This is a genomic window from Qipengyuania citrea (assembly GCF_009828015.1).
GTDB lineage: Bacteria > Pseudomonadota > Alphaproteobacteria > Sphingomonadales > Sphingomonadaceae > Qipengyuania > Qipengyuania citrea.
Genome location: NZ_WTYG01000001.1, coordinates 627,966 through 683,593 on the forward strand (window position 1 = coordinate 627,966; position 55,628 = coordinate 683,593).

The following is a 55,628-nucleotide window of genomic DNA, read 5'->3' on the forward strand; positions in this document are numbered from 1 at the left end:
ACGGCCCTTCGACACGCTCGGGGCGAACGGAAAGCTCTATGTCCCATATCCCCATCCTGTTCGAAGACGGCGAAGCGCTGGTCATCAACAAGCCTTCCGGGCTGCCGATCGAACGCCCCCGCCGCGGCGGGGCCTCGCTCGAGGACCATTTCGAGGAATTGAAGCTGGGTTTCCAGCGCGCGCCCATGCCCGTGCACCGGATCGATACCGATACCAGCGGGTGCCTGCTGCTGGCGCGCAACGCCAAGGCGCTCAAGCGCTTTGCCAAGGCGTTCGAGGAACGCCTGGTCGAGAAGCGCTATCTCGGGGTGCTGTCGGGCGTGCCCGCCGATAGCGAAGGCACGATCGAACTGTCGCTGTCCAAGATCAGCAGCGCGGAAAAGGGCTGGCGGATGATCGCCGCGAAAAAGGGCAAGCCCTCGATCACCCACTGGCGGGTGCTGGCCGAGCACGGTGGACACACGCTGGTGGAATTCCGCCCCGAAACCGGGCGAACGCACCAGATCCGCGTGCATTGCCAGGCGGGGCTGAACCTGCCGCTGCTGGGCGACCCGGTCTATGGCAATGGCAAGGGCGCGCCGCGCACCATGCTGCATGCCGCGGCGCTGACCGTGCCGCGCACGGGCAAGCCGCCGATCGATGCCGCCGCCCCGCTGCCGCGCGATTTCGCCGCGCTCGGCTTTGCCGATGGGTAAGATTGCCGACCGGGCACTCGAAATCGCCGAAGAGAAGTTCATCGCTTCCTCCGGCCCCGGTGGGCAGAACGTCAACAAGGTCGCAACCTCGGTCCAGCTGCGGGTGGACGTCTTCCAGATCGGCCTGCCGCCCGAGGCTTTCGAACGGCTGAAGGACATCGCGGGAAGCAAGCTGACCAAGAATGGCGAGATCGTCTTTACCGCCAACGAATACCGCACGCAGGAGCAGAACCGCGAGGCCGCGCGCGAACGGCTGGTGGCGCTGCTCCACGAGGCGCTGAACCCGCCGCGCAAGCGAAAGAAGAGCCGGGTTAACCGCGTGGGCAAGGTCAAGCGGCTGAAGGCGAAGAAGGTCCGCGGCGATGTCAAAGCCAAGCGCGGCAAGGTGGACTGGTAGGATAATGCAAAGGCCCGCCCGCCCGCGCAGCGCCGCCGGGGGGTCGACCGGCAGCGCAATTTGCGCCGCCGGATGCTTGACTTTCGCGCGTGAATCGCCCAATGGCCGCGCCGGAACGGCGGTGCTGTGCGCGCCGCCCTTGTTTTTTCGGGCCCGACCGGCCCCTTTCAGATCTTTAGGAACACGCCATGGCGAAGCCCGCAACCGTCAAGATCAAGCTCGTCTCGACTGCCGATACGGGCTTCTACTACGTGACCAAGAAGAACCCGCGCAACCACACGGAAAAGTTCACCTTCCGCAAGTACGATCCGGTTGCCCGCAAGCACGTCGAATTCAAGGAAGCGAAGATCAAGTAAGGCGCGCCTTGCTGAACCGCGGGAACGCAGTTGGTTCAGTGATGGTTCAACGCTCCGTGTCTATCAGCAGGAGCATGAGCACCTTGTCTTCGAAATCGAACAAAACGATCCGCGCCGCGCTGGCTCTTTCGCTGGCTGCGGCGCTTCCCGTATCGGCCGCGCTTACGCCTGCGCCCGCGGTGGCGGCCGAAGGCGATCTCGATCGCGCGGTGACCGCGCTGCGCGGGATTTCCACCATGAAGGCCGATTTCGTCCAGACCGACCGCAGCGGCCAGACGGTCCGCGGCGTGATGACGCTCAAGCGTCCCGGCAAGATCCGCTTCGAATACGAAAAGGGCGTTCCCATGCTCGTCGTGTCGAACGGCAAGTCGATGTACATGGTCGATTACGAGGTCAATCAGGTCCAGCGCTGGCCGATCAGCAATTCGCCGCTGGGGGCGTTGCTCGACCCCAGCCGCGACGTGAAACGGTATGGCAAGCTGGTCCCGACCAGCCATCCCGATGTGGTCAGCGTCGAGGTGCGCGACACCAAGCGCCCCGAATTCGGCGTGATCACGCTGATTTTCGCACGGGACCGCGCCGCGCCCGGCGGGCTGCGGCTGACGCATTGGGTCTCGCTCGATTCGCAGAATCACCGGACCACGGTGCAGCTCGCCAACCAGCGCTATGGCGTCGCGGTGGCGGACAGCGCGTTCACCTTCCGTGATCCGCGCCGTTCATCCCGTCGCCCGGGATAAACGGCCTCGCGGCGAACGGTGCGCGGTGTGCGATATCCCGCGACGGTGCGTTCATAGAACAGCAATCGGCCCCGGCCTAATTTAACCATCACGAGACGACACGAAGCGGGTTTCCCCCCTGTTGACCCCTTCGATCCGGTTCATCTCGTACCAAGCGTGACGAACGCTCACAGGAAACCCCCGCACCAATGCCCCCGGTGCGGGGGTTTTTTGTGTCTTGGCGCCGTGCGGGTGGCGGCCCGGACGCAAGGTCCGGGCCGCGCCGCCGATCAGTCCGCCGGCCAGCCGTATGCCTTGCGGATCACGTCGTAGATCAGGTTCTGCTCCATCACGCCGCGCACGCTGCCCGCGCCCGGGCCATTGGCGTAGAGCGCGACATCCTCGCCCGCATGCGTTTCCGAGCCCAGGGGGACCAGCGCCTGCTGATGCGCCATCACCCCGGTTTCGGGGGTCGGTCGGCCGCCGCCCGGCGCATCGTGTTTCACCGCGCCCGGACCATTGGCATAGCCCAGCGTGGTGTAGGGCTGGCCATCGGCGGCCAGCATCGGATCGGCGTCGTCCCCGCCCCCGCCGGCGGGCGGGACGACGAGGCCGAGGATATCGTTGCCGCGCCGCGGATAGCCCGCGATGGTGAACACATGGCTGTGATCGGCCGTGACCATGATCAGCGTTTCGGCCGGGTCGGTGTTGTCGATCGCCCACTGGATTGCGCGCGCGAATTCGACCGCTTCCTCCAGCGCGTAGCCCGCCTGCCCCGCGTGGTGGCCGTGATCGATCCGCCCGCTTTCGACCATCAGGTAGAAGCCGTCCGGGTCGCCTGCCAGCCGGGTAACGGCCGCGGCGGTCATGTCGGTCAACGTGGGTTCGCTGCTCTCGGCGTCGCGATCGACCATGTAGGTCATGTGGCTGGGCGAAAAGAGCCCGAGCAGCGGCGCATCGGCAGGAGCTGCGGCCAGATCGGCGGCGGTGGTGACGAAATGGCCCCCGGTGGCGGCCTGCCAGTCGCCGGGCAGGTCGGCGCCGTCATCGAGCCGCAGTCCGCCGTTCTGCTTGCCATAAAATGCCACACTGCCGCCGCCCAGCGCGACATCGAACGGCGCGGCGACCAATTGCTGCGCGATGTCGCTGCAGCCGCGTCCGCGCTGGTCTTCGGGAATGGCGGTATCGCCTTCCCAGTCGCGCGACACGCTGCGCGCATAGACCGAGGCGGGGGTCGCATGCGTGAGCCGCGCGGTGCTGACGATGCCCAGCGCCAGTCCGCGCTGCTTCACCTCTTCGCCCAGCAGGCCCAGTTCGTGCCCGCTGCCCGAAGCGCAGTCGCCCGTGGTCACGCCGGGCCCGTAGCCGAGCACGCCGATCCGGGTTTTCACGCCCGTATGCATGGCGCTGGCCGTGCCCGCGCTGTCGGCGACCTGCGCGTCGGTGTTGTAGGTCTTGACCAGCGCGACATTGTCGAAGGTCTCGAACGGCAGGACGTATTCCTCGCCGCTCTGCCCCTGCTTCTGGCCCGCATAGATGCGCGCGGCGGTGACGGTGGAAATGCCCATGCCGTCGCCGATGAACAGGATGACGTTCTTCGCCTTGCCCGCGGCCTGTGTCTCGCTGGCAGCCGACGCGGCGCGCGCCTTGTCGGGATAGTTGTAATTGTTGGTGGTGGTGCAGCCACCCAGCAACAGCGCGGCGGATGCCGCCAGCGCGGCGAGGGAAGGGGTCCGGATCATGTAGCTCTCCTGGCAATCGCCCCCCGCGCTATCGGCTCGATGCGAAAAGGGAAAGGTGGAGTTTTCCCGGCGCGCGTCCTAAGTCGCTGGCCATGGTTTCTATCGCTACCTGGAACATCAATTCCGTCCGCCTGCGCATGCCCATCGTCGAGCGCTTCATCGAAGAGCAGGCGCCCGATGTGCTGTGCCTGCAAGAGATCAAGTGCCAGGAGCACCAGTTCCCCTACGAGGCGTTCCGCGCGCTGGGATACGAGCATTTCGCCGTGCATGGGCAGAAGGGCTATCACGGCGTCGCGACGGTGGCGAAAACGCCGCTCAGGGAATTCAGCCGCCACGACTGGCAGGACAATGGCGAGGCGCGCCATGTCGGGGTCGAGCTGACCGAGCATGACGGGATGATCGTCGAGAATGTCTATGTCCCGGCGGGCGGCGACGAGCCCGACCGCGAGAAAAACGCCAAGTTCGGCCAGAAGCTCGATTTCCTCGACCGGATGACCCGCTGGGCCGATGCGGTCGACCGCCCGACGCTGATCGTCGGCGATTTCAACATCGCCCCGCTCGAAAGCGACGTGTGGAACCACAAGCAATTGCTCAAGGTGGTCAGCCACACGCCGATCGAGGTCGAGAGCCTGCAGCGCTTCATGGATGCGCATGGCTGGAGCGATATCGGGCGCGAACACGTCAAGGCGCCCGAACGCTATTACAGCTGGTGGAGCTACCGGTCGAAGGACTGGAAGGTGAACGACCGCGGCCGCCGGCTCGACCACATGTGGGCCAGCCCCGAACTCGCACGGCAGGCTACCGGCCATTCGATCCACGAATACGCGCGCGACTGGGAAAAGCCGTCGGACCATGTGCCGCTGGTGACGGAGTTCACGCTCTGAGCACGGCCTCCCCTTCACGGCGCGCGGCGCAGGCGGTGGACGCGCTGCGCCACGGCTGGCCGCTCGCCATCGAAGGGGCCCCGCTGCTGCAACCGGTCGAAACCGCTTTCGGCGAGCTGGCGGGATCGGCCATGCTGATCTCCGCCACGCGCGCGGCGACGCTCAAGCTGGCCAACCAGATCGAAGCCGCCGCGCCGCGCCAGCCGGTGCTGATGCGCGGCGCCGACCGGTTCGACCTGCCGGCCGCGCTGGCGGTCGCCGATCCGGCGCTCGACATGGCCAACCCGCTCAAGGGGCCGTTCAAGGCCATGGCGCTCGAATGGGAGGAGCAGGCGCGCGCCGCGCTCGACCTCGCCCGCCTCGCCGGCGTGCTGCCTGCCTTTCTGGTCGATCCGGAGAATGCCGGCGAAGCGGTGGCGCTGAATGCTGCCGATGTGGGCGCCTTTACCGATGCCGCGCGGCTGCAGATCGCCTCGCGCGCGCGGCTGCCCGTGGCCGCCGCCGACGATGCGCGGATCGTCGCCTTCCGCAGCCCCGACGACACACGCGAGCATGTCGCGCTGATTATCGGCGAGCAATCGGCCGACCGTATTCCGCTGGTCCGGCTGCACTCCGAATGCCTCACGGGCGATATCCTCGGCAGCCTCAAATGCGACTGCGGCCCGCAGCTCGCCGCCGCGCTGCAGGCGATGGCGCAGGAAGCGGACAAGGGCGGCTGGGGCATACTCCTGTACATGCGGCAGGAAGGCCGCGGGATCGGCATCATCAACAAGCTGCGCGCCTACCGCCTGCAGGACCAGGGCTTCGACACGGTCGACGCGAACACGCGGCTGGGCCTGCCCGACGAAGCGCGCGATTTTCCCACTGCGGCGCGGATGCTGGAGCTGCTCAGTGTCGGGGAAATCCGGCTGATGACGAACAATCCGGCCAAAGTCGCGGCGCTCGCCGCGGTGGGCGTATCGATTGCCGAACGCGTGCCGCATGCGCTGCCCGACAACCCGCACAACGCCCATTACCTTGCGACCAAGCGCGACCGGTCGGGACATTTGCTGTGACCGCGATCGCGATCCGGCCCGAACGCGGCGGCGATGCACCGACGATCTTCGCGCTGACCGAGGCGGCGTTTCGGGACATGCCCCATGCCGAGGGCGACGAGCAGCAGCTGGTCGACCGGCTGCGCGCCGATGGCGATCTGGCGCTGTCGCTGGTGGCCGAGGATGCGACGCGGATCGTCGGCCATGTCGCGTTTTCGCCGGTCGCCATCTCCGATGGCAGCGAGGGGTGGTTCGGGCTCGGCCCGGTCAGCGTCTGGCCCGAATTGCAGCGGCAGGGCATTGGTTCGGCGCTGATCAAGCGCGGCATTGCCGATCTGCGGGAAAGCGGTGGGCGCGGGATCGTGCTGGTCGGCGACCCGGCCTATTACGCGCGCTTCGGTTTCGAATGCGATCCCGCGCTGCGCTACGACGGGGCGGAGCCCCGCTATTTCCAGCGATTGGTGCTTGAAGGCGACGCACCGCGCGGCGCGGTGAACTTCGCCCCGGCGTTCAGCGGCGCTCGAAGCGCCTGACGTTGCTGCCGAGCCTGTTGTTCTCGATCACCAGCGCGTCATTGGTCCAGTCGGCAATAAAGGCCGGACTGCGCGACAGCCCCGGGACCATCCGCGCATCGTTGTCGGCAATGACCAGCCCGTCGGACGTGTAGCGCGCGCCTTCGGCGCCGATGGCGATCATCGTCGACCAGTTTTCCTTGTCGCGCCCCTGGACGAACCAGTTTCCGCGGATCGCACCGGTCCCGCCGTTGGGCAAGTCGATCAGGTAATTGGTGCCGTGGCCGTTGGCATCGTCGAAACTGTTGCCCTCGATCACGTTGCGCGCCGCGCGCGACTTGAGGTAATGGCCGCCGGTGCCCTGTTCGAACCGGCTGCGCGTCACCGTGACGCGGCCGTAATCGCCGGCATAGATCGAATGGGCGCAGCCGCCCGAATTTTCGCAAGTGCCCAGCCGGGTGAAGGTCGATTTGTCGACCACCAGCTCGCTGTCGACACCATTGGTGGTCAGAATGCCCTGCTGGCTGTCACGGAACCAGCTTTGCGAAACGCGCAGCGGCCCCTCTTCAAGACGGATACCCGCGCCATTGCCATCGGCAACCGCGATATCGGCAAACACCAGGCCTTCGACGCTGGCCCCGCGTCCGCGCAGCACCAGCGATGCCTTGCCTTCGCATGCCTTGCCGCCCAGCAGCGCTTCGCCCGGCTGTTCGGCACGGAAATGCACCACGCCGTCACGTTGCACGGCGCATTCGTTCCAATTGCCTGCGGCAATCACCACCGTGCCTTCGCTATCGCCGATCGCATCGACTGCAGCCTGCAGCGACACGTAGCCGCGGCCGGTTTCGGCCACGGTGAAACTGGCGCGGCCCTCCCCCTGCGCCAGCAGCGCGGCCAGCGGGATCACGCCCACCGCCGCCGCGGCGATCGCGGCGAGTAGCCAGCGCGGCAGGCGCGAGGCAGGAGGGACGAAAGGCGAAGCCATGCGGAGCGTCTAGCCCATAATGGTTAATGGGCGAATAACTCCGTCCATCGCGCTGTTCCTGTCAATCGCGTTCGCCGTGGCGCCAGCGCCAGCCGCCGCGTGTCTTGCGCTTTGCGACGAGCAGGAAAAACGCTGTCGCGAAAATCCAGACGGCTGCGGCAATGCCGGTGCCGAGAATGGGATCCCATTCGAGGAGAGGGTTGGGGGCGAGCATCACCGCGATGTAGCCGGCCAGTAACGCCCAGCCTTGCCACGCGATCGGCAGCCCTGCGCCATAGCCGAAGCGTTTGGGTGCGAACCATGCCCCGTCATCACGCTCGCTCATTCGCTTGCTCCCCTATCGCGCGTCACGAAATCCGCCACGCCCGCGACCAATGCGCGCGATACCGGTATCGAGGGGTCGCCATAACTTGCGCGATTCGCTGCGGCCGCGCCGTCCGGAATGTCCTTGAGCACATGGTTCATCGCCGGAATTTCGAGATACTTGGCCTGTGGGGCCGCCGCACGAAGCATTTGGGCATCCTTTGCAGTGACTTGCAGATCGGTCCCGCCATGGACGATCAGCATGGGCAGGTCGGTCTGCTTTGCCAGCGCTGCGGGATCCTGCGCCATCAAATCGATGAGAAAGCCCTGCACTGCGGGCGCGAAGAGGCTCTGAAGCGCCGGATGCAGCGGCGTGACATCGACGCGTTCGCCGGTTTCCAGAGTCGCGATGGCCGCCTCGGCTTCGTCCAACAAGGGCGCATTGGCGGGATTGGCGCGCAATTGTTCGCGCAGCAGGGTGGCCAGCGGGCGGCCCGGTACAGCGACGAGGATGATCCCGCACAGATCCGGCACGTCCTGTGCCGCGGCGAGCGCGACGATCCCGCCCTCGCTATGCCCCAGCAGCCAGATACACTCGGCCCCGGTCGCGGTGCGCGCCGCGCCCACCCAGCTTGCAGTATCGGTGACATAATCGGCGATTGTGACCGCATTGGCGTCCGCCACCGCCGCCTTGCTGGCGAACATGCCCCGCTTGTCGGTCCGCAATGTGCCGATGCCGCGCCCGGCCAGCGCCTCGGCGAGCAGGCGATAGGATGCCGCAGTCACTCCCAGCGGATTGTTTCCATCGCGGTCAGTCGGGCCCGAACCCGGGATGATCAGGACCAGCGGTTGCCCTTCGGCGGGCGCGACCAGCGTTCCTGCAAGATCGCCTCGTGGCCCGGGGGCAACCAGCGTTTCCTGGGCCACCGCGGGCGCGGTGCCCACCGATGCCAGCAGGGCCCCGGCGCTCAGCCAGTGAATCACTTTCATCTCACTCCTCCTCCTTCTTTGGTCGGCCGCGCTTGGGCGGCTTCGAAACCGGCACCTCGATCCCGCGCTTCGCCAGCGCTTCGCGCAGCAGCATTTCGATCTGCGCATTGGCGCTGCGCAATTCGCTTGCCGCGAGCCGCTCGATCGCGGCGTGGACCGCCGGGTCGAGGCGCAGGGCGAAGGCCTTCTTCGTCATCGGATCCTGGGGCTGGGCATGGCTACTGGTAGAGCGAGCCCGCATTGATCACGGGGTGCACGTCCTTCTCGCCGCACAGCACAACCATCAGATTGCTGACCATGGCCGCGCGGCGTTCGTCGTCCAGTTCGACGATGTCGTCCTGCGCCAGCTTGGTCAGCGCATCCTCCACCATGCCGACCGCGCCGAGCACGATCTTGGCCCGTGCCGCGATGATCGCATCGGCCTGCTGCCGCTTGAGCATGGCGCTGGCGATCTCGCTCGCATAGGCGAGGTGAGTGAGGCCCGCCTCGTCGACGAGGATCCCGGCAGCTTTCAGCCGGTCGTTGAGTTCCTCGAGCAGTTCGCGGTTGATGACGTCGGCGCTGCCGCGCAGCGTCACTTCCTCGTTCTCGAAATCGTCATAGGGATGGCGCGACCCGACGGTGCGCAGCCCCGCCTCGATCTGGATGTTCACGAATTCCTTGTAATCGTCGACATCGAAACTGGCCTGCGCAGTATCCGCCACGCGCCACACGACGTTGCAGGCAATCTCGATCGGATTGCCGCGCAGATCGTTGATCTTCACCCGCTCCGAATGGATGTTGTGCGCGCGGACCGAGAGCTTGGTCCGGACCATCCACGGCCACACCCAACGCAGGCCCTCGCGCCGCTCGGTGCCGCGATAGGCGCCGAACAGCGTGATCACCGCGGCCTGGTTGGGCTGGATCATAAAAAAGCCAGCCGCCAGGAAGGCGAGCACCAGTATCGGCAGGATCAGCAGGCCGACGAAGGTCAGCTTGGCGGCCCTGTCGGCGTCATGCAGCGGCATGTTGCCCACGATGTTCCATGCCGCCAGCGCCAGCAGCAGCGCGATCAGCGCCAGCACCGGATAACCGCTGAAGCTGGAGCCCGGATGCTCGCTGCTGGTTTTCATTCCCCTGAGTTCGACAGCCATGACGAATCATCCCTCCAATAATTATGATATCACTTTTATATCACAGGATGACGGGGTTCAATGGTCTCCGATCACGCGCAGGAAGCGCTCGCCATAGGCTTCGAGCTTTTTCGCTCCGATACCGGGGAGCCGGCCCAGTTCGCCGAGCGTGCCGGGGCGCGCGCTGGCCATCTCGCGCAGCGTCGAATCGTGGAAGACCACATAGGGCGGCACCTGCGCTTCCTCGGCCAGTTCCTTGCGCAGCGCGCGCAGCGCCTCGAACAATGGATCGCCCACCGGGTTGGGGGTCGCATCGCCGCGGCGGCGCCGCTGGCGCTTGGGCGGCACAACGATCTCGACCGCGCGCCCGCCGGTCAGGATCGCGCGCGCCGAGCCGCCCAGCGCGAGCCCGCCATGCTCGGTCGCGACCAGGTCGCCGCGCGCCTGCAACGCCCGCGCGACCGGCTGCAGCAGGCGCGCGTCCTCGCCCTCGACGATCCCGAAGACGCTCAACCGGTCGTGCCCGCGCTGGCGCACGCGCTCGTCCTCGCTCCCGGTCAGGACCTTCTGCAGGTGGCCCATGCCGAAGCTTTGCCCCGTGCGGTAAACCGCCGAGAGCAGCTTGCGCGCCAGCTCGGTGACATCGGTCACGCTCGGCTGTTCGAGGCAATTGTCGCAATTACCGCAGGTCTCGGGCGGGTTCTCCCCGAAATGGCGCAGCAGCACCGCGCGGCGGCAGGCGGCGGTCTCGACCAGCCCGGCAAGCGCGTCGAGCCGCGCACGCTCCGCGCCGCGCCGCGCCTCGTCGATTTCGGCCAGCCGCTGCCGCGCGGTGGCGAAATCACCCGCGCCCCAGAACATCACCGCTTGGGCCGGATCGCCGTCGCGCCCCGCCCGGCCGGTTTCCTGGTAATAGCCTTCGATCGACTTGGGCACGCCGACATGCGCGACGAAGCGCACGTCGGGCTTGTCGATCCCCATGCCGAAGGCGACCGTGGCGACGATCACCATGTCCTCGCTGGTCACGAATGCCGCCTGGTTGGCCGCGCGCGTCCCCGCATCGAGCCCCGCGTGATAGGGCAGCACCGCGCGCCCGGTGGCAGCGGCCAGCTTGTCCGCCAGATCCTCCACCTTGCGCCGCGTCGGGGCGTAGACGATCCCCGGACCGGGTGCGGCGGCCATCAGATCGGTCAGCTGGCGCACCGGGTTGTCGCGGTGGCGGATGGCATAGCGGATGTTGGGCCGGTCGAAGCCTGCGAGCACCAGCCCGTCGTCGGGTATGCCCAGCTGCGCCATCACGTCGCTGCGGGTCTGTTTGTCGGCGGTGGCGGTCAGCGCCAGCCGCGGGACATGCGGGAAGGCATCGAGCATGCTGCGCAGCATGCGGTAGTCGGGGCGGAAGTCGTGCCCCCATTCGGACACGCAATGCGCCTCGTCGATCGCGAAGAGACATAGTGGTGCGGCACCCAGCAGGTCGCGGAAACCCGGCTGGCTGGCGCGTTCGGGCGCGACATAGAGCAGGTCCAGTTCGCCCGCGCGGAAGGCATCCTGCGTTTCGCGCCAGTCGGCATCGGCGCTGGTCAGCGTGGCCGCCCGGATGCCGTTGGCGCGCGCGCTGCGCAGCTGGTCGTGCATCAGCGCGATCAGCGGGCTGATGACCACGCAGGTCCCCGGCAGCATGACTGCGGGCAGCTGGTAGGTCAGCGACTTGCCCGCCCCCGTCGGCATGACCGCCAGCGTCGACTGCCCGTCCAGCACGCGCGCAACGACCTCTTCCTGCCGCCCGCGGAAACCGTCGAAGCCGAAGACATCCTTGAGGGAATGATATGCGCTGGCGATCCCGGTCATGTGCGCCTGATGGCAGATGGTTTGGCGCGCGCAACCGGCGCACCGCGATTTTCCCCTTGCCCAGCGCCCGTCGCTTGCGCTTTACCCGCCGCGCAAGTTCGAAACCGGAGAGAGAACCGCCATGAAATTCCGTATCGCCCTGACTGCTGCCGCCTCGCTCGCGCTCGCCGCCTGTGGCAGCAGCGAAGATGCCTCGACCGAAGCCGAGGCCGACACCGTCGAAATGACCGCCGACGAAGCGCTGACCGATGTCGAGGAAATGCCGGTCGAGGATCCCGCCGCCAACACCGCCACGGTCGAGATGGACACCGCCTCGCCGAGCGAGGAAGCGGAGATCCAGGAAGCCGGCGACAGCGCCGCCGATACCGCTGCCGCAGCCATGGATGCGATGGCCGAAGACGCGAACTGACCGGCCTGCACACGCGCCGCGTTCTTCCGGACGCAGCCACGCCGTAACGTCCTTTGCGCGGCCCGTGTGTACGCCTAGCCTTCGCGTCCATGACCCGACTCGTCGCCCCTGCCGCCGCGCTGCTTGCGCTGTCCGCCACGCTCGCCTGCAGCGATAGCAGCGAGGGCGATCAGCCGCCCGGAGCCGTGACCCAGAGCGAGGCTGCCGCGCTCGACGATGCGGCCGCCATGATCGACGAGCGGCGCCTGCCCGAAGGCCTCGTGCCCGACGACGGGGCGATGCCGCCCGCCGCGGCCCCGCGCGAAACGGGCGGACCGGAACCAATGGAGCTTCCTCAATGAGTGTCACCACTGCCCCCGGCATGGATGCCGAAACCTTCGACCAGTTCCTCGACCAGCTCGAACGCTATGTCCGCGAACGGCTGATCCCGGCCGAGACCGAAGTCATCGCCAACGACCGCATCCCCGACGATATCGTCGCGGAAATGAAGGAGATGGGGCTGTTCGGCCTGACCGTGCCCGAAGATTTCGGCGGCGCCGGCCTCAACACCACCCAATATGCCAAGGTCGTGCAGACGATGGCCTATGCCGCGCCCGCCTATCGCTCGATCTTCTCGATCAATGTGGGCATGTTCAATTCGGCGATCAAGAATGGCGGGACCGACGCGCAGAAGGCGGAATGGTGGCCCAGGATCGCCGAGGGTGCGATCGCCTGCTTCGGCCTGACCGAACCCGGTTCGGGCAGCGACAGCGCCGCCATGGCGACCACTGCGCGGCCCGATCCCGAAGGCAACGGCTGGATCATCAACGGGACCAAGCGCTACATCACCAATGCCCCGCATGCCGATGTCGGGCTGATCATGGCCCGCACCGAGAAGGACGCGCAGCCCAAGAACGCGCATGTCAGCGCCTTCATCGTGCCGATGGACACGCCCGGCGTATCGACCAGCAGCCCCGACAAGAAGATGGGCCAGGCGGGCAGCCATATCTCCGACATCATGCTCGACGACGTGCACGTCCCCGGCGACGCGTTGCTGGGCGAGCAGACCGGGCAGGGCTTCCGCTTCGCCATGATGAGCCTCGACAATGGCCGTATCTCGGTCGGTGCGGCGAGCACCGGCTATGCGCGCCGCGCGCTCGATTCGGCGCTCAAATACGCCAATGAGCGGCAGGCGTTCGGCGAACCGATTGCCAATTTCCAGCTGATCCAGCAGATGCTCAGCGAAAGCTGGACCGAAATCTACGCTGCCGAAGCGATGATGGCCGATGTCACCGCGCGGGTCGATCGCGGCGAGAACACCGTCAAGCACGCCGCCGCCTTCAAGGTGTTCGCCTCCGAAATGTGCGGCCGCGTGGTCGACCGGGTGGTGCAGATCTACGGCGGGGCGGGCTATCTGGCCGAATACGACGCCGAACGCTTCTTCCGCGATGCGCGCATCTACCGCATCTATGAAGGCACCACGCAGATCCTCCAGCTGCAGATCGCCAAGCACATGCTGCGCGATTATGCGGCGGGATTGTAGCGCGTGTACCAGCTTCTCGACGGACTGAGCATTATCGAGGCCTCGAGCTTCGTCGCCTCGCCCACCGCCGGCCTCTATTGCGCGCAATTGGGCGCCGAAGTGATCCGCGTCGATCACAAGGAAGGCGGGCTCGATTACGATCGCTACATGCTGACCGAGCAGGGCCGCAGCCTGAGCTGGGAAAACCTCAACCGGGCGAAGAAATCGGTCGCGCTCGACCTGCGCAGCGGCGAGGGGCGCGAACTGCTGGTCGCGCTGTCGGCCAATACGGGCAATCTCATCACCAACCTGCCGGAAAAGAGCTTCCTCGGGCATGGTGCCATCGCCGCGCAGCAGCCCGAAGGCGCGCCCGAACTGGTCAGCGTGCGCATCATGGGCTGGCACGATGGGCGCCAGGCGATGGATTTCACCGTCAATGCGGCAAGCGGTTATCCGCTGATGTGCGGGCCCGAAGACTGGGACATGGCCAATGCGCCGCCGGTCAACCAGGTACTGCCCGCATGGGACTTCATCACCGGCGCCTATTGCGCCTTCGCGCTGCTCGCCGCGCTGCGCCAGCGCGATGCGACGGGCCAGGGCAGCGAATTGCGCGTGCCGCTGGGCGATGTCGCGATCGGGACCATGGCCAACAGCGGCGCATTGGCCGAGATGCTCTATCGCGGCGGCGACCGCGAACGGCTGGGCAATGCGATCTGGGGCGCGTTCGGGCGCGACTTCCGCAGCCGCGACGGGGTGCGCTTCATGGTCGCGGCACTGACGGCCAAGCAATGGGACGGCCTCGTCGCCGCCTTCGGGATCGCGGACGCGATTGCCGCGCTCGAGGCCGAGCTGGGCGTGTGCTTCGCCGATGGCGACCGGCCACGCTTCGAACACCGGCACCGCCTGTTCGCGCTGTTCCAGGAGCGCGCGGACAGGATGGACTGGCACGAATTGTCCGCCAGTCTCGCCGCGCATGGCACCACTTTCGAACGCTACCGCACGATGCACGAAGCGGCGAACGACGCCGCGCTGGTGGCCGACAACCCGCTGTTCGGTGCTTCGCCCGCCAATCCCAGCGGCTTCGAATATCCGGCCACGCGCAGCTTTGCGAACATCCCTTCGCGCGAAGCCGCTGCGCCCGCACCCGCGCCCTATCTGGGCCAGCACACCGAGGAAGTGCTCGCCGAACGGCTCGGCCTGTCCTCGGGCGCGATCGGCAAGCTCGTCGATCGCGATATCGCCCGCCTCTCCGACAAGGATTAAGCCATGACGACACTCCGCCGCGTAGCCATCTGCAAACCCCTGCGTACACCGGTCGGCAAGTTCCTCGGCAGCCTCGCTCCGCTCGAGGCCGGCGCGCTCGGCGCAGTGATCATCAAGGCGCTAGTCGAACGCAGCGGGACCGACCCGCTGCGGGTGGACGACGTCGTCTTCAGCCAGGGCTATGGCAGCGGCGAGGCCCCGGCGATCGGGCGCTGGAGCTGGCTGGCGGCGGGCTATCCGATCGAGGTGCCGGGCTTCCAGCTCGACCGGCGCTGCGGCTCGGGCCTGCAGGCGGTCGCGACTGCGGCGATGATGGTGCAGACCGGCGTCGCCGACTGCGTGCTCGCGGGCGGGGTCGAGAGCATGTCCAATGTCGAACATTACACCACCAAGGCGCGCCACGGCGCACGGCTGGGCGACATGGTGCTGTGGGACCGGTTGACGCGCGGGCGGTTGATGAGCCAGCCGATCGAACGTTTCGGCGTGATCACCGGCATGATCGAGACCGCCGAAAATCTCGCCAAGGATTACGACATCAGCCGCGAGGCCGCCGACGCATTCGCGGTGCGCAGCCACCAGAACGCCGCCCGCGCCTGGGCCGAAGGCCGGTTCGACGACCAGCTGGTCCCGGTGGAAATCCCGCAGCGGCGCGGCGATCCGGTGGTCTTCGCGCGTGACGAGGGTTTCCGCGAGGATGCCAGCATGGACACGCTGGGCAAGCTGCGCCCGATCGACGGCAAGCGCGATGCGGATGCGATCGTGACGGCGGGCAATGCCAGCCAGCAGAACGACGCCGCCGCCGCCTGCCTGGTGGTGGCGGAGGACAAGGTGGAGGAATTGGGCCTCGAACCGATCCTGTGGTTCCATTCGTGGAGCGCGGCCGGCTGCGATCCCAGCCGGATGGGGATCGGCCCCGTTCCCGCGGTCGAACGGCTGTTCGCCAAGACCAATATGGGCTGGGACGATATCGGGCTGATCGAACTCAACGAGGCGTTCGCGCCGCAGGCGCTCGCCGTGCTGAAGGGCTGGGGTTTCGCCGAGGACGACAGCCGCCGCGAGCTGGTCAACGTCAACGGGTCGGGCATTTCGCTGGGCCACCCGATCGGCGCGACGGGGATCCGCATCCTCGCCGACATGGCGCATGAAATGCAGCGCCGCGAGGTGCGCTACGGACTCGAGACCATGTGCATCGGCGGGGGCCAGGGAATGGCCGCCGTCTTCGAACGCGCCGCCTGATGTCCGATTGGGCCGACTGGATCGGGCGCGAGCAGCGCGCGGCAGACCGGCTCGATCCGGCGCTCGCCGCGCGGTGGTACGCGACCTTCGATCACGGCGCGCCGGCCTCGACCGCCATGCCGCAGGGGATCCATTTCTGCCTCTGCACGCCCGAAGCACCGACTGCGCGGCTGGGCCCCGACGGGCATCCGCTGCGCGAGGACGACCCGGCGAGCTTCCTGCCCCCGATCCCGCTGCCGCGGCGGATGTGGGCGTCGAGCGATATCGAATTCCGCGCCCCCATGACGATCGGTGCGACGATCGAGCGGACCAGCCGCGTCGTCTCGATCACGCCTAAGTCGGGCAGCCGCGGCGAAATGGTTTTCGTCGAGATCGACCACGAGACCAGCGCCGACGGCAAACTCGCCGTGCGCGAGCGGCAGAGCGCGGTCTATCTCGAGGCGCTGGCACCCGATGCCCCCCTGTCGCCGCCGGCACCATCCCCCGAAGTGTTCGACCCGCAGGCATGGGACCTCCATCGCCAGCTTGTGCCCGATACGCGGCTGCTGTTCCGCTATTCGGCGCTGACCTTCAACACCCACCGCATCCATTACGATGCGCCCTATGCGCTGGAGCAGGAGCGCTATCGCGGCCTGGTGGTCCACGGCCCGCTGACCGCCAGCCTGCTGCTGCAACTGGCCGCCGAACGCTTTGGCGAGAACCGGCTGGCGCAGTTTGGTTTCCGCGGGGTCAGCCCCGCGATTGCCGGCGAAGCGCTGCATCTGGTGCTGCGCGGGGCCGGCGACGACATCGAGCTCGCCGCTTTCGCAGGGGACGGGCGGCAGGTGACAAAAGCCTCTGCCCGCCTCGCCTAGTCGCTCGGGAAGCTCTCGATCGGTTCGATCACCGTATAGCGTTCGACTTTGGGCTCGCGGCCCAGCGGCGGAAAGTCGATCTGCGGCGGTGCGACACGCGTATCCGGCAGGCGGTCGAGCAGGTCGCGCAGCAGCGTCAGTCGGCCGCGCTTCTGGTCGTTGAAATCGACCAGTGTCCACGGCGCCCATTCGGTATGCGTCGCCGCCAGCATCGCCTCACGCGCTTCGGTATAGGCATCGTATTTCCCCCGCGCCGCCAGGTCGACGGGGGACAGCTTCCACCGTTTGAGCGGATCGTCCAGCCGTTCGCGCAGCCGTTCCTCCTGCTGCGCCTGATCGGTGCCGAGCCAGTATTTGAACAGCAAGATGCCGTCATCGACCAGCATCTTCTCGAAGGTCGGGGCCTGCTCGAGAAACCGTGCGACCTGCGGCGCATCGGCATAGCCCATGACCTTCTCGACGCCCGCGCGATTGTACCAGCTGCGATCGAACAGCACGATTTCGCCCGCGCTCGGCAGGTGCCGGACATAACGCTGGAAATACCACTGGCTCTGTTCGGCCTCGGTCGGCTTGGCAAGCGCGGCGATATGGCACTGGCGCGGGTTGAGTTTTTCGGACACCGCGCGAATCGCGCCGCCCTTGCCCGCAGTATCGCGCCCCTCGAACAGGACGACGATGCGCTGCCCCGTCGCTTGCGCCCAGCGCGCCATTGCGGCCAGTTCCTCGCGCATCGGTGCGAGCGCGGCCTTGTAGTCCCTCGATTTCATCACGCCCTCGGCATTTGTGTGCGGCCGCCAATGATAGTATCATCCGCGACGATATGGCTACACTTGCACAGACCGAACAGGATTTTACCCGTTTGCCGGACCTTCCGGCAGAGGTATTCACCGCCCCGCTCAAGAAACCGGACCGCGTGGGCGACGACTGGCTCGAGCCCGAACAGACCCAGTATTCGAGCGACGACGACGCGATCTGGAACGACCTGTTCGAACGGCAGATGAAGGTGCTGCCGGGGCGCGCGGCCAGCGCGTTCATGGCCGGGCTAGACAAGCTTGACCTCAGCCGCGGCGGGGTGCCCGAATTCGGCCGCCTGTCCGAAGAGCTCGATACGCTCACCGGGTGGAGCGTGGTTCCCGTGCCGATGCTGATCCCCGATCACGTGTTCTTCTGGCACCTGGCCAACCGGCGCTTCCCCGCGGGCAATTTCATCCGCACGCGCGAGACCTTCGATTATATTCAGGAACCCGACGTGTTCCACGACGTGTTCGGCCACGTCCCGATGCTGACCGATCCGGTCTATGCCGATTACATGCAGGAATATGGCCGCGCGGGCTGGAAGGCGATGCGCTACAACCGGCTCAAGGCGCTCGGTTCGCTCTACTGGTACACCGTTGAATTCGGGCTGCTGCAGGAAGCCGACGGGATCAAGGCCTATGGGGCGGGGATCCTCTCGGGCCCGACCGAGGTGGTGTATGCCACCGAGGCCAAGAGCCCCAACCGCATCATGCTCAATGTCGACCGCGTCATGCGCACCGACTACGTGATCAGCGATCTGCAGCCGACCTATTTCGTGATCGAGAGCTTCGAGGACCTCTACCGCCAGACGGTCGAGCGCGATTTCGACCAGCTCTACAAAAGCCTCGGGCCCGGGTTCACCTATGCCAACACCGCGGTGATCGATGTCGACCATGTGGTGAACCACGGCTCGCTCGAATACACGCTGCGCGGCGGACGCGGATCGGGCGCGGCCCCGGTCTGACCTCCGCAAGGTCCGGCGAAAAGCAGCGTCCAACGAAAAACGGCCCCGGATCGCTCCGGGGCCGCATGATCGCATAACGATCGACGATGCTTACATTTCGTCGATTTCGTCAGCCTGCTCTTCCATGGATTCTTCCATGGCGTCGGTCTGGTCGTCCATGACGTCGGCCTGGTCTTCGGTGATTTCACCGGCTTCTTCCATGGCGTCAACCTGGTTGTCGCGAGCGTCTTCCATCTCTTCGATGTTTTCTTCGGCTTCGTTTTCTGCTGCGCTGTCGCAAGCGGCAAGGCCGAGGCTCATTGCGGCGGCGGTAGCGACGAGCGTTGCTTTATTGAACTTCATGTAAATTCCCCTTTTGTCGTTCCAGCCGCGTTTTCGAAATGCGGCAAGAATGTGATGAACGGACTATTGTTCCTTCGGTTCCCGGCAGTCAAGCAAGAACGCCGGGGGTGGAGGTTTGCCGTATCGGATACGAAATGGCCCGGGGAACGCCCGGGCCGTCAACCATATGCGAGACGCCAATCCATTCCGTCCGCGTTTGTACCGGATGATCGGGCGATGTGAAGCGGGATTCAGTTATAGGCCCGCTGGCGGATGAGGTTGAACACCCCGATCGCGACGACCGATCCGAGCACTGCCCACAGCAGCGCGACGCCGCTGACCGTGCCGAAAACCGCCCCATTACCGGCGATCAGCCCGGTCACGAGCGAGCCGAGCACGCCGACGAGCGCATTGGCGAGGATGCTGCGGCCATCTTCGATCCTGAGAATAATCGTTGCCAGCCAGCCCAGGAGGGCTCCTACGACAACCAGAATCAACAAACCCATCGGTGCGTACCTTTGTCTTTCATTCACCGGAGACAAGCACGCAAATGATCAAAGGTTCCTTACGGCAGACCCCGGATCGCTCGCCCCGTGGCATCCATGCCACACTTCGTCAGGCGAAAGTCAGCCAGGCCAGGGCGGCGGAACCGGCGATGATCCGGTACCACGCGAAGGGTGTGAAGCCGCTGCGGCTGACATAGGCGACGAAGGCGCGGATCACGAACAGCGCGACGATGAAGCTGACCGCGAAGCCGAGCGCAATATGGTCCCAGCCCACCCGCGTCGCGCCGGCCATCATCTCGTCGTATTTGGTGGCGACTTCGAGCGTGGTCGCACCGACCATCGTCGGCACCGCCAGGAAGAACGAAAATTCGGCCGCCGTCTTACGATTGATGCCCATCGCCAGCGCCCCCATGATCGTCGCGCCCGAACGGCTCACGCCGGGCACCATGGCGAGACATTGAGCGAACCCGACGCCGAGCACCTTTGCAAGCGGCAGTTCGGCCACGCCGCGCCCTTCGTCGCGGGGGTTGGCCGCACGTTCGATCACGATGATCGCCACCCCGCCGGCAATCAGCGCCCACGGTACGATCCCCGGGTTGCCGAGCATGGCCTCGAAGCTTTCGTAGAGCGCGAAGCCGATCACTGCACTGGGCAGGAAGCCGAGCAGGATGTTGCGTGCGAACATCAGCCCTTCGCGTTCGCGCTTAAGCACGCCGATCCCGGCCGACCAGAAGGTGCCCCAGTATTGGTAGACCACCGCCAGGATCGCGCCCAGCTGGATCACCACGTTGAACATCGCCCATTCGTTGGGATCCGCGCCCGACAGTTCGGTCGCGAGAATGAGGTGACCGGTCGATGAAACCGGGATGAATTCGGTGAGCCCCTCGACGATGCCGAGGAAGATCGCGGTGATGTAATCGTTCATTGCGGGACGCCCCAAGAGCAGTGGACTGCGCGAGTCAAGCGGTCAGGCGCTTTCCAGACCGAACTGGAGCGAAGCGAGCCGGGCGTAGAGCCCGCCATTGGCCGACAGCGTGTCGTGCGTACCCTGTTCGACGATCCGGCCATCCTCCATCACGACGATGCGGTCGGAAGCGCGGACGGTCGACAGGCGGTGGGCGATGACCAGCGTCGTACGCTCGCGCATCAGGTGTTCGAGCGCATCCTGCACCAGCCGCTCGCTCTCCGCATCGAGCGCGCTGGTGGCCTCGTCGAGAAGCAGGATCGGCGCATCGCGCAGCAGCGCGCGGGCAATGGCGATGCGTTGGCGCTGGCCGCCCGACAGCTGCGTGCCGCTTTCCCCAAGATAGGTGTCGAGCCCCTGCGGGAGCTTGTCGAGGAATTCGGCAGCATTGGCCGCCTGCGCAGCGGCCCGGATCTCGTCCTCGCTCGCATCCCAATTGCCATAGCGCAGATTGTCGCGCGCATTGGCGCTGAACAGGACGCCTTCCTGCGGGACATAGGCGATGCGCCGCCGGATTTCGGCGGGATCGGCGCTGGTCAGCGGAATGCCGTCGAGCCGGATCGAGCCTGCCTGCGGATCGTAGAAGCGTTCTGCCAGCTGGAAGATGGTCGACTTGCCCGCCCCCGACGGCCCCACGATGGCGACGGTTTCGCCCGGTTCGACCTCGAGGCTGAAATCGGTGATCGCTGGCGCATCGAGCCGGGTCGGATAGCGGAAGGTGACGTTGCGGAACGACAGCCCACCGCGCGGCGGCGCGGGCAGAGCCTGCGGCCGTGCGGGTGCGGTGATCGAGGGTCTTTCCTCGAGCAGTTCGGACAGCCTGCTCGCCGCGCCCGCGCCGCGCAGCAGGTCGCCGTAGACTTCGGTCAGCGCACCGATCGCGCCTGCGACGAGGCCTGCGGTGAGCACGAATGCGGCGATCGTCCCGCCTGAGATTGCGCCTTCGCTGACCGCCTGCGCGCCGCGCCAGACCAGCAGGGTGATGCCGCCGAAAACCAGCAGGATCACGATCGCGGTCATCGCCGCGCGGATGATGACCCGGCGCCGCGCGACCGAGAAGGTGCGTTCGACCGCCTCGCGGAAGCGCGCATGTTCGCGTTCTTCCTGGTTGAACCCCTGGACGATCTTCATCGCCGACAGCACTTCGGTGACCATTGCCCCGATATCGGCGACGCGGTCCTGGCTGGTGCGCGAGACCTTGCGCAGGCGCCGCCCGAACAGCGTGATCGGGATAACGATGGCGGGGATCAGCAGGAACAGCCCCATGGTCAGGCCGGGGACCAGCCAGAACAGATAGGCCGTGCCCCCGATCGCCATCAGCGCATTGCGCAGCGCGACCGAGACAGTGGTGCCGACCACCTGTTCGATCAGCGCGGTGTCACTGGTCATGCGGCTGGAAATTTCCTTGGGACTGTTCTCTTCATAGAAGCCCGGCGCCAGGCGCAGCAGGTTGTCCTGCACCCGCAGGCGGATGTCGGCGACCACGCGCTCGCCCAGCCAGCTGACGAAATAGAACCGCATTGCAGTGCCCGCGGCAAGCACGGCGACGATCATCAACAAATAGCGGAACCAGCGGCCCATGTCCTCGGGCGTCGCCCCTTCGGCAAAGCCGCGGTCGATCACCATCTTGAAGCCCGCGGGGATCGCCAGCGTCGCCGCCGCAGTGATGAACAGCGCGAGGATGGCGAGCGCGACATGGCCGGGATAGCGCGTGCCCGCCTGCCATACCATGCGCAGTGAACCCAGCGAACGCTGGCGCGGGGCATCCGCAGCGGCGCGCTTGCGTGCGAACCGGCCGCGGCCGTCGGTTTCCGTCTGGTCCTTGGCTGACATGCGCACGCAGTTACGTCGCCGCGCGGTTAAAATCCACTGTGCTGCACATGCTCAGGCACATTTAAACCGATTGTGCATTGCACAATTATCGATCGAACGGCAGGATTGCCATATTCCACCCGCACGACACAGCCATACAATGCCGGGTACGCAGGGGACATCTATTGCTCTACCACGCCTATGAACTGCAGCGCAGCTGGCTCAACTCGGCCAGCGCCTTCGCCTCGATCGGGGTGGAAATGCTGAACAACCCGGCCAATCCGTTCAATTACGTCGGTCCGATGGGCTATATGAACATCGGACCGGTGGCGGCGAGCGCGCTGGAAGTCTTCGCGCATGCGACGGCATCCTACGGCAAGCCGGCGTGGAACCTCGAGGCGATCGATGTCGATGGTAAGCCCGTGGCGATCGTCGAATCGACTGTGGTCAACCGGCCCTTCGGCGATCTGAAGGCGTTCCACCGCGAAGACCTGCCCGAAGACGCCCCGCGCCTGCTGGTGGTCGCGCCGATGAGCGGGCATTACGCCACGCTGCTGCGCGGCACGGTCGAACGGATGCTGCAAGGCTACCGCGTCTATGTCACCGACTGGGCCGATGCGAAGACCGTCCCGCTGCACGAAGGGACCTTCGATCTCGATGATTACATCGATTACGTGATCGGCTATCTCGAACACATCGGCCCCGATGCACAGGGCGGCGGTGCGCATGTGATGGCGGTGTGCCAGCCTTCGGTGCCCGTCTTTGCCGCCACTGCGATCATGAACCGCGATGGCCATCCGTGCACGCCGCGCACGCTGACCATGATGGGCGGGCCGATCGACACGCGCTGCTCGCCGACCAGCGTCAACGATCTGGCGATGGACCGCCCGATCGAGTGGTTCCGCCACAATGTCATCGCCACCGTGCCGATGCAGTATCGCGGCGCGGGCCGGCGGGTCTATCCCGGCTTCATGCAGCTGGCCGGGTTCATGAGCATGAACCTCGGCAATCACATGATCAGCCATTACGAGATGTTCAAGCACCTCACCGTCGGCGACGACGAAAGCGCGCAGGCGACCAAGGATTTCTACGACGAATACCGCAGCGTGTGCGACATGACCGCCGAGTTCTATCTGCAGACGGTGCAGGAGGTGTTCCAGGACCACGCGCTGCCCAACGGCACTTTCCTGCATCGCGGCAAGCGCATCGACCTGGGCGACATCACGCAGACCGCGCTGCTGGCGATCGAGGGCGAACGCGACGATATCTCGGGCCTGGGGCAGACGCGGGCCGCGCTCGAACTGACGCCGCAGCTCGATGCCGGCAAAAAGCGGTATTACATGGCCGAAGGCGCGGGCCATTACGGCATTTTCAACGGCAGCCGCTGGCGCGACAAGATCGCCCCCGTGGTCGAGGAGTTCATCGCCGAACACGGCTAGGCGTCGGCGGCCTCCCACGCGGTCAGCCGCGGTGAAGCCGTTCCAGCGACCATGCCAAGAAGAAGGGCGGCGCGGGGTTTTGCCCCGGCCGCCCTTCTCGGTTTCAGGCTAGGTTGACCCTAGAAGATTTCGAACAGGCCGGCTGCGCCCATGCCGCCGCCGACGCACATGGTGACGACGCCGTATTTCGCGCCCATGCGCTTGCCTTCGAGCAGCACGTGGCCGGTGCAGCGTGCGCCGGTCATGCCATAGGGGTGGCCGATCGAGATCGAGCCGCCGTTGACGTTGAGCTTGGCGTTATCGATGCCGAGCTTGTCGCGGCAGTAGAGCACCTGCACCGCGAAGGCTTCGTTCAGTTCCCAGATGCCGATGTCGTCGACGCTGAGGTCGAAGCGCTTGAGCAGCTTGGGAATCGCGAAGACCGGGCCGATGCCCATTTCGTCGGGTTCGGTCCCGGCGACCGCCATGCCGACATAGCGGCCGAGCGGCTCGAGGCCCTTCTGTTCGGCGACCTTGGCTTCCATGAGCACGCTGGCCGACGAACCGTCCGACAGCTGCGAAGCGTTGCCCGCAGTGATCGTGGTGCCTTCGCCCATCACCGGCTTGAGGCTGTTGAGGCCTTCGAGCGTGGTCTGCGGGCGATTGCCCTCGTCCTTGTCGATGGTGATTTCGACGTCCGAAATCTCGCCCGTTTCCTTGTCCTGCACCTTGTGCGTGGTGCTGACCGAGACGATTTCGTCGTCGAACTTGCCGGCTTCCTGCGCGGCGGCGGTACGCTGCTGGCTCTGCAGCGCGTATTCGTCCTGCGCTTCGCGGCTGATGCCGTAACGCTGCGCGACCGTTTCGGCGGTCTGCAGCATCGGCATGTAGATCGCGCCGTGCATGTTAACCAGCTCGGGATCGGGCATCACGCGCATTTCCTTGGTCTGCACGAGGCTGATCGATTCCTGCCCACCGGCGGCCACCACGTCCATGCGGTCGGTGATGATCTGCTTGGCGGCAGTGGCGATGCTCATCAGGCCGCTCGAACACTGGCGGTCGATGGTCATGCCGCTGGTGCCGATCGGGCAACCGGCGCGCAGCGCGACCTGGCGGGCGAGGTTGCCGGCCTGCGCACCCTGCTGCAGCGCGCTGCCCCACAGCACGTCGTCGACCTCGCCGGCGTCGATGCCGGCACGCTCGATCGCGGGCTTGAGCGAATAGGCGCCGAGCGTCGGGCCCTTGGTGTCGTTGAACCCGCCCTTGTAGGCACGGCCGATGGCGGTGCGGGCGGTGGAGACGATGACTGCGTCACGCATGGGTATTTCCTTGGTTGTGGTTGTGTCTGGATCCTCGCCGGGGAGGAGGGGGAAATCAGACGAAAATCTGGGTGATCCACTCGGTGATCAGCGCGGGCTTTTCCTCGCCCTCGATCTCCATGGTGATCTCGCAGGTCTGCTGCCACTGGCCGGGACGCTTCTCGGTCATTTCGACCAGCTTCCAGTGGCCGCGGATGCGCTTGCCGCTGCGGACGGGCGAGATGAAGCGGGTTTTGTTGCCGCCGTAGTTCACGCCCATCTTCACGCCGTCGAGCTTGGGCATGTCCGATTTGGCGCTTAGATAGGGGATCATCGACAGCGTGAGGAAGCCATGCGCGATGGTGCCGCCGAACGGCGTCATCTTGGCCTTTTCCTCGTCGATATGGATAAACTGGTGATCGCCGGTGGCATCGGCGAACTGGTTGATACGCTCCTGGCTCATGTCGACCCATTCGCTCGTGCCGATGTTCTCGCCGACCTTGTCTGCCAGTTCCTGCGGGCTCATACGCCTCTCCTCTGTTCGAAAATCATGGTTTGGCGCGACTCCGGTCGCGCGTGCGGCGCGAGTCATGGCGCATGTGCGGGATGCGCGCAACACCGCCGAACGTGCCGCTACGGCATGGGGAAGCGCCATGTCCGGTGATGGAGGAGGCGGCACGTATTGAGCCGATTCGTACAGGCGGTATGGTCCGGCAGGCGGCGCACCGGTGTCCGCGATGCTGGAGAAACCATGCTGGCCCGTATCCTCGGCACTGCGCTCAAGCCTGCGCTCGGCGTCCCGCTGGTCGCTGCCATCGTCGCCGCCGCAGAGCTCATCGTCGCCGACCGCAAGTACGGCGTGTTCACCGGCGGGTTCGGCCAGTCGAGCGCGGTCGACACCGGCGGAGAACTGGCCCTGTTCCTGATCGGCTTCACGCTGGCGCATACCGCAGTCGCCCTGCTCGCCTGGAAGCTGGCAGCCCGGCTGGCCCGATCTTCCGGGGCGCAGTCCGCCGTACTGCATTTCGCGTTCCTCTATGGCGGAACCAGCCTGCTGGTGCTCAGCCTGCGTTACCAGCTCCATTCCTATTTCAGCGATGCGGTCAGCTTCGCGCTGCTAAAGCAGCTGGGCGGTGGCAGCGCGGCCGATGCGCTGCTGTTCGCCAAGAACGAGATCATGCTCGGTGTGGGCGCGCTGCTGCTCTTCCTCGCGGCATGGTGGCTGGCAGCACACCTGCTGCGCAAATGGCTCGGCAGACAGCCGGCGCTGGCGTCCCCCTGGCCGCGCTGGAAGACAGTCGCCCTCGTGTGGCTGGCCTTCGCCGGCGCGGTAATCGTGTTGCCGCGTCTCGGCGGCGATGCGCCGCGCGGTCTGGAGCGGATCGTCGCCTGGCAGGGGCTGGCCGACGGGATGGCACTGGCGAGCGATTTCGACGGCGATGGCTACGGCCTTGCCGGGCGGACCATCGATCCCGCCCCGTTCGATGCCGGGCGCCATCCGCTTGCGCTCGACATTCCCGGCAATGGGATCGACGAGGATGGCTACGGCGGTGATCTTGCGCTGGTCCCGGTTGCCGAGCCCCTGCCCGCCACGCCAATCGGCGGCGCGAAGCCGCATCTCGTCATCGTCGTTTTCGAAAGCACCCGCGCGGATGTGCTGGGCAAGCGCATCGACGGGAAACCCGTCGCCCCCAATCTCGCGCGCGTGGCGGCGCAGGGCGGCGCCCTCGCGCCCGCCTACAGCCATGTCGGTTTCACCACCGCCTCGCTCAAATCGCTCTTCGCGGGCAGCTTGGTCGTGCCGCCCGGATCGCCGAGCCTGTTCCGCGAGCTCGATGCCAGCGGTTACGAGATCGGCGTGTTCTCGGGACAACCGGAGGATTTCGGCGGTATTTCGGCAGCTGTCGGAATGCGTGAGGTGGCCGACCGCTTCGTCGATGCCGAAGTGCTCAAGGACCAGCGCGCCTTCAGTTTCGCCGCGCAGGGCTCGCTGCTGGTCGACGAGAACATCGTGCTCGATCGCTTCGACGCCGCGCTCGGCGATGCCGCAGCGTGGGAGACGCCGCAATTCGTCTACCTCAATTTCCAGACGCCGCATTTCCCCTATCACCACGACGCCGTCCCGCACCGCTTCGCCAACCCCCCGCTGGAACGCGGCCAGATCGCCGAAGACAATCGCGAGGCGCTGGAGCGGACCTACTGGAACGCGGTCGCGCATACCGACGCCGCGCTGGGCCGGCTGATTGCGAAGCTGGAAACGATGGGCGTGTGGCAGGACACCGTGCTGATCGTCACCGGCGATCACGGCGAGGCGCTGTTCGAGGACGGCTTCCTGGGTCACGGCCATGTCATCAACGACCGGCAGAATGCGACTTTCCTCGCCAGCAACCGTCCGCTGGGCGCAGCAAGCGCGCCGCTGGCGCTAAGCGACTACCGCGCGATAATCCTGCGGCTTCTGGGCGCGGATGTTCCCGCCGCCGCGCCGCCCGCGCCCTTCCTCCACATCGGGCCGCTCGACGAACCGACCGCGATCGGTCTCGCGCATGAAGAGCTCGGCGTGATTTCGCTGCGGCTCGACAGCGGCGAAGCCTGCGTCACGCGCGCACGGCAGTGTGCGGATTACGCCTCGCTCGCCGGGGCCGAACGGGCCGCGTTCGATGCGCTGGTGGCGCGTTGGGGCTCCGAGCGTTGGGCCGCGCGCCTGCGCGAGGAGCTCGGCTCGGCGGCCGCTTCCTCGCAGCGCTTGAGATAGGTCCACAGCCCGCATTGCAGGGCGATGATCAGCAGGATCACCGGCTGGTAGGCGATCCCCTGGAACAGCGACCCGACCAGCGCGATGACCTGCGTCATCTGTAGCGCGCTTGCCAATGGCGATTGCCAGCTTGCCCCCTCGCGCCCGCGCCACCGCCGCCGCAGCTTTTCCATCTGCCACAGCCCGCTGGCATGGAGCCAGACCCACAGGAACAGGCCGATCCACCCCTGTTCACCCAGCACCTCGAAGATCGACGAGTGAAAGGCGCGGGCTTCGTCGACCACGTCCTTGTATTCGACGGTGGTCGTACTGCCATTCTCGCTGACCTGCGGCAGGCGGTATTCGAACTTGTTGCCGCGGTAGGAATCGAATCCGCCGCCAAGCGGGTTCTCGAGCGCGTATTCATAGGTCCATTGCCAGACCGCAAGGCGGGTCGATGCCGACTGGTCCTGTTCGTGCCCGGTGATCAGCCCCATGCGTTCGTAATAGCTGGTCGGCAGGAAGGGCGCGGCCATCAGCACGAGGGCAATGCCGCCGACGATGAAGGTCATCCGCCGCTTCACGTCGCGCAGTAGCAGCAGCGCGAGAACGCCGATACAGACGAGCCCGGTGCGTGCTTCGGTTCCGACGGGGATCAGCAGGCAGGCAAAGATGAACGCGCCGCCGAACAGCTTGACTCGCCAGTCGGGCGGGAAGATCCGCCCGTGGTTCATGAACCACCAGATGATCGGGATCAGTCCGATCGCGACCGTCGCGAGCGTCGAACTTTCGTAGATGTTCGAATTGTCGTTCACGAAGAAATACAGGCTGCCATAGCCCCCGCCGCCAAGCGCGGTCTTGAGACCGGAGGAAATGATGATCGCTCCGGCTGTCAGCGTGACGACCAGCAGCGCGAGCTCCAGCCGCAATCGCGTGACCAGCGTGAAGGGCAGGAAGATGGCGAACACCAGCGCGCGCCAGACCCATTCCCACTTGTAGGCCGCATCCTCGGGGAAGTCGGCCCATTGCAGCGTGAGGAAGCACCATCCCAGGAAGGCGATGAGAATGCCCTGCCGCAGGGTGAAGCGGATCTGCGATTTCGCATCGACCAGTGCCCAGCCTGCGAATGCGAGCATGAAGGCGATGAAGGAAATCGGCAGCATCGGCGTCAGCGTCCAGCCGATCTTCTGCGGGGCGAGGATGTCGATATAGAGATAGGCGAGCACCCAGACGAAGGGGCGCCTGAGGCCGAGCGCGAACAGCGTCATCACGAAAAGGAACAGCGCAGCGTCAAGCATTGCGCGCCTTTCCGCCTGCGCGCCGCGCACGGCGGGCCTCGCGCCGGCTCGGCTTCGCCTCCTCCGGCTCCGCGCCCGGCGGATCCTCGCGGTCGAGGTCGTCGCGCATGAACACGCGCAGGATCGCGATGAGGATCAGCGCATGCGTCAGTGCGAGGGCGAGATAGTCGATCACGAGTGCTTGGTCTCCGCAGCGGCTCCTAATGCATCGCAGTTGACGCGCCGTTAAGCGTAATGTGACACATCAGCCCCCGATGACCCGCGTGCTTCACATCCTCGACCATTCGCTGCCGCTGCAATCGGGCTATACGTTCCGCACGCGTGCGATCCTCACCAGCCTGCAGAAAGCGGGGGTGGAAGTGCGCGCGATTACCGGCGCGCGGCATTCGGCCGAAGGTCCGCCCCGGGAAACGATCGACGGACTGACTTTCGAACGCCTGCCGGCTGCGCCTGCGCCGGGGGGGGCACCCGGCCTGCGCGAATGGCGCGAGATCGAGACCTTGCGCAAGCAGATCGAACGCGTGGCCCACGACTGGCAGCCGGATATCCTGCATGCCCATTCGCCCGCGCTGTGCGGAATGGCCGGCCTGCGCGCGGCGCGGCGGCTGGGCCTGCCACTGGTCTATGAAATCCGCGCTTTCTGGGAGGATGCCGCGGTCGGCAATGGCATGGGCCGCGAAGGATCGCTCAAGTACCGCCTCACGCGTGCGCTCGAAAACCGCGTGGTCGTGGGGGCCGAAGCCGTGTTCACGATCTGCGAAGGGCTGCGTGCCGACTTGGTCGGGCGCGGTCATGATGCAGGCAAGATCGCCCTGTCGCCCAACGGTGTCGACCTGTCGCTGTTCGGCGAACCCGTCCCGCGCGACGATGCGCTGGCGCGCGAAATCGGTATCGGCGAAGGCCCGGTGATCGGCTTTATCGGCAGCTTCTACGATTACGAGGGGCTCGATGACCTGATCGCCGCGCTGCCCGCGCTGCGCGAGCGGCACCCGGGTGCCCAGCTGCTGCTGGTGGGCGGCGGACCGATGGATGCGGCGCTGCGCGCGCAGGCCGCGGCCTCGGCTGCGACCGGCGCGATCGTCTTCACCGGACGCGTGCCGCATACCGAGGTTGAACGCTATTATTCGCTGATCGACGTGCTCGCCTATCCGCGCAAACGCTCTCGGCTGACCGATCTGGTCACCCCGCTCAAACCGCTCGAGGCGATGGCGCAGCAGCGTATCGTCGCGGCCAGCGATGTCGGGGGCCACCGCGAACTGATCGAAGCTGGAACCACCGGTCTGTTGTTCCCGCCCGGCGATCCGCCCGCGATCGCGGGCGCGCTGGCCGCGTTCATCGATTCCCGCGACAAGTGGCCCGATATGCGCCGCGCGGGGCGGGAGCATGTTGCCCGCCACCACGACTGGGCGCGGAATATCGAAGGTTATCAGCATATTTACCAAAAGCTGCTAGCAACCGATTCTTCCGCAGCCGCATAACCGCCTGCCTAGTCTATAACGGGATCCCATGAGCGCAGCGAATCACCCTGCCCCGATCAGCAGCCATCCGCTTTTCAAATGGGCGGTAGGCGCGTGGTTCGCGCTGTTGCTGGGTCTCGGCCTCTTCGTCATGCCGGCTGCCGTGCATCTGTCACTGGGCGAACGGCTGGCGCTCGACACGGTGCTGACCGATCCCGCTCTCTTGCGGATGGCGCTATCGGCCCTCGCTGCCTTGCTCGGCCTGCTTCTCGGCCTGGCGATCGCGGGGCGCATCGCCGCGCTCACTGATGCAAGCTATGGCGAAGATGATCCCGTCGAAGACGCCCCGAGCGAATCCGAGCCCGAAACGAAGATCTGGCTGGGCGATGTGGATGAGCCTGCCGCACCCGTTCCGCACGCGCCGCCCGAGCCGGCAGCGGCACCTGCGCCGCGGCGGCTGTTCAACCCGCGCGAGGATCTGGCCGAGGAAGGCATTGCTCCCTTCCGCGATCCGACTGCCATTCCGCCGCTCGCGATCGATCCTGTCGAAACGGCGCCGCAGGACGCCGAATTCGAGAATATCGAACCGGCTGGTCAAGACCCGTTCTCCACCGAGCTATGGGCCGACCCGCTATCCGGCGACGGCGACGATGACGCCTGGACCGTGACGGAACACGATCCGCTGGACCATCCGGAAGAACCGGTCGAGTTGCCGCCCTCCGCGCCCGAACCTTCGATCACCGCGCCTGCCGACCCGGAGGAGGAGGAGGAGGATCACTATCCCATCGCCCGCCAAGCGACGGATGAAACTGGTTTCGGGATGGCCGGAGAAGGCGATTGGCAATCGGCGGACCCATCGATCCCCCCGGCCTCGCTCAGCGAACTCTCGCTCGAGGAACTGACCCAGCGCTTGGGTGACGCGCTGGCAGCCTGCAAGGCCGGCGATGAGGATGCCGGGGCGCCGGCCGATTCGGTGGTTGCATTCCTCCAGCGCGAAACCGGGCGCGAAGCTGGACAGCACCACGTGGCTCAAGGCGAACCGGAGCAAGAGGATCCGCAGGCCGAACTGCGCCGCGCGCTCGACAAGCTTACCCGGATCGGGAAGCCCGACTGAACCCTACGGGCTGACCCGGGGCCTTCCGTTACGGAATCCCGCAATACAGCGTAATTCTTGCGACGGCTGAAATTTTGCTACGCGTCTCGCAGTTGCAAAATTTCGATGCTGTCGGCATGAAGCTTCTTCGCGCAATTTTGCAGGTGTCGCCAGCGGCACTGCCAGACCATGCTCCCGGCCGCCCCGCCATCGCTGCGAGGCCGGTCGGCGGGCCCGAAGAAGGACGCTTCGCCCATGGGACGCACGCCGCCCCAAGCCGCCACGGGTCTTTACGATCCGCGTAACGAACACGACGCCTGCGGCGTCGGCATGGTCGCGCATATCAAGGGCGCGAAGAGCCATGACATCGTTACCCAGGCGCTCGAAATCCTCGCCAATCTCGACCACCGCGGGGCGGTGGGCGCCGATCCGCTGCTGGGTGACGGCGCTGGGATCCTGCTGCAGGTGCCCGACCCGCTGTTCCGCAAATGGGCGGACGAGCACGGCCATTACCTGCCGCAGGCAGGCGATTATGCGGTGGCGATGTGCTTCCTCCCCGCGCAGGACGAGGCGCGCGATTTCGTCGAGAAACAGCTCGAGCGGTTCGCCGAGAAGGAAGGCCAGCGCGTGGTCGGCTGGCGCGACGTCCCCACCACGCTCGACGGTCTCGGCAAGGCCGTGATCAATTCGATGCCCGTCATCCGCCAGTGCATCATCGCGCGCGGCGAAAACTGCCCCGACGGCGACGCGTTCGAACGCAAGCTGGTGGTGATTCGCAAGCAGACGCTCAATCCACTGGCTGCGCTCGAGGGCAAATACGACCTTCCGGGCCTGACCACTGCCTACATCCCGAGCTTCTCGAGCCGCACCGTAGTCTACAAGGGGCTGCTGCTGGCGAACCAGGTGGGCAGCTTCTACGACGACCTGCGCGATCCCGATTGCGTATCGGCGCTCGGCCTCGTCCACCAGCGTTTCAGCACCAACACCTTCCCCAGCTGGCGGCTGGCGCACCCCTATCGCTTCATGGCGCACAATGGGGAAATCAACACGGTTCGCGGCAATGTGAACTGGATGGAAGCGCGCCGCCGGACGATGGAAAGCGAGCTGCTCGGCTCGGACCTCGACAAGATGTGGCCGCTGATCCCGCATGGCCAGTCGGACACCGCCTGCCTCGACAACGCGCTCGAACTGCTCGTGACGGGCGGTTACAGCCTCGCGCATGCGATGATGATGCTGATGCCCGAAGCCTGGGCGAAGAACGCGCTGATGGACCCGGCGCGCCGCGCATTCTACGAATATCACGCGGCGCTGATGGAACCGTGGGACGGCCCGGCGGCGGTCTGCTTTACCGACGGGCGCCAGATCGGCGCCTGTCTCGACCGCAACGGCCTGCGCCCGGCGCGCTGGTGCACCACCAAGGACGATCTCGTCGTGCTGGCGTCGGAAAGCGGCGTGCTGCCGTTCGACGATGCCGATATCACGCGCAAATGGCGGCTCCAGCCGGGCCGCATGCTGCTGATCGACCTCGAACAGGGCCGCATCGTCGAAGACGAGGAGCTCAAGACCGAGCTCGCCAATGCGCAGCCCTATGAGCAATGGCTCAAAGCGGCGCAGTACAAACTCAAGGACCTCGACCATATCGAGCCCGATCTGAGCGAGATCCCGACCACGGCCACCAGCCTGCTCGAACGCCAGCAGGCGTTCGGCTACACGCAAGAAGACGTGTCCCGCTTCCTCGAGCCGATGGCCCGCGGCAGCGAAGACCCGATCGGATCGATGGGCACCGATACCCCCATCGCGGTGCTGTCCGACCGCAGCCGGCTGCTGTACGATTACTTCAAGCAGAACTTCGCCCAGGTGACCAATCCGCCGATCGATCCGATCCGCGAAGAACTGGTGATGAGCCTGCTGTCGATGATCGGTCCGCGGCCCAACCTGCTGGGCCGCGATGCCGGTACGCATAAGCGGCTCGAAGTCAGCCAGCCGATCCTCACCAATGAAGGCCTGGCCAAGATCCGTTCGGTCGAAGTCGCGCTCGACGGGGCATTCCGCACCGCCACCATCGACATCACCTGGGACACCAGCACCGGGGCCGACGGGCTTGCCATGGCGCTCAAGGAAATGTGCTGGGCGGCAACCGAAGCGGTGCTGGGCGATGCCAACATCCTCATCCTGTCCGATCGCGGGCAGGGCCCGGACCGCATTCCCATGCCCGCGCTGCTGGCGACCGCCGCCGTGCATCACCAGCTGGTCCGCCAGGGCCTGCGGATGCAGACCGGCCTCGTCATCGAAACCGGCGAAGCGCGCGAGGTGCATCATTTCTGCGCGCTGGCGGGCTACGGCGCCGAGGGGATCAACCCCTATGTCGCGTTCGAGACGCTCGAGGACCTGCGCGCCCGCCGCTTCCCCGACCGCGACCCGGCCGACGTGCGCCAGAACTACGTCAAGGCAGTCGGCAAGGGCATTCTCAAGGTCATGTCCAAGATGGGCATCTCGACCTACCAGTCCTATTGCGGCGCCCAGATCTTCGACGCCGTCGGGCTCAATTCCGAGTTCATCGATACCTATTTCACCGGCACCGCGACCACCATCGAAGGCATCGGCCTCGCCGAGGTGGCCGAGGAAGCGGTGCAGCGCCACGCGCAGGCCTATGGCGACAATCCGCTGTACAAGGGCATGCTCGATGTCGGCGGGATCTACCAGTACCGCCTGCGCGGCGAAGCGCATGCCTGGACCCCGCAATCGGTCGCGCAATTGCAGCATGCCGTGCGCGGCAACGACGCGAAGAATTACGAGGAATTCGCGCGTTCGATCAACGAACAGAGCGAACGCCTGCTGACCATTCGCGGGCTGATGGAACTGACCCCGGCCGAACAGCCGTTGTCGCTCGACGAGGTCGAACCCGCCGCCGAGATCGTCAAGCGGTTCAGCACCGGCGCGATGAGTTTCGGCTCGATCAGCCACGAAGCGCATTCGACGCTGGCGATCGCAATGAACCGCCTCGGTGGCCGTTCGAATACCGGCGAAGGCGGCGAGGAGCCCGAACGGTTCCTGCCGCTCGACAATGGCGATTCGATGCGCAGCCGGATCAAGCAGGTCGCCAGCGGCCGTTTCGGGGTGACCACCGAATATCTCGTCAATTCGGACGATATCCAGATCAAGATGGCCCAGGGCGCAAAGCCCGGCGAAGGCGGCCAGCTGCCCGGCCACAAGGTCGACAAGCGGATCGGCGCGGTGCGCCATGCGACGCCCGGCGTCGGGCTGATTTCGCCCCCGCCGCATCACGACATCTATTCGATCGAGGATCTGGCGCAGCTGATCCACGACCTGAAGAACGTCCAGCCCGAAGCGCGCATTTCGGTCAAGCTGGTGTCCGAAGTGGGGGTCGGCACGGTTGCCGCGGGGGTGTCGAAGTCCAAGGCCGACCATGTCACCATTTCGGGCTATGACGGCGGCACGGGCGCCAGCCCGCTGACCAGCCTGACACATGCCGGAAGCCCATGGGAAATCGGCCTCGCCGAAACGCAGCAGACGCTGCTGCTCAACGATCTGCGCAGCCGGATCGCGGTGCAGGTCGACGGCGGGCTGCGGACCGGGCGCGATGTCGCGATCGGCGCGCTGCTCGGCGCGGACGAGTTCGGCTTCGCCACCGCTCCGCTGATCGCGGCGGGCTGCATCATGATGCGCAAGTGCCATCTCAACACCTGTCCGGTCGGGGTCGCCACGCAGGACCCCGAGCTGCGCAAGCGCTTCACCGGCACGCCCGAGCACGTCATCAACTACTTCTTCTTCGTCGCCGAGGAATTGCGCGCGATCATGGCCGAGATGGGCTTCCGCACGGTCGAGGAAATGATCGGCCGCGTCGACCGTCTCGACATGCGCCGGGTGGAACGCCACTGGAAGGCGCACGGCGTCGATCTCAAGCGCGTCCTCCACGCGGTTCCGCTCGAGGAGGGGCGCGAGCTGTTCCAGACCGAGCGGCAGGACCACGGCCTGGCGGCGGCGCTGGATGTCGAACTTATCGAAGCCTGCAAGCCCGCGATCGAAAGCGGGCAGGCAGTGCAGCTCACCCGCCCGATCCGCAATGTGAACCGCACGGTCGGCGCGATGCTGTCGGGCCGGATCGCCGAGGCGCACGGCCATGCCGGGCTTCCCGCGGACACGATCCGGATCGACTTCACCGGCGTGGCCGGCCAGAGCTTCGGGGCCTGGCTCGCGCATGGCGTCACCATCAGCCTGACGGGCGATGCCAACGACTATGTCGGCAAGGGCCTGTCGGGCGGACGGATCATCGTCCGCCAGCCCGAAAAGGCGCCGCGCGCACCGGGTGACAACATCATCGTCGGCAACACCGTGCTCTACGGCGCGATCGCGGGCGAAGCCTATTTCGAAGGTGTCGCGGGCGAACGCTTCGCAGTGCGCAATTCGGGCGCGGTCGCAGTGGTCGAGGGCACGGGCGACCATGGCTGCGAATACATGACGGGCGGCGTCGTCTGCGTGCTGGGCGCCACGGGGCGCAATTTCGCCGCCGGGATGAGCGGCGGGATCGCCTATGTCTACGACCCCGAGCGCCGGTTCGAGGATCTGTGCAACCCGGCGCAGGTCGAGGTGCTCGATGTCCGGTCGGGCGATGGCGAAGGCGCCGACAAGAGCTGGGGTGCCCCGCAGCAGCGGCCCGTCACGGTCGAGAACGCCGGGATGGGCGATCCGCTCTACCACGATGCCGAACGGCTCAAGATCCTGGTCGAGCGCCACCACCTGCATACCGGCTCGGCCAAGGCCAAGAAGCTGCTCGACAATTGGAGCGCCGAACTGGGCAATTTCCGCAAGGTCATGCCGCGCGACTACCAGCGCGCGCTCAAGGCCCTCGAGGACGAACGCGAACAGGCCGCGATGGAAGCGGCGGAGTAAGGGTCATGGGCAAGGAAACCGGCTTTCTCGAATACGAGCGCGAGGATCGCACCTATCGCGATCCCGAAGAACGGCTGACGCATTACAAGGAATTCGTGGTCCCGCTGAGCGAGGAGCAGCTGCGCCGGCAGGCGGCGCGCTGCATGAACTGCGGCATTCCCTATTGCCACAACGGCTGTCCGGTGAACAACATCATCCCGGACTGGAACCACCTCGTCTATGAAGACGACTGGAAGAACGCGCTCGACGTCCTCCATTCGACCAACAATTTCCCCGAGTTTACCGGCCGGGTCTGCCCCGCCCCGTGCGAAGCGGCCTGCACGCTCAATATCGTCGATTCGCCGGTAACGATCAAAAGCATCGAATGCGCGATCATCGACCGCGGCTTCGACGAAGGCTGGGTCAAGCCGCAGCTGCCCGAACAGCGCACCGGCAAGTCGGTCGCGGTGATCGGCAGCGGGCCTGCCGGCCTGGCCTGCGCACAGCAGCTGGCCCGCGCGGGCCATGCAGTCACCGTGTTCGAGAAGAGCGACCGGATCGGCGGATTGCTGCGCTACGGCATTCCCGACTTCAAGATGGAAAAGCACCTGATCAACCGACGCGCGGTGCAGATGGAGGCCGAAGGCGTCCAGTTCCGCACTTCGAGCGAAGTCGGGGTCGAAGTGAGCTTCCAGGCGCTGAAGGAGAATTTCGACGCGGTGGTGCTTGCGGGCGGTTCGGAAGAAGCCCGTATGCTCGACATCCCGGGTTCCGAACTCGACGGCGTGCGGCTGGCAATGGAATTCCTGACCCAGCAGAACAAGCGCAACGCGGGCGACGACGAAGTCCGCGCCGCGCCGCGTGGCAGCCTGACCGCAACGGGCAAGCATGTCATCGTGATCGGCGGCGGTGACACGGGCAGCGACTGCGTGGGCACCAGCAACCGGCAGGGCGCAGCCAGCGTCACCCAGCTCGAGATCATGCCCAAGCCGCCCGAAAAGGAAGACAAGGCGCTGACCTGGCCCGACTGGCCGCTCAAGCTGCGCACCTCGTCGAGCCACGAGGAAGGCGTCGACCGCGACTGGGCGGTGCTGACCAAGCGCGTGATCGAGGAAAACGGCGTCGTTTCAGGGCTCGAGTGCGTGCGGGTCGAATGGAAAGACGGCCGCATGCAGGAAGTGGCCGACAGCACGTTCACGCTCAAGGCCGACCTGATCCTGCTCGCCATGGGCTTTACCGGCCCCAAGCGGCGTGGCCTGCTCGACCGGGCGGGAGTCGATCTGGACGGGCGCGGCAATGTCGCGGCGGACACCGACTGGTATCTCACCAGCGAAGCCAATGTGTTCTCCTGCGGCGACATGCGGCGCGGGCAGAGCCTGGTGGTATGGGCGATCCGCGAAGGCCGGCAATGCGCCCGCGCCGTCGACCTCGCCCTGATGGGCGCAACCGAACTGCCGCGCTAACCAATCGCGGGGTAGCTGCCTCGCGCGGCTATCCCTGCGTGCGGCCGCGCGCCTGGACGGCGGTGCGGCGGGCTTCGAGCTCGGCGGGGCGCACGGCGCTGTTGGCGGCCGAGGACTGCCGGTGTTCGATCGCCAGCCCCTCGCCGAAACTGGCGGCATAGCCTTCGTCGATCAGCCGCTTGTATCCGGCAAGGAAGGCGGGGTCGACGCTTGCCATGTCGGCGGCCAGGCGGCGCGCCTCCGCGAGCAGCGACTCCGGCGCGACCACGCGGTTGACGAGCCCCCAGCGTTCGGCCGTGGCGGCATCGAGGAAATTGCCGGTAAAGCTGAGCTCCTTGGCGCGGCTGATGCCGATCATCCGGCTGAGTTTCTGCGACAGCCCCCAGCCCGGCACCACGCCGACCCGCGCATGCGTATCGGCAAAGCGCGCGTTGCTGCTGGCAATCAGCACGTCGCAGGCGAGCGCGACTTCGAACCCACCGGTGATCGCCACGCCATTGATCGCGCCGATCACCGGCTTGCGGCAGTTTTCGATCGCCTTGACCGGGTTTTCGTCCGCCCCCTCGGCATTGGCTGCGCCCAATGCGCCTTCCTGCGATCCCAGTTCCTTGAGATCGAGCCCGGCAGTAAACGCCCGCGTCCCCGCGCCGGTGAGGACCACTGCCCGCACACCGTCATCGGCATCCAGCGCGGTCATCACCTCGTAGAGACGATGGCGCAGCGCTTTCGACAGGGCATTCATCGCTTCGGGGCGGTTGAGCGTGACGGTGGCGATGCCGCCGGCGATCTCGGTCAGGATGAGGTCGGTCATCCTGCCAGCCTAGCGAACAAGTTGCATCTTGCAATCTTTCGCCCGCTGCCCTTCACTGCGCGCCGAGCGAGAGGAGACGCGAATATGGCTTTCAAACCCTTCGATCTGACCGGCAAGGCAGCAGTGGTCACCGGCGGCAATGGCGGTATCGGCCTGGGCATGGCCGAAGGGCTTGCGGCAGCCGGCGCCGACGTCGCGATCTGGGGGCGCAATGCGGACAAGAACGCCGCCGCGCTCGAACGGCTCAAAGCGCATGGTACGCGCGTGGAGGCGCTGGAGGTCGATGTTGCCGATGAACAGGCGGTGGTCGATGCGATGGCCGAAAGCCTGTCGCGCCTAGGCCGGATCGACAGCTGCATCGCCAATGCCGGCGTGGGCGGCGGCGCGCCGCTGATCGAACAGACGACCGAGCAGTGGCGCAAGGTCACCGCGGTCAATCTCGATGCGGTGTTCTGGACCTTCCGCGAGGCGAGCAAGCACATGGTCGCGCGCGCGGAGAGCGGCGACAAGGGCGGTTCGCTGCTGGTGACATCGAGCGTGTCGGCGATCCATGGCGCGCCGCAGAACCAGGCCTATGCCGCGACCAAGGCAGGCGTACTGGCGATGGTCCGCGGTACCGCGGTGGAACTGGCGCGCCACGGCATCCGCGCCAATGCGATCCTGCCCGGCTGGATCGCCACCGAAATGACCGAGCGGTTGCAGAACTGGGATGCGTTCAACGACAAGGCGATTGGCCGTGTGCCGATGCGGCGTTGGGGCGAGGGCGAGGATTTCGCCGGCATGGCCGTGTATTTCGCCAGCGATGCGAGCAAGTTCCACACCGGCGATTCGGTGGTGATCGACGGCGGCTATTCGATCTTCTGAGCTAGAGGCCGCGCAGCCGGGGGGAAAGGTTCGCGTGCCGGCGGATCGCGCGGACCTGCCCGGCTTCATCGCGTTCGAAAGTCACCGCCTCGCGTTCGGCCCCCTTGTCGGTCACCACGCGGAAGCGGTCACCGCCCAGCGGTTTCAGGCGCCATAGCGCGCGGGCAGGCTCGACCGCATCGGGATCGAGCCAGGTCAGCCCGCCGGCCCAGGGAATCAGCATGAAATCCGAATCCCACGGCTGGCCGCTATACACGCCGGCATAATCTGCCAGATCGACCCCCGCGACGGGGTCGAACGGCGCCGCTTCGCCCCGGGCCTTGACCAGCGCGGCAATCCCGCGGGCGATGCCGCCGGGATCATCCATCGCATTCATCGCCACGGCCACGCCCATGCCTTCCGCCGGCGCCAGCATCAGCACGCTGCGATAACCCGGGCACGCGCCGCCATGGCCAACGACCGTGGTGCCGCCTTCCTGCCGGACGGAGAAGCCGAGGCCCCAGCTCGTTTCCCAATCGGGCGAGATATAATGGACGCGCTGCATCTCGCGCAGGGTCGAGGGGCGCAGCACCTCTTCCTCGCCGCTGCTCGCCAATCGGAAGGTCCAGCTGGCGAATTTGGCGAGATCGGCCACGCTGGCGGTGAAGCCCGCCGCAGGCGTGATCCCCGCCGGATCGAACAGGCCGACCTCGGGCCGCGTGCCGTCGGCTTCGAGCGCGCCCCAGCCGACGGCCATCTGCTGGCCATAGAGCTGCGCAGGAATGCCGGCACGCGTATCGTCCAGTCCCAGCGGGCCGAGGATATTGGCGTCGACATACTCGGCATAGGGCGTGCCGCTGACCGCCTCGACGGTTTCGCCCACCAGCGTGAGCCCGAGGTTCGAATATTGCCAGGTGGTCGATGCGGGATAGAGCGGCGTCTGCTCCCGAATCGCCACGCGGACCTGCGCTTGGGAAGGGAAGGCGAAGTCGGGCCCGGTCCAATAGGGGAAGTCGGCTTCGCGCGGCAGGCCGGCCGAATGCGTCAGCAGGCCGCGCAGCGTGATCGGCACGCTGTCCCGCGGGTCGTCGGCCAGCCGGGCCCAGGGAAGATAGCGTTCGATCGGCGCGTCGAGAGCGACCGTGCCGCGTTCCCACTGCTGCATCAGCGCAACGGCAGTGAACAGCTTGGAAATCGAACAGATCGAATAGATCGTATCGGGCGTCGCCGGGATCCGGCCCGCACGGTCGGTGGTGCCGAAGCCCTTCGCCCAGGCGGTGGTATCGCCCCGCACCAGCGCGGCCGAGATTGCGGGAATCCTGCGATACCGCCGCTGCCCGTCGATCCACAGTTCGGCAGCGCGCATCGCCTCACCCAGGGCGGCGGCCTTCGCCGGATCGAGCGCCTCGGCGCCAACCGGCGGTACATCCTGCGCATCTGCGGCGCCCGGAACCGCCATGCCCAAAGCCGCGAGTGCCGCGCCTGCCCGGAAAACCGCCTTCATCGCTCGTACTCCCAGAGTGGAGCGCGACTGTCCTATACGCGCCGGCCTATGGCAAGCGGCTCCCTCTTGGGGCAGCTAAACCTGCCAGTCGACCGGGGCGCGGCCATGCTCTGTCAGGAATGCGTTCGCGCGGCTGAAGGGGCGCGAACCGAAGAACCCGCGATAGGCCGAGAGCGGGCTGGGATGCGGGCTTTCGATCACGCAGTGCTGCCCGGCACGCAGTCCTGCGATGCGTTTCGCCTTGGCCTGCGCATGGCTCCCCCAGAGGATGAACACGCTGGGCTCCGCGCGCGCCGCCACTGCAGCGACGCAGGCGTCGGTGACCGTTTCCCAGCCGCGCCCGGCATGGCTGGCGGCCTTGCCGCCTTCGACCGTCAGCGTATTGTTGAGCAGCAGCACGCCGCGGCGCGCCCAGGCGCTCAGATCGCCATGCGCGGGGCGCGCGATGCCCAGATCGGCTTCCAGCTCCTTATAGATGTTCGCCAGGCTCGGCGGGACCTTCACGCCTTCGGGAACCGCAAAGGACAGCCCCATCGCCTGCCCCGGCCCGTGGTAGGGGTCCTGCCCCAGGATCACCACCTTGACGCTGTCGAGCGGGGTGAGCTCGAGCGCCTTCAGCCGGCACCCCTGCGGCGGATAGACCGGCTTGCCCGTAGCTTCCTCGGCCACCAGGAAACCGCCCAGCCGCCGGACCTCGGGCGCCGCGAGCGCGGGTTCGAGTACGGGCCGCCAGCTTTCGGGGATCGCATCGCTTGCCATGGCAGCAGGAGTAGGCCGCTGCGCAGGCGCGCGCCAGCACCCCCTTCCCAGCAATCCCCGATGCGCCTAAGGCCTCGGCCATGGCAGTGCATTTCCACGAAGAAGACCTCCCCGCAGGCGTCCTCGCCGATGGCCCCGTGGCCGTCGATACCGAAACCATGGGTCTCGTCACGATCCGCGACCGGCTGTGCGTCGTCCAGATCAGCGACGGCAAGGGCGACGAGCACCTTGTCCGCTTTGCGCCCGACAGCGATTACGATGCGCCCAATCTCAAGGCGGTGCTGGCCGATCCCGCACGGCTCAAGCTGTTCCATTTCGCGCGCTTCGACCTCGCCGCGATCGAATATTACCTCGGGGTGGAAGCGACGCCCTGCTATTGCACCAAAATCGCCAGCAAGCTGGTCCGCACCTATACCGATCGCCACGGGCTCAAGATGCTGGTCGAGGAACTGCTCGGCGAAAGCATTTCCAAGGCACAGCAGTCGAGCGACTGGGGCGGCCCCGACCTCAACGACGCGCAGCGCGACTATGCCGCGAGCGACGTGCGCTACCTGCACCGCATGAAGGAAGAGCTGGACCGCCGGCTGGCGCGCGAAGGCCGCACCGAAATGGCGCAGGCCTGTTTCGATTTTCTCCCCACCCGCGCGCGGCTCGATGTCGCCGGCTGGGCGGATCACGATATTTTCAGCCACATGTAAGGATCACGCGGGTAGGCGGGACACATGGCATTGCGGCAGCGCAGGATCGAAACCCAGGAGGCGAAGGAGCGCCGCGGCGAACGCCGCCTCTGGGCCGAGCCCGGCGGCTCGCACGACCGGCTGGTCGCCGTGCTGGCCCGCGTGTTGCCGATGGGCGTCGGCGTACTCGCCGCACTGATGGTGATCACCCCGCTCAGCCCGCGCGGCGAGATCAGCTTCCTGCTCGACCGGAACAAGGTCGCGGTGATCGAGGACCGGCTGCGCGTCGATAACGCGCTTTACCGCGGCGCCGACAACCAGGGCCGGCCCTTTTCGCTGACTGCCGGCGAAGCGGTCCAGCGCTCGAGCGCGGAGGGTATCGTCAGGATGAACGATCTCGTCGCGCGGTTGCTGCTCGAGGAAGGTCCCGCGCGCCTGAGCGCGCAGGCCGGGCTCTATGATATCGACGAAGACACCGTGGCGGTGACCGGGCCGATGCGGATGATCGCGGCGGATGGCTACCGCATGATGGCGCGCGATGTCTCGGTCGATCTCGAAACCAAGCAACTCGTCGGTGCGGGGGGCGTCGAAGGCGCGATTCCCGCCGGGACGTTCAGCGCCGATCGCTTGACCGCCGATCTGTCGGCGCGCACCGTTACCCTGACGGGCAATGCGCGGCTGCGCATGGAGCCCGGCAAGCTGAGGATGCCCTGATGAAGCCCCTGCTCTCCACCATCGCCCGCTGGGGCATCGGATCGTTTGCCGTCACCGCCGCAGGTTTCGCCGGCATCCAGCTGTCGGCGCAGGCGATCGCCTCGCACAATTCGAACGCGCCGGTTTCCTATGCCGCCGACCGGATCGAATTGCAGGACCGGGAAAACCGCGTCGTCCTGTCGGGCAATGTCCAGATCACGCAGGCCGGGCTCGGCTTGTCCGCAGCGCGCACGATCGTCAGCTACTCGGACGCGGGCAGCCTCAGCATCCAGCGGATCATGGCGACCGGCGGGGTGACCGTATCGCGCGGCAACGAACGCGCGCGCGGCGATACCGCGGTCTACGACTTCAACCGCCGGATCATCACCATGGCCGGCAATGTCCGGCTCAACCGCGGGGACGATACGCTCAACGGGGGACGGCTGGTGATCGATCTGGCCTCCGGCGTGTCAAGCGTCGACGGCCGCGCCAGCGGCTCGTCCTCGGTTACGGGCGAAGGCCAGTCGGGCGGCCGCGTAACCGGGAGCTTCTCGGTCCCCGAGAACTGAGCCGGCTGCGGCGCGCCTAGCGCGCCCGTGCCCCGGCAACGCGGGCGATATCGGCGAGACCCTGCGCCAGCAGCAATTCGGCAGCCTGGCTGTTGGTCAGCAATTCACGGTGCAGCGTCACCAGCCGCTGGGTCAGCCGGCCCAGCTTGTCGCCGTGCCGCCACAGCGCCAGCTGCTGACCGATGTCGCGCTTTTCCTTGAAGAATATCCCCAGCCGCGCTTCCTCGCCGCGGTCGAGATCGCCGAAGGACCGCGGGCCCAGCGCGGCGGCGATGCGCGCGAGCTGCGCCGCCCGGCGTTCGAATGCCAGGAGCACGCCGACAGGGTTGAGCCCGAGCTGCTTCATCCGCGCCAGTTCGGTGCCTACCTTGGCCGCCTGTCCGCCCATCACCGCATTGACCAGCGGGGTGAAGCCATCGTCCTCGCTCGCCGCGCCGATCGCATCGAGGTCTTCCGCGGTCGCGCTCTGCGGGCTTTGCGCGGTGGCATCGAGATAGAGCGCCAACTTCTCGATCTCGCTCTTCGCCAGCCGCACGTCGAGATTGGCCGCGCGTGCAATCCGTTCGGCCAGGTCGCCGCCCAGTCGCACCCCCGCCCCGTCGGCAAGGCCGCGCACGCTGCGGGTGACCGATTGCAGGTCGGGTGGATAGAACATCGCCACCAGCGCATCCTTGCGCTTTTCGAGCAGCTTGGCGGAGCGCGACTTGTCGGTGGCCGAGGTGGCCACCACGATGACCGGGCAGGCCTCGCCGCCGCCCGCTTCGCTGGTTTCGACCAACACCTTGAGCGCTTCATGCGCCTCGTCGCCGTTGGCCCGCACCCAGATATGCCGCTGGTCGCCGAACAGCGAATTGGTCCGGGCCTCGTCGCCCAGCCGCGCGGGATCGCTGCGCAGTTCGGCACCCGACATTTCGACGCGTTCGCCCGGTTCGGGCAGCCAGGTCACGAGGTCGTTGGCCGCCGCACTGGCACCTGCTTCGTCCTGCCCGCAGAAAAAGAAAATGCCGCAGCCCTGTGCGGCGCTGCGTCCCTTGGCCGCGAAATCGCGGTTGCTGAGCTTCACTGTGCCGCGTCGCCCTGCCGCCGCAAGGCCAGCGCGATCCGCGTCACCATCCGCTGCGCAAGATCCTGCGACAGGTTCTGCAGCGCGGTCTGTTCAGCGGCAATAACCGCATATTCGCTCGACACCACGTCGATCCCGGCATCCGAGCCATCGGTCGCGTCGAGCAGGATCTCGCCAGTGGCGAGGTCGACCAGCTGATAGCGCGCCCGCAGCGTCCGCCGTTCGCGGCTGATCGTATCGTCGCGCAGCACGGCGAGCCCTTCGAGCTGGTCGTCGAGCCGGACATCGATCCGGTATTGCGGGCTGACCATGCCCGCTGCGCCGAAGCGTTCCTCGAGCGCGCTGCGCACCAGCCAGCCGGCCCGCCCTTCGATCGGCGCGACCTCGATCGCGGCCATGGATTGCGCGACCGCGCCGCTGCCGCCACCAGCATACATGGGCGACAGACCGCAGGCCGAGAGCGTGCAAAGGGAGAGGCAGGCGAAAACGATGCGCATCAGGTGACGATATTCACCAATCTGTCAGGCACCACAATGACCTTGCGGATTTCCGCCCCGTCGAGCGAGCGCTGCACCTTTTCCGAGGCCAGCGCCATTGCTTCGAGATCTGCCTTCGAAGCGCCCTTGGGCGCGGTCAGCGTGTCGCGCAGCTTGCCCTTGTGCTGGACCGCGATGGTGACCTCGTCCTCGACCAGCAGCGCGGGATCGACTGCGGGCCAGGCGGCATCGGCCACCAGGCCATCGGCGCCCAGCGACGCCCAGGCTTCCTCGGCCAGATGCGGCATCATCGGCGCGACCAGTTGCACCAGCGTGCGGATCGCGGCCGACCGGCTGGCCGAAGGCTGCGCCTTTTCGACCGCTCCGGTCAGTTCGTAGATCCGCGCCACCGCCTTGTTGAAACCCAGCGATTCGATGTCCTCGGCGACCGCGGCGACCGTCTGGTGCATCTTGCGCAGCAGCGGCTTGTCCTCGCCTTCGGCTCCGGCGTCATGGGCGGCGAACAAGCGCCACAGGCGATGCACGAAACGGCTGCAGCCCTCGATCCCGGCTTCGGACCACGGCAGGTCGCGTTCGGGGGGGCTGTCGGACAGCATGAACCAGCGCACCGCGTCGGCGCCATAGGTGTCGACGATGGTGTCGGGGTCGACCACGTTCTTCTTCGACTTGGACATCTTGATGACGCGGCCGATCTCGACTTCGCCGCCGTCCGCCTTGAGCAGCGCGCGTTCGGCTTCGCGGCTGATCTCGTCCGGCGCGAAGTAGAGCGTCTTGCTCCCGTCCTTGCGGCTGTAGGTCTCATGCGTGACCATGCCCTGCGTGAACAGCGAGGCGAAGGGTTCGGTCACGTCGATCTGGCCCATATGCGCCAGTGCGCGGGTCCAGAACCGGGCGTAGAGCAGGTGCAGGATCGCGTGTTCGATCCCGCCGATATACTGTTCGACCGGCAGCCACTTGGCGATCTCGTCCCTGTCGAACGGCTTGTCGGCAGGCTGGCTGGCGAAGCGCAGGAAATACCACGAACTGTCGACGAAAGTGTCGAGCGTGTCGGTCTCGCGTTCCGCCTTCCCGCCGCATTTGGGGCAATCGACATGTTTCCAAGTGGGATGGCGCAACAGCGGATTGCCCGGAGTCCGGAAATCGACATCCTCGGGCAGCGTGATCGGCAGGCTGTCCTTGGGCGCGGGGACCACGCCGCATTTCTCGCAATGGATGAAGGGGATCGGCGTGCCCCAGTACCGCTGGCGCGACACACCCCAGTCGCGCAGCCGCCACACGGTCTTGCCGCTGCCGCGTCCCTGTTCTTCGATGCGCGCGATGATTGCGCGCTTGGCGTCCTCGATTTCCATCCCGTCAAGAAAGTCCGAATTGACCAGCACGCCCTCCCCCGCCTCGGCCTCGCCGTCGAAGGGCTTGTTCGCCTGATCGGCGCTGGGCGCGACGACCCGGGGGATCGGCAGGCCGTATTTGGTCGCGAATTCGAAATCGCGCTGGTCGTGGCCCGGTACCGCCATGATCGCGCCGGTGCCGTAATCCATCAGCACGAAGTTCGCGATATAGACGGGTAGGTCTGCGCCGGTGAACGGGTGCTTGGCGCTGATCCCGGTATCGAAACCCAGCTTCTCGGCGGTTTCGAGTTCGGCCGCCGTGGTGCCGCCCTTCTTGCATTCGGCAATGAAGGCGCGGGCCTCGTCGCTGTCGATCGCTTGCGCGACCGGATGGTCGGCGGCAACTGCGACGAAACTCGCGCCGAAGATGGTGTCGGGCCGCGTGGTATAGACCGGCAGCGTGTCGCCATTCGACAGGTCGAAGCTGAATTCGAGCCCCTTGGACTTGCCGATCCAGTTTTCCTGCATCAGCCGGACCTTGTCGGGCCAGTTCTCGAGGCCGCCGAGCCCTTCGAGCAGCTCTTCGGCGAAATCGGTGATCTTGAGGAACCACTGATTCAGCTTGCGCTTCTCGACCTCGGCGCCGCTGCGCCAGCCCTTGCCGTCGATCACCTGTTCATTGGCGAGCACGGTCATGTCGACCGGGTCCCAATTGACCTCGCTTTCCTTGCGATAGACGAGGCCCGCCTCGTAGAGATCGATGAACAGCGCCTGCTCGTGCCCGTAGTAATCGGGTTCGCAGGTCGCCAGCTCGCGCGACCAGTCGAGCGCGAAGCCGAGGCGCTTCAGCTGCGCCTTCATGTGTTCGATATTGTCGCGGGTCCAGCCGCCCGGGTGGACGCCCTTTTCCATCGCCGCATTTTCGGCGGGCATGCCGAAGGCGTCCCAGCCCATCGGATGCAGCACTTCGTGCCCCACCGCCTTCTTGTAGCGCGCCAGCACGTCGCCCATCGTGTAATTGCGCACATGGCCGATATGGATGCGCCCCGAAGGATAGGGGAACATCTCGAGCACGTAGCTCTTGGGCTTGGGGGAAGCGCTATCCGCGCGGAAGGTCTGCGCCTGTTCCCACGCGCTTTGCCAGCGCGCATCGGCGCGGGCGGGATCGAAACGGGTTTCGCTGCTCATGCGAGCGGCGTTTACGGATTTTGCGGGCTATGGGAAGGCGCTTTTCCGGTTGCGCCCCCGCGATCAGCTGACCGCTTCGCGGCGCAGTTCGCGGGCCTTGGTCAGGATGATGTCTTCCAGCCGCTGGACGGTCGCCGCCTGGACCGGTGCGTCGACCCAGCTGCCCGACTGGTTGACCTGACGGCTCGCCGCCACGCGCAGCGCGTCGGCGCGCAGGTCCGAATCGAGGATCGTCACCGTCACCTTGACCCGTTCGCCGGGGTTGCTGGGATTGGCGTACCAGTCGCTGACAATCACGCCGCCATTGCTGTCCGCCTGCAGCAGCGGGGCGAAGCTGAGCGCATCGAGCGCCGCGCGCCAGAGGTAGGAATTGACGCCGATCGTGGTGACCTGCGCCGCCGCCATGTCCGCCTGCGGCCGTTCACGCCCGCCGCCGCATGCCGCGAGGCCGACCGTGGCGGCAATCGCAACGGCAAAGGTTGCAGGGCGGCGAATGGTTGCAAAGGCGCTCATGTCGATCCTTGGTATCACTGACGTTCCCGGCTCTATAAAGACTGCGCGCGCACGGGCAAGCGTTCGTCCCGCGCGGCACAATGCCCGTCTGGCCTCCATGCCACTGAATGCCGCCTGAATCCGCACGGCGGCATGCCGCGATCATCGTATGCCGGGCGAGCAGGCCGCCGCTCCGCAGCGGCCGTGCATCGCGGGGCGTTCCAGAGCGCGGAGGGCATCGCCAATGCTGCTTGCGGCATTCGATAAGTTACCGGGAAGAGCCGGAAAATTCCGCTGGCAGGCACTTTGCCACCACGCTTGTGGGCAAACCGCAACACCTTTTGCGAAACTGTCGCAGATGCTGTGGAAAAGCTGGCCATGGCACCGCCCGCTGGTACCATGGCCGGAGAACAGACAGGACTCGGCTGCGCTTGTGCAGAAATACAGGAACCGTTCAGCGGACCTGTGACTTGAAGTTCCTGAAGATGAAGGGTGCGGGTTCGCAATGGCACGTTCGGGTACAGATCAGGGCAAGACGCGGTTCGTTCCGGCAGCGCTTATTGCTGCCGGTCTGGCGCTGACCATTCCCGCCGCCGGTCTCGCTGTGGTGCAGGCCGACGGGGCCGAAGCCCTGCCCGAAACCGTATCCTACCTCCCCTTCACGCCCGCCAATTCGGATCCGCGGCTGGCCGCACGCGTCGCTGCCCTGATCGGCGAAGACGGGCTGCGCTTCACCCCTGCGAACAAGTCGGGGCTGGCGAAAGACCGCACCGTCACCGTCGCGGTACGGGTGGACGATGCCACCGCGCGGGCCATGTCGGTGCGCACGGCAATCGATTCGGTGGGCAGCGCTGAACGCGTGCTCGCGATCAGCCCGACCAGCTACAATCTGGGCATCTCGCGCGGCTACCAGAGCTTCGCGCAGACCGCCAAGCCGGCCACCGTTTCGGTCGGCCTGCGTGACATGGGCATGCCCGATCTCGCCAATTTCGCGCCCGACAAGGGCGACAAGCCGGCAAAACCCGGGCGGTTCGATTCGCGGCTCGCGCTCGAGAAGCAGGACAATGCCGGCCGTGCACCGCGCACGCTCGAAGGCATGGGCAACCAGAGTGTCGATCTCAGCACGTCCTACCGCGTGGTCGGTAATCTCAACGTGACCGCCGGCGTGCGCCTGTCCAAGGACAGCAACCGCCTCGCGCCGCTGACCGACGGGGTCGAAGACGACCAGGCCGTCTACGTCGGCACCCGCGTCAGCTTCTAGGCTCCGCCCCATCCGGTAAATACGTCTGCACGCGCCCCCGCGCGCGGACAAAGCGCTTGGCGCGATCGGCTCCGCTCGCCTAGTCTGTGCGAACGCTACGGCAAGTTGGGGGGAATTCTATGTCACGGGTGGCTATCGTAACCGGCGGCACGCGCGGGATCGGCCGCGCGATCTGCGAACGGCTGCGCGACGAGCGCGGTTTCACCGTTATTGCCAATTACGCGGGCAACACCGACGCGGCGGCGCGGTTCACCGAGGAGACGGGTCTGCCCACCGCGCGCTTCGATGTCGGCGATCCCGACGCGGTCCACGAGGCCTGCGCCCGGATCGAACGGGAACACGGGCCGATCGACGTGGTCGTCAACAATGCCGGCATCACCCGCGACGGCACGCTGCTGAAAATGAGCTATGACGATTGGGACGCGGTCATGCGCACCAATCTGGGCGGCTGCTTCAACACCGCCAAGGCCACTTTCGCGGGAATGAAGGAACGCGGCTGGGGCCGGATCGTCAACATCGGGTCGATCAACGGCCAGGCGGGACAATACGGCCAGGTCAATTACGCCGCCGCCAAAAGCGGGATCCACGGATTCACCAAGGCGCTGGCGCAGGAAGGCGCGCGCTTCGGGATCACGGTCAACGCCATTGCGCCGGGCTATATCGACACCGAAATGGTCGCCGCGGTGCCCGAGCCGGTGCTGGAAAAGATCGTCGCCAAGATCCCCGTCGGCCGGCTCGGCCGCGCCAGCGAGATCGCCCGCGGGGTAAGCTTCCTGTGCTCCGAACACGCCGAATTCGTCACCGGTTCGACGGTGAGCATCAACGGCGGACAGCACATGTATTGATCGGGTGCGCCGAGGCGCCCCCGTCCCGCCGCGTCCCGGGAACGTTCCGGGGCCTCTCGCGAAAAAAATCGTGGTGCGAGCGCTGCGGATATGTAGAGGGGGCGCCGATGACTCCCCCCTATCACCCGCCGAAGAAATACTCGGTCCGCATCGACGGCCACCGTACCTCGATCAGCCTCGAACCCCTGTTCTGGGAAAAGCTCACCACTGCAGCGCGGATGCGCAACCAGTCGATCAACGCGCTGGTGGCGCAGATCGACGCCGAACGCATCCGTGCGGATACGCCGCCCGGGCTGGCTGGCGCGATCCGGATCTGGCTGGTCACGCACGAAAAAGGCGGCTGGATCACTCCAGCCGCCCCGGTGTCGGAACTGGCCGACAGCTGAACCCTTCCGGGTCAGTATTTCGCGGTCGCGTCGCTCGCCGGATAGGTTTCGTCGAGCGCTTCGTCGGTTGCGCTCATCGTGTCGCCCTTCGTGCCGGTCGCTGCCGCGCCCGCATCGCGGAACTGGCCCTCCGGCTGGCCGTCGGCAAAGGCGACGCCATTCTTGTCGACACGGTTCTTCTCGTAGTAGCGATAGCCGGCATAACCGAGACCGCCGAGTGCCAAAAGCTTGAGTAACATGAGAAAACTCCTTTCTTGCTGCCCCAACGTACGGGTCGCCGGAAAGGTCCTTCAATCACGCCTCAATCGTCGCCGACGCGCTCCACATCCGCGCCCACCAGTTGCAGCTTCTCTTCCAGCCGCTCGTAACCGCGGTCGAGGTGGTAGAGCCGGCGCACGGTGGTCGCGCCTTCGGCGGCCAACCCGGCGATCACCAGGCTCATCGATGCACGCAGATCGGTCGCCATCACTTCGGCGCCAGTGAGACGCGTGGGCCCGCGCACGATCGCGGTGCGCCCCTCGGTCTCGATATCCGCGCCCATCCGCGCCAGTTCGGGCACGTGCATGAAACGGTTCTCGAAGATCGTTTCCTTGAGCACGCTGGTGCCTTCGGCGCGGGTCAACAGGCTCATCAGCTGCGCCTGCATGTCGGTGGCCAGCCCCGGAAAAGGCGCGGTGGTGAGATTATGCGCCTTGAGCGGCCCGTTCGCGGCCACGTTGATGCCGTGCTTGTCGCTCTCGATCTCCACTCCGATATTGCGCAGCGCATGCAGCGTGGAGCCCATGTCGCCCGCTTCCGCCCCCTCGAGCCGCACTTCGCCGCCCGTGATCGCCGCCGCGCAGGCATAGGAGCCCGCCTCGATCCGGTCGGGCATCACCCGGTAGGTCGCGCCGTGCAGCTTGCTGACCCCGTGGATCGTCAGTTCGGACGTGCCGACCCCTTCGATCTCCGCGCCCATCGCGGTGAGCAAATTGCACAGATCGACAATCTCGGGCTCGCGCGCGGCGTTGACCAGCCGGCTGGTGCCCTTGCACAGCACCGCCGCCATCAATGCATTCTCGGTCGCGCCGACCGACACGACGGGGAAGTCGAATTCGCCGCCGGGCAGCCCGCCGTCGGGCGCGCTGGCTTTCACATAGCCCTGCGCCAGTTCGATATGCGCGCCGAAGGCTTCGAGCACCTTGAGATGCAGGTCGATCGGGCGGTTGCCAATCGCGCAGCCACCGGGCAGCGACACGGTCGCCTCGCCGGTGCGCGCCAGCAGCGGACCGAGCACGAGGATTGAAGCGCGCATCTTGCGCACCAGATCGTAGGGCGCGACCGAACTGGTGATGCGCATCGCCTCGAGCGTGACATTGCGGCCGAACTCCTCGGGCCGCTTGCCGGGGATCGTGTGGCTGACGCCGAACTGCGTCATCAGGTGCTGGAAGCCGTCGATATCCGCCAGCCGCGGCAGGTTGCGCAGCGTCAGCGCCTCCTCGGTCAGCAACGCGCAGGGTATCAGCGTGAGCGCGGCGTTCTTGGCGCCCGAAATGGGGATGGTCCCCGACAGGCGGTTGCCGCCGCGAATGATCAATTTGTCCATGGAACCGTGCTTTACCCTCGCGCGCCATGCTGGCAAGCGTCACGATAGCGTCGCAGCGCCGCACCAGCGGATGTATCGTCGACCGATCCCGTGCGCCCCCTCGCGCGAAACGACCGCGCAAACAGGCAGGAGGAACAGAGATGTCAGCCCGTAAACCGATCAAGAAGGCGGTGTTTCCCGTCGCCGGTCTCGGTACCCGCTTTCTCCCCGCGACCAAGGCCATTCCCAAGGAATTGCTGCCCATCGTCGACCGTCCGCTGATCCAGTATGCGGTGGACGAGGCGCGCGAGGCGGGGATCGAGCAGATCATCTTCGTCACCGGCCGCGGCAAGACCGCGATCGTCGAGCATTTCGACGTCGCCTTCGAACTCGAAACCACCATGGCGGAGCGCGGCAAGGACCTCTCGGTGCTCGAACCCACCCGCGCCACGCCGGGCGATATCATCACCGTGCGCCAGCAGGTCCCGCTGGGGCTCGGCCATGCGATCTGGTGCGCGCGCGCGATCGTCGGCGACGATCCCTTCGCCATCCTCCTGCCCGACGAGCTGATGGTCGCGGCCAAGGGCGGCGGCACCGGCTGCATGAAGCAGATGGTCGAAGCCTATGAAGAGGTCGGCGGCAATCTGATTTCGGTGCTCGAAGTGCCGCATGACGAAGTGTCGAGCTATGGCGTCATCGCGCCAGGCGCCCAGCTGTCCGATACGCTGACCGAGGTGACCGGGCTGGTCGAAAAGCCCCCGGTCGACCAGGCGCCGTCGAACAAGATCATCTCGGGCCGCTACATCCTCCAGCCTGAGGTGATGGGCGTGCTCAAGGACCAGGGCAAGGGCGCGGGCGGCGAGATCCAGCTGACCGACGCAATGGCGAAAATGATCGGCAACCAGCCCTTCCACGCCGCCACCTTCGCCGGCCGCCGCTTCGACTGCGGCAGCAAGACCGGCTTCGTCGAGGCGACGCTGGCACTGGCACTCGAACGCGAAGACATGGGCGCCGAAGTCCGCGCGATGGCGGAGCGGCTGCTGACGGAGTAGACCTCCGGTCCGCCGCATCGGCAGCCGCCGTTCGAGCGATATCGTCACTCTGAACCTGGTTCGGGGGTTTTACGCGCCCTCTCTTTGAACTGGAGGGCAGCAGCTATCGCCGCGAACGCCGTGCGGCCAGGAGCGCCGGGCCCCATACTGCATGGCTGGACGATTTTCCTACACCGCCGGCGTTTGGTAGCCTTCGTCCGGTGCTGCGTTCTTTCCGCTCCCTTTCATACCCTCAGCAAAGGGCGTTCCGTCGCCAGAGACGGCTTGCGGTCACAGAACTGGGTGGTCGGAAGGTCACGGTCAGACGCGGCATCGTCCCCGTGCACCCACGCTTCGCGGCGGCAGGCAGCGGAAGGTCACGCTTTCTCACAGCGCGATTGCCGGTCCAGCGCGGCGCAGGTCGCCGTGCGGCCGGTCAGGCCGCAGTGAAGCGCAGCGGTAGCGTCTTGAGCCCTCCGACGAATGTCGATTTGGACCGCGCGGGTTTGCCCGCCAGTTCGACGGTCTCGATCCGGTCGAGCAGCACTTCGAACAGGATGCGCATTTCGAGCCGGGCGAGATGCAGGCCGAGGCACTGGTGCGCGCCCGCGCCGAAGGCGAGGTGGCGGTTGGGGCTGCGCGCGGCATCGAAACGGCGCGGGTCGTCGAAATGCGCCGGATCGTGATTGGCGGCGACATAGTTCATCATCAGCCAGTCGCCCTTGGCGATGGCCTGCCCGCCGACCTCGGTGTCCTGGGCCGCAGTGCGCATGAAGTGCTGCACCGGCGTGGTCCAGCGGATCGCTTCCTCGACGATGCCGGGCAGCAGGCTGCGGTCGGCGCGCACCCGCGTCCATTGCTCAGCATCCTGCGCCAGTGCGAGCATCGCGCCCGCGGTGCTGGCGCTGGTGGTGTCGTGCCCCGCGGCGGCAAGGATGATGTAATAGCCCATCATGTCGCGGTCGTTGAGCGGTTCGCCATCGACCACCGCATTCGCGATCGTGCTGGCGACATCGGTGGTGGGATTAGCCCGGCGCTCGGCGGTGAGCTTGGCAAAATAGGCCTCGAAGTCCTTGACCGCGCCCGCCACCAGCTGGGTGATCGCCTCGGGCGGGAGGTCCTTCATCCCCGACTGGTTGAGGTCCTCGTCGCTACCGCCGAACATCTGCTGCGTGAGCGTCAGCATGCGCGGCTCGTCTTCCTCGGGCACGCCGAGGATCTGCATCACCACATGCAGCGGATAGGGCGCTGAAACGGCCTTCACGAAATCCGCCTCGCCGCCGCCCGCCAGCAGCCGGTCGACCGCGGCATGCGCGATGCCGCGGATCTCGTCCTCCACGCCGCGCAGGTTCTTGGGCATGAACCATTCCTGCGTCAGCTTGCGATACTTCATGTGGACCGGCGCATCGAAGGTGACGAGGCTGGCGACCATGTGTTCGCTGCCGCCGGTGAGCGCCTTGGCGAACTCGATCCCATCGGTCAGGCTGAAGACGACGCTTTGCGGGTTGTTGAGGAAGGTCGCATTGTCCTTCGACATGCGCATCACATCGTCATAGCGCGTGACCAGCCAGAACGGCGGGTGGACCGCATCGTCGGCCGGTTCGACCCAGGCGACGGGGGTATCCTCGCGCAGGCGGTCGAACGTGTCGAGCAGGCCGTCCCATTCGGCGTAGCTCTGCGGGTCGATCACCGCCCGGGCAGTGGCGGGATCGAGCCGGGCCCGGTCCTGCGCCGCCATCACGCCTGCTCCGTCTGCTGTTCGGCCGCCTTCTGGAATTCGTCGCGCAGCTCGCGCTTGTACAGCTTGCCATTGGCCTCGCGCGGGAGCTGCGCGCGGAAGTCGAACAGCTTGGGCATCTTGATCTTGGACAGGCTGGGAGCGAGGAAATCGCGCAGCTCGGCCTCGAGCGCATCGCCCGCCTCGGCCATGTCGATCGGCTGCACCACCGCGACCACCTTCTCGCCGAAGTCGGGGCAGGGCGCACCGATCACCGCGGCGTCCATCACCTTGTCATGCGTGACCAGCAGATTCTCGATCTCCTGCGGGTAGATGTTGACCCCGCCCGAGATGATCATGTGGCTCTTGCGGTCGGTGAGATAGAGGAAGCCGTCCTCGTCGACATGGCCGATATCGCCCAGCGTCATCCAGCCCTTGGGATGCATCGCTTCGCGCGTCTTCTCGGGATCGTTGTGATAGGTCGGGATGAGATCGTTCTCGAAATAGAGCAATCCGTCCTGGCCCGCGGGGACCTCTTCCCCCTCGGCATCGC

Annotated in this window: 54 protein-coding genes and 1 pseudogene (1 of these 55 only partly in view); 28 read left to right on the plus strand and 27 right to left on the minus strand. The window is 66.4% G+C overall.

The genetic code is table 11. The annotated features are described in order from the left end of the window. The first annotated feature begins 38 nt into the window (after positions 1 to 38). From GRI55_RS02850 to GRI55_RS02865, 4 genes are all read left to right on the plus strand, one after another. On the plus strand, positions 39 to 695 hold the full coding sequence (locus GRI55_RS02850) for an RluA family pseudouridine synthase (RefSeq protein ID WP_050601643.1): 657 nt from the start codon (positions 39 to 41) through the stop codon (positions 693 to 695). Further along, positions 688 to 1,092 carry an alternative ribosome rescue aminoacyl-tRNA hydrolase ArfB gene (gene arfB / locus GRI55_RS02855; RefSeq protein WP_050601642.1) on the plus strand — a complete coding sequence of 135 codons (405 nt, stop codon included), beginning with the start codon at positions 688 to 690 and terminating at the stop codon, positions 1,090 to 1,092. Before GRI55_RS02850 ends, arfB begins: the two co-directional genes overlap by 8 nt. 188 nt (positions 1,093 to 1,280) lie before the next feature. Next, on the plus strand, positions 1,281 to 1,448 hold the full coding sequence (rpmG, locus tag GRI55_RS02860) for a 50S ribosomal protein L33 (protein ID WP_050601641.1): 168 nt from the start codon (positions 1,281 to 1,283) through the stop codon (positions 1,446 to 1,448). Between the two features lie 74 nt (positions 1,449 to 1,522). Continuing rightward, a complete protein-coding gene (locus GRI55_RS02865; RefSeq protein WP_160766132.1) occupies positions 1,523 to 2,185 on the plus strand; it encodes a LolA family protein in 663 nt (220 codons plus the stop codon). A 269-nt stretch (positions 2,186 to 2,454) separates the two neighbouring features. On the opposite strand, the gene GRI55_RS02870 is transcribed toward GRI55_RS02865, so the two are convergent. After that, positions 2,455 to 3,906: an alkaline phosphatase gene (locus tag GRI55_RS02870; RefSeq protein WP_160766133.1), complete on the minus strand. Its 1,452-nt coding sequence runs from the start codon at positions 3,904 to 3,906 to the stop codon at positions 2,455 to 2,457. Between the two features lie 92 nt (positions 3,907 to 3,998). On the opposite strand from GRI55_RS02870, the gene xth reads away from it, so the two are divergent. From xth to GRI55_RS02885, 3 genes are read left to right on the plus strand one after another with little or no spacing between them, the layout of a single operon-like run. Continuing rightward, on the plus strand, positions 3,999 to 4,790 hold the full coding sequence (gene xth, locus GRI55_RS02875; RefSeq protein WP_063505308.1) for an exodeoxyribonuclease III: 792 nt from the start codon (positions 3,999 to 4,001) through the stop codon (positions 4,788 to 4,790). Positions 4,791 to 4,825: 35 nt separating this feature from the next. Then, the gene (gene ribA / locus GRI55_RS02880; RefSeq protein WP_160766134.1) at positions 4,826 to 5,845 is read left to right on the plus strand and encodes a GTP cyclohydrolase II; all 1,020 of its coding nucleotides are present in this window, start codon (positions 4,826 to 4,828) and stop codon (positions 5,843 to 5,845) included. Continuing rightward, positions 5,842 to 6,357 (plus strand): GNAT family N-acetyltransferase, encoded by a 516-nt coding sequence (locus tag GRI55_RS02885; RefSeq protein ID WP_307019856.1) that lies wholly within the window; start codon positions 5,842 to 5,844, stop codon positions 6,355 to 6,357. The genes ribA and GRI55_RS02885 overlap by 4 nt, the downstream gene beginning before the upstream one ends. Here GRI55_RS02885 and GRI55_RS02890 read toward each other — a convergent pair. From GRI55_RS02890 to recQ, 6 genes are all read right to left on the minus strand, one after another. After that, complete coding sequence (locus GRI55_RS02890) at positions 6,335 to 7,321, minus strand: right-handed parallel beta-helix repeat-containing protein (RefSeq protein ID WP_160766135.1); 987 nt, start codon at positions 7,319 to 7,321, stop codon at positions 6,335 to 6,337. The genes GRI55_RS02885 and GRI55_RS02890 overlap by 23 nt on opposite strands. A gap of 61 nt (positions 7,322 to 7,382) precedes the next feature. Next, complete coding sequence (locus tag GRI55_RS02895; protein WP_160766136.1) at positions 7,383 to 7,646, minus strand: hypothetical protein; 264 nt, start codon at positions 7,644 to 7,646, stop codon at positions 7,383 to 7,385. After that, a complete protein-coding gene (locus GRI55_RS02900) occupies positions 7,643 to 8,614 on the minus strand; it encodes an alpha/beta hydrolase (RefSeq protein WP_160766137.1) in 972 nt (323 codons plus the stop codon). Before GRI55_RS02900 ends, GRI55_RS02895 begins: the two co-directional genes overlap by 4 nt. Position 8,615: 1 nt before the next feature. Continuing rightward, entirely contained in the window at positions 8,616 to 8,855 is a 240-nt protein-coding gene (locus GRI55_RS02905; RefSeq protein WP_160766138.1) for a type II toxin-antitoxin system antitoxin, read from the minus strand. Further along, entirely contained in the window at positions 8,833 to 9,747 is a 915-nt protein-coding gene (locus GRI55_RS02910) for an SPFH domain-containing protein (protein WP_237452384.1), read from the minus strand. Before GRI55_RS02910 ends, GRI55_RS02905 begins: the two co-directional genes overlap by 23 nt. A 57-nt stretch (positions 9,748 to 9,804) precedes the next feature. Then, the gene (gene recQ, locus GRI55_RS02915; protein ID WP_160766139.1) at positions 9,805 to 11,574 is read right to left on the minus strand and encodes a DNA helicase RecQ; all 1,770 of its coding nucleotides are present in this window, start codon (positions 11,572 to 11,574) and stop codon (positions 9,805 to 9,807) included. A 121-nt stretch (positions 11,575 to 11,695) separates the two neighbouring features. Between recQ and GRI55_RS02920 the strand changes: the two genes are divergently transcribed. The 6 genes from GRI55_RS02920 (at position 11,696) to GRI55_RS02940 (ending at position 16,837) form a co-directional block, all read left to right on the plus strand. Beyond that, positions 11,696 to 11,983 carry a hypothetical protein gene (locus tag GRI55_RS02920; protein WP_160766140.1) on the plus strand — a complete coding sequence of 96 codons (288 nt, stop codon included), beginning with the start codon at positions 11,696 to 11,698 and terminating at the stop codon, positions 11,981 to 11,983. A gap of 89 nt (positions 11,984 to 12,072) precedes the next feature. After that, positions 12,073 to 12,324, plus strand: coding sequence for a hypothetical protein (locus tag GRI55_RS14835; protein ID WP_202392322.1), 252 nt, complete (start codon positions 12,073 to 12,075; stop codon positions 12,322 to 12,324). Further along, on the plus strand, positions 12,321 to 13,505 hold the full coding sequence (locus tag GRI55_RS02925; protein WP_237452385.1) for an acyl-CoA dehydrogenase family protein: 1,185 nt from the start codon (positions 12,321 to 12,323) through the stop codon (positions 13,503 to 13,505). The genes GRI55_RS14835 and GRI55_RS02925 overlap by 4 nt, the downstream gene beginning before the upstream one ends. Positions 13,506 to 13,508: 3 nt before the next feature. Next, entirely contained in the window at positions 13,509 to 14,747 is a 1,239-nt protein-coding gene (locus GRI55_RS02930; RefSeq protein WP_160766141.1) for a CoA transferase, read from the plus strand. Positions 14,748 to 14,750: 3 nt separating this feature from the next. Beyond that, positions 14,751 to 15,983, plus strand: coding sequence for an acetyl-CoA C-acetyltransferase (locus tag GRI55_RS02935; RefSeq protein WP_160766142.1), 1,233 nt, complete (start codon positions 14,751 to 14,753; stop codon positions 15,981 to 15,983). Beyond that, positions 15,983 to 16,837, plus strand: coding sequence for an HTD2 family dehydratase (locus GRI55_RS02940; protein WP_160766143.1), 855 nt, complete (start codon positions 15,983 to 15,985; stop codon positions 16,835 to 16,837). The genes GRI55_RS02935 and GRI55_RS02940 overlap by 1 nt, the downstream gene beginning before the upstream one ends. Here the strand turns inward: GRI55_RS02940 and ppk2 are convergent. Continuing rightward, entirely contained in the window at positions 16,834 to 17,604 is a 771-nt protein-coding gene (ppk2, locus tag GRI55_RS02945) for a polyphosphate kinase 2 (protein WP_160766144.1), read from the minus strand. The two genes, GRI55_RS02940 and ppk2, sit on opposite strands and share 4 nt — an antisense overlap. A gap of 53 nt (positions 17,605 to 17,657) precedes the next feature. Here ppk2 and phhA point away from each other — a divergent pair, with 53 nt between their 5' ends. Further along, a complete protein-coding gene (gene phhA / locus GRI55_RS02950) occupies positions 17,658 to 18,596 on the plus strand; it encodes a phenylalanine 4-monooxygenase (protein ID WP_160766145.1) in 939 nt (312 codons plus the stop codon). 90 nt (positions 18,597 to 18,686) lie between these two features. On the opposite strand, the gene GRI55_RS02955 is transcribed toward phhA, so the two are convergent. From GRI55_RS02955 to GRI55_RS02970, 4 genes are all read right to left on the minus strand, one after another. Then, positions 18,687 to 18,938, minus strand: coding sequence for a hypothetical protein (locus tag GRI55_RS02955; protein WP_050601624.1), 252 nt, complete (start codon positions 18,936 to 18,938; stop codon positions 18,687 to 18,689). 230 nt (positions 18,939 to 19,168) lie between these two features. Continuing rightward, complete coding sequence (locus GRI55_RS02960; RefSeq protein WP_050601623.1) at positions 19,169 to 19,423, minus strand: GlsB/YeaQ/YmgE family stress response membrane protein; 255 nt, start codon at positions 19,421 to 19,423, stop codon at positions 19,169 to 19,171. A gap of 109 nt (positions 19,424 to 19,532) precedes the next feature. Beyond that, positions 19,533 to 20,348: an undecaprenyl-diphosphate phosphatase gene (locus tag GRI55_RS02965; protein WP_063506293.1), complete on the minus strand. Its 816-nt coding sequence runs from the start codon at positions 20,346 to 20,348 to the stop codon at positions 19,533 to 19,535. A 42-nt stretch (positions 20,349 to 20,390) separates the two neighbouring features. Next, on the minus strand, positions 20,391 to 22,220 hold the full coding sequence (locus tag GRI55_RS02970; protein WP_160766146.1) for an ABC transporter transmembrane domain-containing protein: 1,830 nt from the start codon (positions 22,218 to 22,220) through the stop codon (positions 20,391 to 20,393). Between the two features lie 164 nt (positions 22,221 to 22,384). Here GRI55_RS02970 and GRI55_RS02975 point away from each other — a divergent pair, with 164 nt between their 5' ends. After that, complete coding sequence (locus GRI55_RS02975; RefSeq protein WP_063506291.1) at positions 22,385 to 23,638, plus strand: polyhydroxyalkanoate depolymerase; 1,254 nt, start codon at positions 22,385 to 22,387, stop codon at positions 23,636 to 23,638. Positions 23,639 to 23,757: 119 nt separating this feature from the next. On the opposite strand, the gene GRI55_RS02980 is transcribed toward GRI55_RS02975, so the two are convergent. Beyond that, positions 23,758 to 24,936, minus strand: a complete 1,179-nt coding sequence (locus GRI55_RS02980; RefSeq protein ID WP_050601619.1) for an acetyl-CoA C-acyltransferase — start codon at positions 24,934 to 24,936, stop codon at positions 23,758 to 23,760. 55 nt (positions 24,937 to 24,991) lie between these two features. Beyond that, entirely contained in the window at positions 24,992 to 25,441 is a 450-nt protein-coding gene (locus GRI55_RS02985) for a MaoC family dehydratase (RefSeq protein WP_050601618.1), read from the minus strand. An 885-nt stretch (positions 25,442 to 26,326) separates the two neighbouring features. Here GRI55_RS02985 and GRI55_RS14950 point away from each other — a divergent pair. Further along, positions 26,327 to 27,250 (plus strand): annotated as a pseudogene (locus GRI55_RS14950) (sulfatase-like hydrolase/transferase); the annotation flags it as partial. A gap of 284 nt (positions 27,251 to 27,534) precedes the next feature. Here the strand turns inward: GRI55_RS14950 and GRI55_RS02995 are convergent. Then, the gene (locus GRI55_RS02995) at positions 27,535 to 28,944 is read right to left on the minus strand and encodes a DUF5935 domain-containing protein (RefSeq protein WP_160766148.1); all 1,410 of its coding nucleotides are present in this window, start codon (positions 28,942 to 28,944) and stop codon (positions 27,535 to 27,537) included. Next, positions 28,937 to 29,119: a hypothetical protein gene (locus GRI55_RS14840; RefSeq protein WP_202392323.1), complete on the minus strand. Its 183-nt coding sequence runs from the start codon at positions 29,117 to 29,119 to the stop codon at positions 28,937 to 28,939. The genes GRI55_RS02995 and GRI55_RS14840 overlap by 8 nt, the downstream gene beginning before the upstream one ends. A gap of 79 nt (positions 29,120 to 29,198) precedes the next feature. On the opposite strand from GRI55_RS14840, the gene GRI55_RS03000 reads away from it, so the two are divergent. From GRI55_RS03000 to GRI55_RS03015, 4 genes are all read left to right on the plus strand, one after another. Further along, positions 29,199 to 30,422, plus strand: a complete 1,224-nt coding sequence (locus GRI55_RS03000) for a TIGR04063 family PEP-CTERM/XrtA system glycosyltransferase (RefSeq protein ID WP_160766460.1) — start codon at positions 29,199 to 29,201, stop codon at positions 30,420 to 30,422. Between the two features lie 28 nt (positions 30,423 to 30,450). Then, a complete protein-coding gene (locus GRI55_RS03005) occupies positions 30,451 to 31,515 on the plus strand; it encodes a hypothetical protein (protein ID WP_160766149.1) in 1,065 nt (354 codons plus the stop codon). 234 nt (positions 31,516 to 31,749) lie between these two features. Beyond that, positions 31,750 to 36,405 carry a glutamate synthase large subunit gene (gene gltB, locus GRI55_RS03010; RefSeq protein WP_160766150.1) on the plus strand — a complete coding sequence of 1,552 codons (4,656 nt, stop codon included), beginning with the start codon at positions 31,750 to 31,752 and terminating at the stop codon, positions 36,403 to 36,405. Between the two features lie 5 nt (positions 36,406 to 36,410). Next, complete coding sequence (locus GRI55_RS03015) at positions 36,411 to 37,847, plus strand: glutamate synthase subunit beta (protein ID WP_050601611.1); 1,437 nt, start codon at positions 36,411 to 36,413, stop codon at positions 37,845 to 37,847. Between the two features lie 28 nt (positions 37,848 to 37,875). Here the strand turns inward: GRI55_RS03015 and GRI55_RS03020 are convergent, their stop codons facing one another. Beyond that, the gene (locus GRI55_RS03020; protein ID WP_160766151.1) at positions 37,876 to 38,658 is read right to left on the minus strand and encodes an enoyl-CoA hydratase; all 783 of its coding nucleotides are present in this window, start codon (positions 38,656 to 38,658) and stop codon (positions 37,876 to 37,878) included. 84 nt (positions 38,659 to 38,742) lie between these two features. Between GRI55_RS03020 and GRI55_RS03025 the strand changes: the two genes are divergently transcribed. Further along, positions 38,743 to 39,522: an SDR family NAD(P)-dependent oxidoreductase gene (locus GRI55_RS03025; protein ID WP_160766152.1), complete on the plus strand. Its 780-nt coding sequence runs from the start codon at positions 38,743 to 38,745 to the stop codon at positions 39,520 to 39,522. A 1-nt stretch (position 39,523) separates the two neighbouring features. Here the strand turns inward: GRI55_RS03025 and GRI55_RS03030 are convergent, their stop codons facing one another. Next, positions 39,524 to 41,005, minus strand: a complete 1,482-nt coding sequence (locus tag GRI55_RS03030; protein ID WP_160766153.1) for a serine hydrolase domain-containing protein — start codon at positions 41,003 to 41,005, stop codon at positions 39,524 to 39,526. A gap of 75 nt (positions 41,006 to 41,080) precedes the next feature. Further along, a complete protein-coding gene (ung, locus tag GRI55_RS03035; RefSeq protein WP_160766154.1) occupies positions 41,081 to 41,764 on the minus strand; it encodes a uracil-DNA glycosylase in 684 nt (227 codons plus the stop codon). Positions 41,765 to 41,844: 80 nt separating this feature from the next. On the opposite strand from ung, the gene GRI55_RS03040 reads away from it, so the two are divergent. Genes GRI55_RS03040 through GRI55_RS03050 form a run of 3 tightly spaced genes read left to right on the plus strand, consistent with a single transcriptional unit; the run spans position 41,845 to position 43,703 of the window. After that, on the plus strand, positions 41,845 to 42,462 hold the full coding sequence (locus GRI55_RS03040) for a ribonuclease D (protein WP_050601606.1): 618 nt from the start codon (positions 41,845 to 41,847) through the stop codon (positions 42,460 to 42,462). A 24-nt stretch (positions 42,463 to 42,486) separates the two neighbouring features. Beyond that, the gene (gene lptC, locus GRI55_RS03045) at positions 42,487 to 43,155 is read left to right on the plus strand and encodes an LPS export ABC transporter periplasmic protein LptC (protein WP_050601605.1); all 669 of its coding nucleotides are present in this window, start codon (positions 42,487 to 42,489) and stop codon (positions 43,153 to 43,155) included. Beyond that, entirely contained in the window at positions 43,155 to 43,703 is a 549-nt protein-coding gene (locus tag GRI55_RS03050; protein ID WP_160766155.1) for an LptA/OstA family protein, read from the plus strand. Before lptC ends, GRI55_RS03050 begins: the two co-directional genes overlap by 1 nt. A gap of 16 nt (positions 43,704 to 43,719) precedes the next feature. Here the strand turns inward: GRI55_RS03050 and holA are convergent, their stop codons facing one another. The 4 genes from holA to GRI55_RS03070 all read right to left on the minus strand — a co-directional run bounded on the left by holA (position 43,720) and on the right by GRI55_RS03070 (position 48,292). Further along, the gene (gene holA / locus GRI55_RS03055) at positions 43,720 to 44,766 is read right to left on the minus strand and encodes a DNA polymerase III subunit delta (protein WP_160766156.1); all 1,047 of its coding nucleotides are present in this window, start codon (positions 44,764 to 44,766) and stop codon (positions 43,720 to 43,722) included. Continuing rightward, positions 44,763 to 45,263, minus strand: coding sequence for an LPS assembly lipoprotein LptE (lptE, locus tag GRI55_RS03060; protein WP_160766157.1), 501 nt, complete (start codon positions 45,261 to 45,263; stop codon positions 44,763 to 44,765). The genes holA and lptE overlap by 4 nt, the downstream gene beginning before the upstream one ends. Then, a complete protein-coding gene (leuS, locus tag GRI55_RS03065; RefSeq protein WP_160766158.1) occupies positions 45,263 to 47,779 on the minus strand; it encodes a leucine--tRNA ligase in 2,517 nt (838 codons plus the stop codon). The genes lptE and leuS overlap by 1 nt, the downstream gene beginning before the upstream one ends. A 63-nt stretch (positions 47,780 to 47,842) precedes the next feature. Continuing rightward, a complete protein-coding gene (locus GRI55_RS03070; protein ID WP_160766159.1) occupies positions 47,843 to 48,292 on the minus strand; it encodes a DUF3576 domain-containing protein in 450 nt (149 codons plus the stop codon). 484 nt (positions 48,293 to 48,776) lie between these two features. Here GRI55_RS03070 and GRI55_RS03075 point away from each other — a divergent pair, with 484 nt between their 5' ends. The 3 genes from GRI55_RS03075 to GRI55_RS03085 all read left to right on the plus strand — a co-directional run bounded on the left by GRI55_RS03075 (position 48,777) and on the right by GRI55_RS03085 (position 50,763). Further along, positions 48,777 to 49,532 carry a hypothetical protein gene (locus GRI55_RS03075; RefSeq protein WP_160766160.1) on the plus strand — a complete coding sequence of 252 codons (756 nt, stop codon included), beginning with the start codon at positions 48,777 to 48,779 and terminating at the stop codon, positions 49,530 to 49,532. Positions 49,533 to 49,651: 119 nt separating this feature from the next. After that, positions 49,652 to 50,377, plus strand: a complete 726-nt coding sequence (gene phbB, locus GRI55_RS03080; protein ID WP_160766161.1) for an acetoacetyl-CoA reductase — start codon at positions 49,652 to 49,654, stop codon at positions 50,375 to 50,377. A gap of 107 nt (positions 50,378 to 50,484) precedes the next feature. Beyond that, a complete protein-coding gene (locus tag GRI55_RS03085; RefSeq protein ID WP_050601597.1) occupies positions 50,485 to 50,763 on the plus strand; it encodes a ribbon-helix-helix domain-containing protein in 279 nt (92 codons plus the stop codon). Positions 50,764 to 50,774: 11 nt separating this feature from the next. Here the strand turns inward: GRI55_RS03085 and GRI55_RS03090 are convergent, their stop codons facing one another. Together GRI55_RS03090 and murA are read right to left on the minus strand one after the other, a co-directional pair. Next, a complete protein-coding gene (locus tag GRI55_RS03090; protein ID WP_050601596.1) occupies positions 50,775 to 51,002 on the minus strand; it encodes a hypothetical protein in 228 nt (75 codons plus the stop codon). A gap of 62 nt (positions 51,003 to 51,064) precedes the next feature. Next, a complete protein-coding gene (gene murA / locus GRI55_RS03095) occupies positions 51,065 to 52,348 on the minus strand; it encodes a UDP-N-acetylglucosamine 1-carboxyvinyltransferase (protein ID WP_050601595.1) in 1,284 nt (427 codons plus the stop codon). A 140-nt stretch (positions 52,349 to 52,488) separates the two neighbouring features. Between murA and GRI55_RS03100 the strand changes: the two genes are divergently transcribed. After that, on the plus strand, positions 52,489 to 53,379 hold the full coding sequence (locus GRI55_RS03100) for a UTP--glucose-1-phosphate uridylyltransferase (protein ID WP_160766162.1): 891 nt from the start codon (positions 52,489 to 52,491) through the stop codon (positions 53,377 to 53,379). 415 nt (positions 53,380 to 53,794) lie between these two features. Here the strand turns inward: GRI55_RS03100 and GRI55_RS03105 are convergent, their stop codons facing one another. Both GRI55_RS03105 and GRI55_RS03110 read right to left on the minus strand, forming a co-directional pair. Continuing rightward, positions 53,795 to 55,096: a cytochrome P450 gene (locus GRI55_RS03105; RefSeq protein ID WP_160766163.1), complete on the minus strand. Its 1,302-nt coding sequence runs from the start codon at positions 55,094 to 55,096 to the stop codon at positions 53,795 to 53,797. Beyond that, on the minus strand, positions 55,096 to 55,628 hold the 3' end of the coding sequence (locus tag GRI55_RS03110) for an acyl-CoA synthetase (RefSeq protein WP_160766164.1). The gene runs 1,015 nt beyond the window's last position; the window shows 533 of its 1,548 coding nt (coding positions 1,016-1,548); its start codon lies beyond the right edge, outside the window; the stop codon is at positions 55,096 to 55,098. Before GRI55_RS03110 ends, GRI55_RS03105 begins: the two co-directional genes overlap by 1 nt.

Bases quoted from the DNA above. Each gene is read 5' to 3' on its own strand.
- GRI55_RS02850 (WP_050601643.1), top strand. From the start codon at position 39: ATGTCCCATATCCCCATCCTGTTCGAAGACGGCGAAGCGCTGGTCATC.
- arfB (WP_050601642.1), top strand. From the start codon at position 688: ATGGGTAAGATTGCCGACCGGGCACTCGAAATCGCCGAAGAGAAGTTC.
- rpmG (WP_050601641.1), top strand. From the start codon at position 1,281: ATGGCGAAGCCCGCAACCGTCAAGATCAAGCTCGTCTCGACTGCCGAT.
- GRI55_RS02865 (WP_160766132.1), top strand. From the start codon at position 1,523: ATGAGCACCTTGTCTTCGAAATCGAACAAAACGATCCGCGCCGCGCTG.
- GRI55_RS02870 (WP_160766133.1), bottom strand. From the start codon at position 3,906: ATGATCCGGACCCCTTCCCTCGCCGCGCTGGCGGCATCCGCCGCGCTG.
- xth (WP_063505308.1), top strand. From the start codon at position 3,999: ATGGTTTCTATCGCTACCTGGAACATCAATTCCGTCCGCCTGCGCATG.
- GRI55_RS02890 (WP_160766135.1), bottom strand. From the start codon at position 7,321: ATGGCTTCGCCTTTCGTCCCTCCTGCCTCGCGCCTGCCGCGCTGGCTA.
- GRI55_RS02895 (WP_160766136.1), bottom strand. From the start codon at position 7,646: ATGAGCGAGCGTGATGACGGGGCATGGTTCGCACCCAAACGCTTCGGC.
- GRI55_RS02900 (WP_160766137.1), bottom strand. From the start codon at position 8,614: ATGAAAGTGATTCACTGGCTGAGCGCCGGGGCCCTGCTGGCATCGGTG.
- GRI55_RS02905 (WP_160766138.1), bottom strand. From the start codon at position 8,855: ATGCGGGCTCGCTCTACCAGTAGCCATGCCCAGCCCCAGGATCCGATG.
- GRI55_RS02910 (WP_237452384.1), bottom strand. From the start codon at position 9,747: ATGGCTGTCGAACTCAGGGGAATGAAAACCAGCAGCGAGCATCCGGGC.
- recQ (WP_160766139.1), bottom strand. From the start codon at position 11,574: ATGACCGGGATCGCCAGCGCATATCATTCCCTCAAGGATGTCTTCGGC.
- GRI55_RS02920 (WP_160766140.1), top strand. From the start codon at position 11,696: ATGAAATTCCGTATCGCCCTGACTGCTGCCGCCTCGCTCGCGCTCGCC.
- GRI55_RS14835 (WP_202392322.1), top strand. From the start codon at position 12,073: ATGACCCGACTCGTCGCCCCTGCCGCCGCGCTGCTTGCGCTGTCCGCC.
- GRI55_RS02925 (WP_237452385.1), top strand. From the start codon at position 12,321: ATGAGTGTCACCACTGCCCCCGGCATGGATGCCGAAACCTTCGACCAG.
- GRI55_RS02935 (WP_160766142.1), top strand. From the start codon at position 14,751: ATGACGACACTCCGCCGCGTAGCCATCTGCAAACCCCTGCGTACACCG.
- GRI55_RS02940 (WP_160766143.1), top strand. From the start codon at position 15,983: ATGTCCGATTGGGCCGACTGGATCGGGCGCGAGCAGCGCGCGGCAGAC.
- ppk2 (WP_160766144.1), bottom strand. From the start codon at position 17,604: ATGAAATCGAGGGACTACAAGGCCGCGCTCGCACCGATGCGCGAGGAA.
- phhA (WP_160766145.1), top strand. From the start codon at position 17,658: ATGGCTACACTTGCACAGACCGAACAGGATTTTACCCGTTTGCCGGAC.
- GRI55_RS02955 (WP_050601624.1), bottom strand. From the start codon at position 18,938: ATGAAGTTCAATAAAGCAACGCTCGTCGCTACCGCCGCCGCAATGAGC.
- GRI55_RS02960 (WP_050601623.1), bottom strand. From the start codon at position 19,423: ATGGGTTTGTTGATTCTGGTTGTCGTAGGAGCCCTCCTGGGCTGGCTG.
- GRI55_RS02965 (WP_063506293.1), bottom strand. From the start codon at position 20,348: ATGAACGATTACATCACCGCGATCTTCCTCGGCATCGTCGAGGGGCTC.
- GRI55_RS02970 (WP_160766146.1), bottom strand. From the start codon at position 22,220: ATGTCAGCCAAGGACCAGACGGAAACCGACGGCCGCGGCCGGTTCGCA.
- GRI55_RS02980 (WP_050601619.1), bottom strand. From the start codon at position 24,936: ATGCGTGACGCAGTCATCGTCTCCACCGCCCGCACCGCCATCGGCCGT.
- GRI55_RS02985 (WP_050601618.1), bottom strand. From the start codon at position 25,441: ATGAGCCCGCAGGAACTGGCAGACAAGGTCGGCGAGAACATCGGCACG.
- GRI55_RS02995 (WP_160766148.1), bottom strand. From the start codon at position 28,944: ATGCTTGACGCTGCGCTGTTCCTTTTCGTGATGACGCTGTTCGCGCTC.
- GRI55_RS03000 (WP_160766460.1), top strand. From the start codon at position 29,199: ATGACCCGCGTGCTTCACATCCTCGACCATTCGCTGCCGCTGCAATCG.
- GRI55_RS03005 (WP_160766149.1), top strand. From the start codon at position 30,451: ATGAGCGCAGCGAATCACCCTGCCCCGATCAGCAGCCATCCGCTTTTC.
- gltB (WP_160766150.1), top strand. From the start codon at position 31,750: ATGGGACGCACGCCGCCCCAAGCCGCCACGGGTCTTTACGATCCGCGT.
- GRI55_RS03015 (WP_050601611.1), top strand. From the start codon at position 36,411: ATGGGCAAGGAAACCGGCTTTCTCGAATACGAGCGCGAGGATCGCACC.
- GRI55_RS03020 (WP_160766151.1), bottom strand. From the start codon at position 38,658: ATGACCGACCTCATCCTGACCGAGATCGCCGGCGGCATCGCCACCGTC.
- GRI55_RS03025 (WP_160766152.1), top strand. From the start codon at position 38,743: ATGGCTTTCAAACCCTTCGATCTGACCGGCAAGGCAGCAGTGGTCACC.
- GRI55_RS03030 (WP_160766153.1), bottom strand. From the start codon at position 41,005: ATGAAGGCGGTTTTCCGGGCAGGCGCGGCACTCGCGGCTTTGGGCATG.
- ung (WP_160766154.1), bottom strand. From the start codon at position 41,764: ATGGCAAGCGATGCGATCCCCGAAAGCTGGCGGCCCGTACTCGAACCC.
- GRI55_RS03040 (WP_050601606.1), top strand. From the start codon at position 41,845: ATGGCAGTGCATTTCCACGAAGAAGACCTCCCCGCAGGCGTCCTCGCC.
- lptC (WP_050601605.1), top strand. From the start codon at position 42,487: ATGGCATTGCGGCAGCGCAGGATCGAAACCCAGGAGGCGAAGGAGCGC.
- GRI55_RS03050 (WP_160766155.1), top strand. From the start codon at position 43,155: ATGAAGCCCCTGCTCTCCACCATCGCCCGCTGGGGCATCGGATCGTTT.
- lptE (WP_160766157.1), bottom strand. From the start codon at position 45,263: ATGCGCATCGTTTTCGCCTGCCTCTCCCTTTGCACGCTCTCGGCCTGC.
- leuS (WP_160766158.1), bottom strand. From the start codon at position 47,779: ATGAGCAGCGAAACCCGTTTCGATCCCGCCCGCGCCGATGCGCGCTGG.
- GRI55_RS03070 (WP_160766159.1), bottom strand. From the start codon at position 48,292: ATGAGCGCCTTTGCAACCATTCGCCGCCCTGCAACCTTTGCCGTTGCG.
- GRI55_RS03075 (WP_160766160.1), top strand. From the start codon at position 48,777: ATGGCACGTTCGGGTACAGATCAGGGCAAGACGCGGTTCGTTCCGGCA.
- phbB (WP_160766161.1), top strand. From the start codon at position 49,652: ATGTCACGGGTGGCTATCGTAACCGGCGGCACGCGCGGGATCGGCCGC.
- GRI55_RS03085 (WP_050601597.1), top strand. From the start codon at position 50,485: ATGACTCCCCCCTATCACCCGCCGAAGAAATACTCGGTCCGCATCGAC.
- GRI55_RS03090 (WP_050601596.1), bottom strand. From the start codon at position 51,002: ATGTTACTCAAGCTTTTGGCACTCGGCGGTCTCGGTTATGCCGGCTAT.
- murA (WP_050601595.1), bottom strand. From the start codon at position 52,348: ATGGACAAATTGATCATTCGCGGCGGCAACCGCCTGTCGGGGACCATC.
- GRI55_RS03100 (WP_160766162.1), top strand. From the start codon at position 52,489: ATGTCAGCCCGTAAACCGATCAAGAAGGCGGTGTTTCCCGTCGCCGGT.
- GRI55_RS03105 (WP_160766163.1), bottom strand. From the start codon at position 55,096: ATGGCGGCGCAGGACCGGGCCCGGCTCGATCCCGCCACTGCCCGGGCG.